The sequence below is a fragment of the Scandinavium sp. NPDC088450 genome, assembly GCF_044900545.1.
In the GTDB taxonomy this organism is placed as follows: Bacteria; Pseudomonadota; Gammaproteobacteria; order Enterobacterales; family Enterobacteriaceae; genus Scandinavium.
The window spans coordinates 55,830-111,051 of record NZ_JBJDNI010000016.1 but is presented as its reverse complement, the minus strand read 5'-3'; the positions used below and the strand labels follow the sequence as shown (position 1 = coordinate 111,051).

At 53.5% G+C, this 55,222-nt stretch carries 60 protein-coding genes, 2 tRNA genes and 1 other RNA gene (1 of these 63 running past the window's edge); 22 read left to right on the top strand and 41 right to left on the bottom strand.

Annotated features, from left to right (window positions below; genetic code table 11):
- The 8 genes in view from ACI2I2_RS15370 to flgB are tightly spaced (at most 57 nt apart) and all read right to left on the bottom strand, a layout consistent with a single transcriptional unit that may run on beyond the window.
- Positions 1-773: the 5' portion of a flagellar basal body P-ring protein FlgI gene (locus ACI2I2_RS15370; protein ID WP_404658670.1), read on the bottom strand. 325 nt of this gene lie to the left of the window's left edge; only the first 773 of its 1,098 coding nucleotides appear in the window; it begins with the start codon at positions 771-773; its stop codon lies beyond the left edge, outside the window.
- Positions 774-784: 11 nt separating this feature from the next.
- Positions 785-1,483, bottom strand: coding sequence for a flagellar basal body L-ring protein FlgH (flgH, locus tag ACI2I2_RS15365; protein WP_330982047.1), 699 nt, complete (start codon positions 1,481-1,483; stop codon positions 785-787).
- Between the two features lie 57 nt (positions 1,484-1,540).
- A complete protein-coding gene (gene flgG / locus ACI2I2_RS15360) occupies positions 1,541-2,323 on the bottom strand; it encodes a flagellar basal-body rod protein FlgG (RefSeq protein WP_404658669.1) in 783 nt (260 codons plus the stop codon).
- 13 nt (positions 2,324-2,336) lie between these two features.
- Positions 2,337-3,095: a flagellar basal body rod protein FlgF gene (locus tag ACI2I2_RS15355; protein ID WP_404658668.1), complete on the bottom strand. Its 759-nt coding sequence runs from the start codon at positions 3,093-3,095 to the stop codon at positions 2,337-2,339.
- Between the two features lie 20 nt (positions 3,096-3,115).
- Positions 3,116-4,369: a flagellar hook protein FlgE gene (flgE, locus tag ACI2I2_RS15350; RefSeq protein ID WP_330982050.1), complete on the bottom strand. Its 1,254-nt coding sequence runs from the start codon at positions 4,367-4,369 to the stop codon at positions 3,116-3,118.
- A gap of 20 nt (positions 4,370-4,389) precedes the next feature.
- Positions 4,390-5,085, bottom strand: coding sequence for a flagellar hook assembly protein FlgD (gene flgD / locus ACI2I2_RS15345; protein ID WP_404658667.1), 696 nt, complete (start codon positions 5,083-5,085; stop codon positions 4,390-4,392).
- An 11-nt stretch (positions 5,086-5,096) separates the two neighbouring features.
- Entirely contained in the window at positions 5,097-5,501 is a 405-nt protein-coding gene (gene flgC, locus ACI2I2_RS15340) for a flagellar basal body rod protein FlgC (protein ID WP_330982052.1), read from the bottom strand.
- Positions 5,502-5,504: 3 nt separating this feature from the next.
- Complete coding sequence (flgB, locus tag ACI2I2_RS15335; RefSeq protein WP_330982053.1) at positions 5,505-5,918, bottom strand: flagellar basal body rod protein FlgB; 414 nt, start codon at positions 5,916-5,918, stop codon at positions 5,505-5,507.
- Between the two features lie 158 nt (positions 5,919-6,076).
- Between flgB and flgA the strand changes: the two genes are divergently transcribed.
- The 3 genes from flgA to flgN all read left to right on the top strand — a co-directional run bounded on the left by flgA (position 6,077) and on the right by flgN (position 7,550).
- Complete coding sequence (gene flgA / locus ACI2I2_RS15330; protein ID WP_404658666.1) at positions 6,077-6,736, top strand: flagellar basal body P-ring formation chaperone FlgA; 660 nt, start codon at positions 6,077-6,079, stop codon at positions 6,734-6,736.
- Between the two features lie 93 nt (positions 6,737-6,829).
- Entirely contained in the window at positions 6,830-7,123 is a 294-nt protein-coding gene (flgM, locus tag ACI2I2_RS15325; RefSeq protein ID WP_330982055.1) for a flagellar biosynthesis anti-sigma factor FlgM, read from the top strand.
- Between the two features lie 4 nt (positions 7,124-7,127).
- Entirely contained in the window at positions 7,128-7,550 is a 423-nt protein-coding gene (flgN, locus tag ACI2I2_RS15320; protein WP_330982056.1) for a flagella biosynthesis chaperone FlgN, read from the top strand.
- Positions 7,551-7,616: 66 nt separating this feature from the next.
- Here flgN and ACI2I2_RS15315 read toward each other — a convergent pair whose 3' ends face one another.
- Entirely contained in the window at positions 7,617-8,495 is an 879-nt protein-coding gene (locus ACI2I2_RS15315) for a LysR substrate-binding domain-containing protein (protein WP_404658665.1), read from the bottom strand.
- A 118-nt stretch (positions 8,496-8,613) separates the two neighbouring features.
- Here ACI2I2_RS15315 and ACI2I2_RS15310 point away from each other — a divergent pair, with 118 nt between their 5' ends.
- Positions 8,614-9,189, top strand: a complete 576-nt coding sequence (locus tag ACI2I2_RS15310; RefSeq protein WP_404658664.1) for a nuclear transport factor 2 family protein — start codon at positions 8,614-8,616, stop codon at positions 9,187-9,189.
- Positions 9,190-9,318: 129 nt separating this feature from the next.
- Here the strand turns inward: ACI2I2_RS15310 and murJ are convergent, their stop codons facing one another.
- From murJ to rimJ, 4 genes are all read right to left on the bottom strand, one after another.
- Positions 9,319-10,857 (bottom strand): murein biosynthesis integral membrane protein MurJ, encoded by a 1,539-nt coding sequence (gene murJ / locus ACI2I2_RS15305; RefSeq protein WP_404658663.1) that lies wholly within the window; start codon positions 10,855-10,857, stop codon positions 9,319-9,321.
- Between the two features lie 113 nt (positions 10,858-10,970).
- Entirely contained in the window at positions 10,971-11,897 is a 927-nt protein-coding gene (locus ACI2I2_RS15300) for a Gfo/Idh/MocA family protein (protein WP_404658662.1), read from the bottom strand.
- A gap of 2 nt (positions 11,898-11,899) precedes the next feature.
- Positions 11,900-12,547 carry a YceH family protein gene (locus tag ACI2I2_RS15295; RefSeq protein ID WP_404658661.1) on the bottom strand — a complete coding sequence of 216 codons (648 nt, stop codon included), beginning with the start codon at positions 12,545-12,547 and terminating at the stop codon, positions 11,900-11,902.
- Positions 12,548-12,556: 9 nt separating this feature from the next.
- Positions 12,557-13,141 (bottom strand): ribosomal protein S5-alanine N-acetyltransferase, encoded by a 585-nt coding sequence (gene rimJ / locus ACI2I2_RS15290; RefSeq protein ID WP_404658660.1) that lies wholly within the window; start codon positions 13,139-13,141, stop codon positions 12,557-12,559.
- A 222-nt stretch (positions 13,142-13,363) separates the two neighbouring features.
- Between rimJ and mdtH the strand changes: the two genes are divergently transcribed.
- The 7 genes from mdtH to ACI2I2_RS15255 all read left to right on the top strand — a co-directional run bounded on the left by mdtH (position 13,364) and on the right by ACI2I2_RS15255 (position 18,687).
- A complete protein-coding gene (gene mdtH, locus ACI2I2_RS15285) occupies positions 13,364-14,572 on the top strand; it encodes a multidrug efflux MFS transporter MdtH (protein ID WP_404658659.1) in 1,209 nt (402 codons plus the stop codon).
- Between the two features lie 106 nt (positions 14,573-14,678).
- On the top strand, positions 14,679-15,239 hold the full coding sequence (locus ACI2I2_RS15280) for a lipoprotein (RefSeq protein ID WP_404658658.1): 561 nt from the start codon (positions 14,679-14,681) through the stop codon (positions 15,237-15,239).
- Positions 15,240-15,381: 142 nt separating this feature from the next.
- Positions 15,382-16,428 (top strand): dihydroorotase, encoded by a 1,047-nt coding sequence (gene pyrC / locus ACI2I2_RS15275; protein ID WP_404658657.1) that lies wholly within the window; start codon positions 15,382-15,384, stop codon positions 16,426-16,428.
- Positions 16,429-16,504: 76 nt separating this feature from the next.
- On the top strand, positions 16,505-16,750 hold the full coding sequence (gene dinI / locus ACI2I2_RS15270; RefSeq protein ID WP_404658656.1) for a DNA damage-inducible protein I: 246 nt from the start codon (positions 16,505-16,507) through the stop codon (positions 16,748-16,750).
- Positions 16,751-17,032: 282 nt separating this feature from the next.
- Positions 17,033-17,287: a biofilm formation regulator BssS gene (bssS, locus tag ACI2I2_RS15265; protein ID WP_330982066.1), complete on the top strand. Its 255-nt coding sequence runs from the start codon at positions 17,033-17,035 to the stop codon at positions 17,285-17,287.
- Between the two features lie 119 nt (positions 17,288-17,406).
- Positions 17,407-18,525: an N-methyl-L-tryptophan oxidase gene (gene solA, locus ACI2I2_RS15260; protein ID WP_404658655.1), complete on the top strand. Its 1,119-nt coding sequence runs from the start codon at positions 17,407-17,409 to the stop codon at positions 18,523-18,525.
- Between the two features lie 48 nt (positions 18,526-18,573).
- Positions 18,574-18,687 (top strand): DUF2770 family protein, encoded by a 114-nt coding sequence (locus tag ACI2I2_RS15255; RefSeq protein WP_330982068.1) that lies wholly within the window; start codon positions 18,574-18,576, stop codon positions 18,685-18,687.
- Here the strand turns inward: ACI2I2_RS15255 and ACI2I2_RS15250 are convergent.
- Positions 18,649-19,740: a rhodanese-related sulfurtransferase gene (locus tag ACI2I2_RS15250; protein WP_404658654.1), complete on the bottom strand. Its 1,092-nt coding sequence runs from the start codon at positions 19,738-19,740 to the stop codon at positions 18,649-18,651. The two genes, ACI2I2_RS15255 and ACI2I2_RS15250, sit on opposite strands and share 39 nt — an antisense overlap.
- 220 nt (positions 19,741-19,960) lie before the next feature.
- Between ACI2I2_RS15250 and ACI2I2_RS15245 the strand changes: the two genes are divergently transcribed.
- The 3 genes from ACI2I2_RS15245 (at position 19,961) to ACI2I2_RS15235 (ending at position 22,830) form a co-directional block, all read left to right on the top strand.
- Positions 19,961-20,884, top strand: a complete 924-nt coding sequence (locus ACI2I2_RS15245) for a Kdo(2)-lipid IV(A) acyltransferase (RefSeq protein WP_404658653.1) — start codon at positions 19,961-19,963, stop codon at positions 20,882-20,884.
- Between the two features lie 220 nt (positions 20,885-21,104).
- Positions 21,105-22,361 (top strand): multidrug efflux MFS transporter MdtG, encoded by a 1,257-nt coding sequence (gene mdtG / locus ACI2I2_RS15240; protein ID WP_404658652.1) that lies wholly within the window; start codon positions 21,105-21,107, stop codon positions 22,359-22,361.
- 94 nt (positions 22,362-22,455) lie between these two features.
- A complete protein-coding gene (locus ACI2I2_RS15235) occupies positions 22,456-22,830 on the top strand; it encodes a MysB family protein (RefSeq protein WP_404658651.1) in 375 nt (124 codons plus the stop codon).
- Here ACI2I2_RS15235 and ACI2I2_RS15230 read toward each other — a convergent pair whose 3' ends face one another.
- From ACI2I2_RS15230 to mdoG, 3 genes are all read right to left on the bottom strand, one after another.
- Complete coding sequence (locus ACI2I2_RS15230) at positions 22,831-23,058, bottom strand: YceK/YidQ family lipoprotein (RefSeq protein WP_330982077.1); 228 nt, start codon at positions 23,056-23,058, stop codon at positions 22,831-22,833.
- A gap of 70 nt (positions 23,059-23,128) precedes the next feature.
- Entirely contained in the window at positions 23,129-25,657 is a 2,529-nt protein-coding gene (gene mdoH / locus ACI2I2_RS15225) for a glucans biosynthesis glucosyltransferase MdoH (RefSeq protein WP_404658650.1), read from the bottom strand.
- Entirely contained in the window at positions 25,650-27,203 is a 1,554-nt protein-coding gene (gene mdoG, locus ACI2I2_RS15220; RefSeq protein ID WP_404658649.1) for a glucans biosynthesis protein MdoG, read from the bottom strand. Before mdoG ends, mdoH begins: the two co-directional genes overlap by 8 nt.
- Positions 27,204-27,455: 252 nt before the next feature.
- On the opposite strand from mdoG, the gene mdoC reads away from it, so the two are divergent.
- Positions 27,456-28,613, top strand: a complete 1,158-nt coding sequence (mdoC, locus tag ACI2I2_RS15215) for a glucans biosynthesis protein MdoC (RefSeq protein WP_404658648.1) — start codon at positions 27,456-27,458, stop codon at positions 28,611-28,613.
- A 31-nt stretch (positions 28,614-28,644) separates the two neighbouring features.
- Here mdoC and ACI2I2_RS15210 read toward each other — a convergent pair whose 3' ends face one another.
- From ACI2I2_RS15210 to csgB, 5 genes are all read right to left on the bottom strand, one after another.
- Positions 28,645-30,099, bottom strand: a complete 1,455-nt coding sequence (locus tag ACI2I2_RS15210; protein ID WP_404658647.1) for a phospholipase D family protein — start codon at positions 30,097-30,099, stop codon at positions 28,645-28,647.
- A 70-nt stretch (positions 30,100-30,169) separates the two neighbouring features.
- Entirely contained in the window at positions 30,170-30,493 is a 324-nt protein-coding gene (locus ACI2I2_RS15205; protein WP_404658646.1) for a type 1 fimbrial protein, read from the bottom strand.
- A gap of 144 nt (positions 30,494-30,637) precedes the next feature.
- Complete coding sequence (gene csgC / locus ACI2I2_RS15200) at positions 30,638-30,967, bottom strand: curli assembly chaperone CsgC (RefSeq protein WP_404658645.1); 330 nt, start codon at positions 30,965-30,967, stop codon at positions 30,638-30,640.
- Between the two features lie 62 nt (positions 30,968-31,029).
- Positions 31,030-31,476, bottom strand: coding sequence for a hypothetical protein (locus tag ACI2I2_RS15195; protein WP_404658644.1), 447 nt, complete (start codon positions 31,474-31,476; stop codon positions 31,030-31,032).
- Between the two features lie 39 nt (positions 31,477-31,515).
- Positions 31,516-31,974, bottom strand: coding sequence for a curli minor subunit CsgB (csgB, locus tag ACI2I2_RS15190; protein ID WP_404658643.1), 459 nt, complete (start codon positions 31,972-31,974; stop codon positions 31,516-31,518).
- Between the two features lie 720 nt (positions 31,975-32,694).
- Here csgB and csgD point away from each other — a divergent pair.
- The 4 genes from csgD to csgG are packed head-to-tail and all read left to right on the top strand — an operon-like array spanning position 32,695 to position 35,043.
- Positions 32,695-33,342 (top strand): biofilm master transcriptional regulator CsgD, encoded by a 648-nt coding sequence (gene csgD, locus ACI2I2_RS15185; RefSeq protein WP_404658642.1) that lies wholly within the window; start codon positions 32,695-32,697, stop codon positions 33,340-33,342.
- Positions 33,343-33,359: 17 nt separating this feature from the next.
- Positions 33,360-33,752 carry a curli production assembly/transport protein CsgE gene (gene csgE, locus ACI2I2_RS15180; protein ID WP_404658641.1) on the top strand — a complete coding sequence of 131 codons (393 nt, stop codon included), beginning with the start codon at positions 33,360-33,362 and terminating at the stop codon, positions 33,750-33,752.
- Between the two features lie 21 nt (positions 33,753-33,773).
- Positions 33,774-34,184 (top strand): curli production assembly/transport protein CsgF, encoded by a 411-nt coding sequence (csgF, locus tag ACI2I2_RS15175; RefSeq protein ID WP_404658640.1) that lies wholly within the window; start codon positions 33,774-33,776, stop codon positions 34,182-34,184.
- Between the two features lie 25 nt (positions 34,185-34,209).
- The gene (gene csgG, locus ACI2I2_RS15170) at positions 34,210-35,043 is read left to right on the top strand and encodes a curli production assembly/transport protein CsgG (RefSeq protein WP_404658639.1); all 834 of its coding nucleotides are present in this window, start codon (positions 34,210-34,212) and stop codon (positions 35,041-35,043) included.
- 55 nt (positions 35,044-35,098) lie between these two features.
- Here the strand turns inward: csgG and ACI2I2_RS15165 are convergent, their stop codons facing one another.
- The 4 genes from ACI2I2_RS15165 to ghrA all read right to left on the bottom strand — a co-directional run bounded on the left by ACI2I2_RS15165 (position 35,099) and on the right by ghrA (position 38,024).
- A complete protein-coding gene (locus tag ACI2I2_RS15165) occupies positions 35,099-35,584 on the bottom strand; it encodes a DUF1097 domain-containing protein (protein WP_404658638.1) in 486 nt (161 codons plus the stop codon).
- Between the two features lie 101 nt (positions 35,585-35,685).
- A complete protein-coding gene (locus tag ACI2I2_RS15160; RefSeq protein WP_404658637.1) occupies positions 35,686-36,240 on the bottom strand; it encodes a molecular chaperone in 555 nt (184 codons plus the stop codon).
- A gap of 21 nt (positions 36,241-36,261) precedes the next feature.
- Positions 36,262-36,999: a phosphatase gene (locus ACI2I2_RS15155; RefSeq protein ID WP_404658636.1), complete on the bottom strand. Its 738-nt coding sequence runs from the start codon at positions 36,997-36,999 to the stop codon at positions 36,262-36,264.
- A gap of 86 nt (positions 37,000-37,085) precedes the next feature.
- Positions 37,086-38,024: a glyoxylate/hydroxypyruvate reductase GhrA gene (gene ghrA, locus ACI2I2_RS15150; RefSeq protein ID WP_404658635.1), complete on the bottom strand. Its 939-nt coding sequence runs from the start codon at positions 38,022-38,024 to the stop codon at positions 37,086-37,088.
- Positions 38,025-38,287: 263 nt separating this feature from the next.
- On the opposite strand from ghrA, the gene ACI2I2_RS15145 reads away from it, so the two are divergent.
- Positions 38,288-38,375: transfer RNA gene (locus ACI2I2_RS15145), tRNA-Ser, on the top strand.
- A gap of 573 nt (positions 38,376-38,948) precedes the next feature.
- On the opposite strand, the gene ACI2I2_RS15140 is transcribed toward ACI2I2_RS15145, so the two are convergent.
- The 11 genes from ACI2I2_RS15140 to ccmA all read right to left on the bottom strand — a co-directional run bounded on the left by ACI2I2_RS15140 (position 38,949) and on the right by ccmA (position 49,204).
- Positions 38,949-39,890 (bottom strand): cytochrome c-type biogenesis protein CcmH, encoded by a 942-nt coding sequence (locus tag ACI2I2_RS15140; RefSeq protein WP_404658634.1) that lies wholly within the window; start codon positions 39,888-39,890, stop codon positions 38,949-38,951.
- Positions 39,887-40,438, bottom strand: a complete 552-nt coding sequence (locus ACI2I2_RS15135; protein WP_404658633.1) for a DsbE family thiol:disulfide interchange protein — start codon at positions 40,436-40,438, stop codon at positions 39,887-39,889. The genes ACI2I2_RS15140 and ACI2I2_RS15135 overlap by 4 nt, the downstream gene beginning before the upstream one ends.
- Entirely contained in the window at positions 40,439-42,394 is a 1,956-nt protein-coding gene (locus tag ACI2I2_RS15130; RefSeq protein WP_404658632.1) for a heme lyase CcmF/NrfE family subunit, read from the bottom strand. It abuts the gene before it with no gap.
- Positions 42,391-42,846, bottom strand: coding sequence for a cytochrome c maturation protein CcmE (gene ccmE / locus ACI2I2_RS15125; protein WP_404658676.1), 456 nt, complete (start codon positions 42,844-42,846; stop codon positions 42,391-42,393). Before ccmE ends, ACI2I2_RS15130 begins: the two co-directional genes overlap by 4 nt.
- Positions 42,830-43,060: a heme exporter protein CcmD gene (gene ccmD / locus ACI2I2_RS15120; protein ID WP_404658631.1), complete on the bottom strand. Its 231-nt coding sequence runs from the start codon at positions 43,058-43,060 to the stop codon at positions 42,830-42,832. The genes ccmE and ccmD overlap by 17 nt, the downstream gene beginning before the upstream one ends.
- Positions 43,060-43,794: a heme ABC transporter permease gene (locus ACI2I2_RS15115; protein WP_404658630.1), complete on the bottom strand. Its 735-nt coding sequence runs from the start codon at positions 43,792-43,794 to the stop codon at positions 43,060-43,062. The genes ccmD and ACI2I2_RS15115 overlap by 1 nt, the downstream gene beginning before the upstream one ends.
- Before the next feature lie 38 nt (positions 43,795-43,832).
- Positions 43,833-44,498, bottom strand: a complete 666-nt coding sequence (ccmB, locus tag ACI2I2_RS15110) for a heme exporter protein CcmB (protein ID WP_404658629.1) — start codon at positions 44,496-44,498, stop codon at positions 43,833-43,835.
- Between the two features lie 66 nt (positions 44,499-44,564).
- Complete coding sequence (locus ACI2I2_RS15105; protein ID WP_404658628.1) at positions 44,565-45,830, bottom strand: c-type cytochrome; 1,266 nt, start codon at positions 45,828-45,830, stop codon at positions 44,565-44,567.
- Positions 45,831-45,844: 14 nt separating this feature from the next.
- Entirely contained in the window at positions 45,845-47,620 is a 1,776-nt protein-coding gene (locus ACI2I2_RS15100) for a GMC family oxidoreductase (RefSeq protein WP_404658627.1), read from the bottom strand.
- 2 nt (positions 47,621-47,622) lie between these two features.
- On the bottom strand, positions 47,623-48,351 hold the full coding sequence (locus ACI2I2_RS15095; RefSeq protein WP_404658626.1) for a gluconate 2-dehydrogenase subunit 3 family protein: 729 nt from the start codon (positions 48,349-48,351) through the stop codon (positions 47,623-47,625).
- A gap of 229 nt (positions 48,352-48,580) precedes the next feature.
- Positions 48,581-49,204, bottom strand: a complete 624-nt coding sequence (ccmA, locus tag ACI2I2_RS15090) for a cytochrome c biogenesis heme-transporting ATPase CcmA (RefSeq protein WP_404658625.1) — start codon at positions 49,202-49,204, stop codon at positions 48,581-48,583.
- 457 nt (positions 49,205-49,661) lie between these two features.
- Between ccmA and ACI2I2_RS15085 the strand changes: the two genes are divergently transcribed.
- Both ACI2I2_RS15085 and ACI2I2_RS15080 read left to right on the top strand, forming a co-directional pair.
- Positions 49,662-49,749 (top strand) — tRNA-Ser (locus ACI2I2_RS15085).
- A gap of 45 nt (positions 49,750-49,794) precedes the next feature.
- A non-coding RNA gene (locus tag ACI2I2_RS15080) (RtT sRNA) lies at positions 49,795-49,931 on the top strand.
- 340 nt (positions 49,932-50,271) lie between these two features.
- Here the strand turns inward: ACI2I2_RS15080 and phoH are convergent.
- From phoH to efeU, 4 genes are all read right to left on the bottom strand, one after another.
- A complete protein-coding gene (gene phoH / locus ACI2I2_RS15075) occupies positions 50,272-51,060 on the bottom strand; it encodes a phosphate starvation-inducible protein PhoH (RefSeq protein WP_330986040.1) in 789 nt (262 codons plus the stop codon).
- Between the two features lie 620 nt (positions 51,061-51,680).
- Positions 51,681-52,964 carry an iron uptake transporter deferrochelatase/peroxidase subunit gene (efeB, locus tag ACI2I2_RS15070; protein ID WP_404658624.1) on the bottom strand — a complete coding sequence of 428 codons (1,284 nt, stop codon included), beginning with the start codon at positions 52,962-52,964 and terminating at the stop codon, positions 51,681-51,683.
- Positions 52,965-52,969: 5 nt separating this feature from the next.
- Positions 52,970-54,097 carry an iron uptake system protein EfeO gene (efeO, locus tag ACI2I2_RS15065; RefSeq protein ID WP_404658623.1) on the bottom strand — a complete coding sequence of 376 codons (1,128 nt, stop codon included), beginning with the start codon at positions 54,095-54,097 and terminating at the stop codon, positions 52,970-52,972.
- 42 nt (positions 54,098-54,139) lie between these two features.
- The gene (gene efeU, locus ACI2I2_RS15060; RefSeq protein ID WP_404658622.1) at positions 54,140-54,973 is read right to left on the bottom strand and encodes an iron uptake transporter permease EfeU; all 834 of its coding nucleotides are present in this window, start codon (positions 54,971-54,973) and stop codon (positions 54,140-54,142) included.
- Between the last annotated feature and the right edge of the window lie 249 nt (positions 54,974-55,222).

Below are 55,222 nucleotides of genomic sequence, written 5' to 3'. Positions count from 1 at the left end.
CGCGAGTTGATGATTACTTTCGCATCCTGAGGCGTGACGTTCACTTCCAGGTTCTGAATGTCCGCCAGCATGCGTACCTGACTGCTGTTGCCGCTTGAACCCTGAATCTGCACGGTACGGGCATCCAGAGCGGTTGCCATGCCAAATCCGCCGCGGCGGTTGATGGTATCGGCAATCTGCTGCGCCATGCCGAAGTCGTCTTCGTTAAGCTGCAGGTTAATGGTGTTACCCGCCCCAAACTGACTAGGCAGTTCACGTTCGATGGTCGCGCCACCGGTGATACGCCCGCCGTTCAGCTGGTTAACCTGCACGCTGCTGCCACCCGCAGAGGCGCCAGCACCGCCAACAAGTATATTGCCCTGAGCGAGGGCATAAATCTGGCTATCAACGCCTTTTAAAGGAGTCATCAACAGCGTACCGCCGCGAAGGCTTTTCGCGTTACCCATTGAGGACACCACCACGTCGATGGTTTGCCCCTGACGGCCAAACGCCGGGAGTTGCGCCGTCACCATGACCGCCGCCACGTTTTTTAACTGCATGTTGGTCCCAGCCGGAACCGTGATCCCAAGCTGCGACAACATGTTGTTCAGACTTTGCGTGGTGAACGGCGTTTGCGTCGTCTGGTCACCGGTACCGTCAAGTCCTACCACCAGCCCGTAGCCGATCAGCGAGTTTTGACGTACGCCCTGTACGCTGGTGAGGTCACGAATGCGATCGGCCTGGGCGAATCCCGCCACCAGAACCAGAGCAATGCCAACCAGAGTTTTAAACATAAGTCACCTCGTTACATCGGTGAGAGATTAAGGAAGAAACGCTGCAGCCAGCCCATGTTCTGCGCTTCATTGATATAGCCGTTACCCACGTATTCGATACGCGCGTCCGCCACTTGTGTAGACGGTACAGTGTTACTGCCGCTGATCGTGCGAGGGTTAACCACGCCCGAGAAGCGAATAAATTCTGTGCCCTGGTTGATGGCGATTTGTTTTTCACCCACCACGTGCAGGTTGCCGTTAGCCAGCACTTGATCCACGGTCACCGTCAGCGTGCCGCTGAAGGTATTGCTGGCGTTAGCGCCGCCTTTCCCGTTAAAGGAGTTGCCACCAGAAGCGTCCACATCGGCGCGGGCATTGCCAAACAGGCCTTGCAGATAACGCGGCACGGTGTCGAAGCCGAAATTCGTTTTGCCGTCGCGGCTGGCATTCGCGGAAGAACTCTTCGACGCGCTGACGTTTTCCTGCAACTGGATGGTCAGAGTGTCACCAATATTGCGCGGACGACGGTCCTCAAACAGCGGTTGATAGCCGTAGTTAATCGGCTGGGCGCTTTGAAAAATAGACCCATTGACCACTGGCACCGGGCCGGGCACAGGTTGTGCCGTGGTCGCCCCTTCCACCAACGGTTTAGAAGGGATCCATGCGCATCCTGCCTGCGTCAGAGCAAGAAGCACGAAGAACGGATAACGAAGCGCTGAGGATTTGTGCATGGCCTTTATCTTCTGAATCAAAAAAATCCGGTGCGGGAAATCCGCACCGGAGACAACTTACAGCTGAGTGAGTTTCTGCAGCATCTGGTCGGTGGTTGAAACCGCCTTGCTGTTGATCTCATACGCACGCTGAACCTGAATCATGTTGACCAGCTCTTCCGCCACGTTGACGTTCGAGGTTTCCACATAACCCTGATACAGCAAACCCGCGCCGTTCAGACCTGGCGTGGTGTCGTTTGGCGCACCGGAAGCCTGCGTTTCGGTGTAGAGGTTCTCACCAATGCTTTCCAACCCGGCATCGTTCATAAAGGTGGTCAGGTTGAGCTGTCCCACCTGCACCGGGTTGGTTTGCCCCTGCTGAGTGACGCTCACCACGCCGTCACGGCCAATGGTAATGCTCAGAGTGTTCGCTGGAATGGTGATAGCAGGCTGAACCTGATAGCCGCCTGCCGTCACCAGTTGACCATTCTGATCGACCTGGAAAGAGCCGTCGCGGGTATAAGCAGAGGTGCCATCAGGCAACAGAACCTGGAAGAAACCTTCGCCTTTAATCGCCACATCTTTGCTGTTGTCGGTCTGCGACAGGTTGCCCTGAGTGTGAATACGCTCAGTGGCGACTGGACGAACGCCGGTACCAATTTGCAGGCCGGAAGGCAGCGTGGTTTGTTCAGAAGACTGGGCACCTGGCTGGCGCACGGTCTGGTAAAGCAGGTCTTCAAACACGGCACGTTGACGCTTAAACCCGTTGGTGCTGACGTTTGCCAGGTTATTGGCGATAACGTCCATGTTGGTTTGCTGCGCGTCGAGACCGGTTTTGGCGATCCATAATGAACTGATCATAGATGTCCTGTTATTAGCTCATTGACAGTAGCTGGTTAGCCTTCTGCGCGTTGTCGTCAACGCTGCTGATGACCTTCATCTGCATTTCAAAACGGCGAGAGCTGGCAATCATCTCGGCCATCGCCGCCACGGGTTTGACGTTACTGCCCTCTAACACGCCGGACTGCAGACGCACGCTCGGGTCAGACTGCAAGGTCTGCCCACGAGTCGCCTGAGCCGCGGCGGTCAGGCGGAACATGCCGTCATCACCACGAATCACTTCGTTATTCGCCGCTTTCACCATTTTGAGTTTGCCGACCGGCGCAATGGTGTTGGCCGGATCACCCGGGTTGAGCGCGGAAATGGTGCCGTCTGCTGCGATGGTGACTTCTGAGCCTTCCGGCACCACCACAGGCCCGCCGCCATCGCCCAGCACCGGGTTGCCCTGAATGGTCAACTGCCCCGTGGAGCTCACCTGAATGCTGCCGTTGCGGGTATATCCTTCCGTGCCGTCTGCGGCCTGAACGGCCAGCCAGCCGTCCTGCTGCAACGCCACGTCCAGAGGACGCGCGGTATAGTCGAGCTGACCGGGTGTCATGTCGGCGCCAGGCGTCGAGCCCGCCACCAGCGTACGAGTCTGGTAAGTCTCCCCGTTGACCGGCACCGCTCGCAGCGCGGTCAATTGCGCGCGAAAGCCCGGCGTAGAGGTATTGGCGAGGTTGCTGGCGGTGACCGCCTGCAGTTCCATCGTCTGACTTGCCGCGCCCATCGCGGTATAAATTGCGTGATCCATGAAGCCGTCCCGTCAGGCGCTTAGCGCAGGTTAACCAGGGTGTTGAGGATCTGATCCTGGGTTTTGATGGTCTGCGCGTTCGACTGATAGTTACGCTGCGCGACAATCATGTTCACCAGTTCTTTACTCAGGTCGACGTTGGACGCTTCCAGCGCACCGTTGGTCAGGGTGCCGAAGTTCCCGGTACCCGCAGTTCCCAGCAGCGCCACGCCAGAAGACTGAGTTGCTGACCAGACGTTGTCACCTTCCGACTGCAGGCCTTCGTTATTGGCAAAGTTCGCCATCACGATTTGACCAAGAAGCTGAGTCTGTTCGTTGGAGTAGTTGCCGACCACGGTGCCATCGTCGTTAATCTGGTAGCTCACCAGGTTGCCCGGCTTGTAACCGTTCTGGTTGGTCGCAACGATGTCGTTGGAGCCGGTGTTCTGCTGCATGGAGTTAGCGAGGCTGAGGGTGAAGGTACCGCCTGCTGAACCGTTCAGGCCCACCAACGGAATACCAAATTCAGGTTTAGCGCCTGTCGCTGGAGGCGTCAGCACACCGCCAGCGTAGGTTCCCACGCCTGTCAGGGTGCCGTTATTGTCAAAATTCATTTGTGCGGCTTGTACTGCTTTCGCACCTGCAACGCTGGAGTCCTGGGTATAAATATCCCAGGTGTTATCCGCCGTTTTAACGTAATACAGGTTTACGTCGTGAGAGTTACCCTGAGAGTCATAGACCGTGACGGTACCTTTCTTGTTGTAGGTGTCGGAGTTAGTCGCATCAAACGGTGAGGTCGCTGGCTTAGCATCGGTGGAGTTGAGGTTAATCTGCATCGATGCAGTGGTGGTTGCTTTCGCCGCCATCAACGTATTGGGAATGCTCAGACCAACCGGGTTTGCACCCTGCTGAATGGTTGGCGGCGTGCCGGTGGCCGGATAACCGGTCAGCTGCAGGCCCTGCATGTTCACCAGATTGCGGTTTTCATCCAGTTTGAACTGGCCGTTACGGCTGTAATAGACGGAACCGTTGCTGTCCGTCAGACGGAAGAAGCCGTTCTGGCTGATGGCGACATCCAGCGCACGCCCGGTGCTGGTGGTGGTGCCGTCGGTAAAGTCCTGGGTTATCCCGGCGACTTTAACGCCCAGCCCAACTTTAGAACCAGCGAACATATCTGCAAACGAGGCCGTCCCGGATTTAAAGCCGTAGGTGGCGGAGTTGGCGATGTTGTTGCCGATCACGTCGAGGTTGGTGGAGGCCGCGTTCAGGCCGCTGACCGCTTGAGAAAAGGCCATGTCTTTACTCCTGCTAAGGGTTAAATAATCTGACGAACTTCGTCGAGCGTGGTGGTGCCATACGTGCCGAGATCCAGCAGATTACCGCTGCTTCCCTTCGTAATCCCTTGCACAAGCGCGAACTGGAGCGGCTGAGCCACCAGTTGGGTGCCGTTTGTGCTCGCGGCAATCGAGACGCTGTAAGCGCCATCCGGAACCGTCGTGCCATCAGCGGCAGTCCCGTCCCAGGTAAAGGTGTGTACGCCTGCGGTCTGAGCGCCTAAGTCCAGCGTGCGGATCACTTTGCCGCTGCTGTCAGTGATGGTCGCCGTGGCTTTGTCCGCCGCCTGGGTTAACTCAACCCCAAACGGCGTGGTGCTGGCGGAACCATCAGAATTCGCCCCTGCCAGAACCACGGAACCTGGGATCATCACGCCGTGACCAATCAGGTTTGAGGCCTGCAAAGACTGGCTGTTATCAATCTGACCGGAGATAGAACCCAGCGTGGTATTGAGTTTCTCAATCCCGCTGACGGTGCTGATTTGCGCCAGCTGCGAGGTCAACTGGCTGTTGTCCATCGGGTTGGTGGGGTCCTGGTTTTGCAGCTGGGCTACCAGCAGCGTCAGGAAGCTGCTTTGCAGGTCGGACGCGTTGCTGCTGGTTAAGTCACCGCTGGTGGCTTTGGTGGTGCTGACGCCGGTGTTAGTCGGGTCGTTGACATTGACGGCAATAGACATCGGTTTCTCCGTTACTGGCCGAGGGTCAGTGTTTTGAGCATCATGCTCTTGACGGTATTGAGGACTTCAACGTTGGCCTGATAGCTGCGGGACGCTGACATGGTGTTGACCATCTCCTCGACCACATCGACGTTAGGCATCTTCACGTAGCCTTTGGCGTCCGCCAGCGGGTTGCCCGGCTGAAAGACCATCTTGAAAGGCGCCTGGCTTTCCTGCACGTCAGCCACTTTTACGCCACCGGTTGCCGCCCCTGTCGGCGCATCCACCTGAAAAACCACTTGTTTGGCGCGATAAGGCTGGCCGTCGGGTCCGGTCACACTGTCGGCGTTGGCGAGGTTACTGGCCGCCACGTTCAGACGTTTGGACTGGGCCGTCAGCGCGGAGCCCGCCACATCAAAAATATTCAGTAAAGCCATGGCTTAGTTCCCCTGTAGCACGGTCATCATGCTTCTGATTTGCCCGCCCAGCACGGTCAGGCCGGTCTGGTATTGCAGGCTGTTGTCGGCGAATTGCGTACGCTCCCGATCCATGTCGACGGTGTTACCGTCCATTGAAGGCTGGTCGGGGACCCGATACATCAGGTCAACAGAGGGGGCAGACATCGCCTGGGCCGGAATGTGGCGCTCGGAGGTCAGCGTCAACGACACGCTGCTGGTTTGCGCGCGCCCGCGTTCCATCACTTTTTTGAGTTCTGAAGCAAAATCGACATCACGCGCCTGATACCCCGGGGTATCGGCGTTAGCGATGTTAGAGGCCAGTATTTCCTGACGCTGAGCACGCAGGTTTAACGCTTCCTGTTGAAAACGTAGCGCGGCATCGAGTTTATCGAGCATGTCTCCTCCGCTAAGGGCAAAGTTCATTCAGCGTTCAGATTAATCCCAATCTCAAGACGCCATCGCCGGAATAAACACAAAATGCATCGCTATTTGTTGCGTTGATGTTCTGTCGGTAAAGGTAAAATTCCGTCATCCCCGACAGACTGGAGTTGGCAATGCGAAACCTGAAACGCACGCTCGTGGTGATGCTGGCGCTCTTAAGCCCGGCAGCGATGGCGCAGGATATGACCCCGCAGCTCACTGACTTTTTTACCCAGCGCCTCGCCGGTTTTAGCGACAGTGTGGTCGTGACGGTGCGCAGTGCGGGCAACCTCATGCCGCAGTGCGAGCAACCGGCGCTGAGCGTAATGGGCAATGCCCGTTTGTGGGGAAACCAGACCGTGCTGGCCCAGTGCGGAACGGAGAAACGGTATATTCAGGTGATGGTTGCCGCGACAGGCAACTATGTTGTGGCGGCTCAGCCGATTGCGCGCGGCACCACCCTGACACCGGGAAGCGTGACGCTCAAACGTGGCCGGTTAGATCAGTTGCCACCGCGCACGATGCTGGATATTAACCAGGCTCAGGATGCGGTCATGTTGCGCGATCTTGCGCCCGGCCAGCCTGTTCAGTTATCGATGCTACGGCAGTCCTGGCGTGTGAAAGCCGGGCAAAAAGTGCAGGTTATTGCCAGCGGTGACGGCTTTAGTGTTAACGGTGAAGGCCAGGCGCTAAACAATGCCGCCGTGGCACAAAATGCCCGCGTGAGGATGCCTTCAGGCCAGGTGGTGAGCGGTCAGGTTGATTCGGATGGGAATATTCTGATTAACCTATAATGTTTTTAAAGATTCCGTGATGCTTGCCGATAAATAATCAACAACCGATGATGGCAGGCAGTCGCGCCACGAAACCTCGATGAGGACAGGACAATGAGCATTGATCGTACATCGCCCCTGAAGCCCGTTAACGCCGTTCAGCCGCGTGAGCCGAATGAAGCCCAGGCGCAGAAAACCCGTCTGGATAAATCGTCCACCGCCAACAGCACCAATGTGACGTTGAGCGAAGCGCAATCCAGCCTGATGCAACCGCGCACCAGCGACATCAATATGGAACGCGTGGAAACACTGAAAAACGCCATCCGTAACGGCGACCTGAAAATGGATACCGGCAAAATCGCCGACGCCCTGATTGCGGATACCCAGAGCTGGCTGCAGAGTAAATAAAAGCATGAGTCGTCTGTCAGAAATACTGGATCACATGACCGTCATCCTGAACTCGCTCAAAGAAGTGATGGATGCCGAGCAACAACAGCTTTCCGCGGGCAGCGTGAACGGCAGCACTTTGCAGCGTATCACCGAAGAAAAAAGCTCGTTGCTGGCGACCCTGGATTATCTGGAAAAACAGCGTCGGCTCGAACAGGAAGCGATGCGCTGCGCCAATGATGACGTGGCCGAGCGCTGGCAAAACATTACCGAAAAAACCCAGCATTTGCGTGACCTGAACCAGCACAACGGCTGGTTGCTGGAAGGCCAGCTTGAACGAAATCAGCAAGCCATTGAGGTGCTGAAACCCCATCAGGAACCCGGGCTGTATGGCAAAAACGGTCAGACCTCCAGTACGCCTCGCGGCGGGAAGAAGTTCTCCGTATAACACCCAACTTTAAAAGCAGCAGGTCGCCGGGCGCTGGCATTCAGCCCTTGGTCCTGCCGTTTTGCTTTACCCCTTCCCCACTTGTTTCAGCCAGGTTTTCACGGCTGGGTTGCTCTCCTCTTTTCGGGCGATCATCAGCAAATTGGCCTTCAGTTCCGGTGCATCAAGGTGACGATAGGCCAGCCCTGGAACGTGCACTTGCTCTAACGGTTCCGGTACCAATGCCACGCCTAATCCCGCCGCGGCGATAGCCAGCACGTTCAGGCTGCTGCCCGTGCGATGGGCAATGTTTAATCGACTTCCCAGGCTTTGGCTTAGCTTCACCGTCAGGCGTTCATCTGCATCATGGGCGTCGTAAAGGACCAACGGTTGGTCTGCCAGCATGTCGAGCGTAATGGTTTTTTCACGCGTCAGAGGATGGTTATCCGCAACGGCGATCAGCATGTTCCACTCGCCAAGACGCTGCACTTCGAGGCTCGTGCAGCTCAGCGCACTGTGATCCGGGGAATAGCCAATATCCAGCTGGCCGTCGAGAATATCCTCCACCTGCTGCTGCAGCCCTCGCTCCTGAAGCACAATCTCAACGTCGGGAAAGTGTTGATGAAACGCCCGAAGATCCTGCATCAACCTGCCGCTGAAAATGGCATTTCCTGCATAGCCGATACGGATGCTGCCCGTTTCACCACGCAGCGCTCGTTCTGCGCTATGGCGTGCAAACTCGGCCTGATCAAGCGTTCTCTGGGCTTCAACCTGAAACACTTTTCCCGCCGGGGTCAGTTCAACCCGGCGACTGCTGCGATGAAAGAGCGCGCCGCCAAGCTCTTCTTCCAGAGCGCGTATTTGCATACTAAGCGCAGGCTGGACGATATTTAATGCGGCTGCCGCGCGACCAAAGTGCTTTTCTTTCGCCACAGCCAGAAAGTAGCGGAGCTGGCGGAGATCCATATTTCATCCATCATTATTAATGATTAATCAGTCAACATTGAATATTGGATGTTATCGATGCTAAGCGCAATACTCAGCTCCATCAAAACGACATGACAACGTTAACCGGAGCGACATTATGAACAACACAGTTGAAGATCGTCTGCAAATCAGTGACCTGATGACAGGTTGGATCCACCGTGATTTGGCTGAATGGGAAGCGATGCGTTCGCTTTTTCACGCTGACGCGACGATTGAAATCACCTGGTTTGAAGGGCTGGCGAGCAACTTCATCGATGCGTCGGCACGGATGGGTGAATCGGATTTAAAAACCAAACACATGATTGGCGCGCCAGTAATCACTTTTAACGGCGACAAGGCGATTGTCGAAACCAACGCCATGATCATTGGCGAAAACATCAAACTGAACCTCGGCTGCTGCGTCCATAACCGCTTTTATGATCGTGTAGAAAAACGCAACGGCAGCTGGAAAATTACCCATCGTCAGAGCGTGTATGACATGGGCAGCTTTAGCTTCCCGCTTGGGCTGGTCGACATTGATATGGCGGTTTGCCAGAAATACCCGCGCGAATATGCGGCGTTGGCCTATGTGCTGGAGAAAAGTGGCTTCCCGGTGAATCGCGTGTTCGCGACTCGCGGCAGCGAGCTGGAAAGGAAAATGAAAGCTGAAGGCGTGGCGTGGTTGAAGGCGTAGTGATTTGAATTGTGCCGGGTGGCGCTGAAATAGGGGACAGAGCTGCCTGATGCCCTCTCCCCCGCCCCTCTCCCACAGGGCGAGGGGTGCAAACACTAAAAAATCCTCTCAAAAGAGGATTTTTGCTGTTTACCCTGCAGTACGGCGCGCGAATTCCTTCACGCGGAAACCTAAAAGCATCAGCGTGGCGAAGTAAGCCACAATCCCCGCGACCACGACCGCCATCAAACGCATCAGGCGGAACGGCATCGAGCCCTGCGACCACTCAGGCATGATGTGCATCATGCCAAGCAGCACCGCCGACATCACCAGCACCGCCGCAATCATGCGTGCAAAGAATTTGCCCCAGCCCGGTTGTGGGGTGAAAATTTTCTGCTTACGCAACTGCCAGTACAGCAGGCTCGCATTAAGGCAAGCCGCCAGACCAATCGACAACGACAGCCCGGCATGTTTCAGCGGGCCGATAAACGCCAGGTTCATCAACTGCGTCATGATCAGGGTAAGAATGGCGATTTTGACCGGCGTTTTGATGTCCTGACGCGAATAGAAGCCAGGAGCCAGCACCTTCACCACAATCAGCCCTACCAGACCGACGGAATACGCCACCAGCGCGCGTTGCGTCATCGCGGCATCAAAGGCGGTAAATTTCCCGTACTGGAACAGCGAAACCGTCAGCGGTTTTGCCAGAATCCCCAATGCCACCGCACTCGGCAGCGCGAGCAGGAAGCACAGACGCAGACCCCAGTCCATCAGGCGGCAATACTCATCGTGATTGCCACTGGCGAAACTTTTCGACAGCGACGGCAGCAGGATCGTCCCGAGCGCCACGCCCAATACGCCGGAAGGAAACTCCATCAGACGGTCGGCGTAGTACATCCACGAGACTGAACCCGACACCAGGAACGAGGCGAAGATGGTGTTGATGATGAGGGAGATCTGACTGACGGAAACGCCGAGGATCGCCGGGCCCATCTGTTTAACTACACGAAGTGAACCTGCATCTTTCAGGTTGATGCGTGGCAGCACCAGCATGCCGATTTTTTTCAGGTGCGGCAGTTGATAAAACAGCTGTAGCACGCCGCCCGCAGTCACCGCCCACGCCAGCGCCAGCACAGGAGGATTGAAGTAAGGCGCGGCAAACAGCGCAAAACCAATCATGCTGACATTGAGGAACGTTGGCGCAAACGCTGGCACTGAGAAGCGGTTCCAGGTGTTGAGAATAGCGCCCACCAGCGAGGCAAGAGAGATCAGCAGAATATACGGAAACGTGATCCGCAGCAGTTGGCTGGTCAGCGCAAATTTTTCGGCAGTATTCGCAAAGCCTGGGGCTGTAAGGGTGATAACCCACGGTGCAGCCAGCATCCCGACAATGGTGACGACAGCCAGCGCCAGCGTTAAGAGGCCTGAGACGTAAGAAACAAAAACACGCGTCGCGTCTTCACCCTGTTTGCTTTTGTATTCTGCAAGAATAGGCACGAACGCCTGAGAGAATGCGCCTTCCGCAAAAATACGGCGCAGCAGGTTTGGCAGTTTGAAGGCAACGAAAAAGGCGTCGGTTGCCATTCCTGCCCCAAAAACCCTCGCCACAATGGCATCGCGCGCAAACCCGAGCACGCGAGAAAACATGGTCATCGAGCTGACGGCCGCCAGCGATTTTAACAGGTTCATTAACGTGTGATTCCACAACCCTGAAACAAAGAGCGTCCGAATAACGGACGCTGGAAAGTGGCGATAGTCTACCTGGATCCCCGGTAATTTCTACTGGCAGATGTTACAGGGGCTTACTCGCTCATGGCCTCCTGCCACAGTTTTTCAACCAGACGCTGGGCGGCAATCGCCTGTTCACCTGCGGTTTCGGGAACTGTCTGATTTTGCACGCATTCAATGAAATGGCGGGCACAACCTGCAAAGCCACGCTGTTCGAGCGTACTTTGCCAACCTGGCACCGGGCGTTCTATCACGCCAGCGCCCCGCTCTTCACGCCAGTCGCGCATGTCGGTGATATCAATCAGCGCGCCATCGGTCACAGCCTGCACCCCTTCACGCTGGCTGCCAGCCCGACGGTGCATGCTGGTGGTAATTTGCATCTGCGGCAGGCTGAAATGGTGCTCGGCATAGAGCATTTCCCCCTGCTCAGTCGTCTGCAATGTTCCACCACTTAACTGAGGTTTACCGCCCGCCAGCCACAGCGCCGTATCAACAACGTGAAGATAGTCATCAAGCAGCGTGAAACGGAGATCGTGTGGCCCGACGCTATCGGTACGGTGTTTATCCATTCTCAATGAAGCACCACCAGAGAGATGCGTTTTCAGCTCGCGATAAAGCGGGGCGAAACGGCGATTAAAGCCAACCATCAAGGTGAGCTTTTTCTTTTCGGCCAGTTCCAGCAGACGAATAGCATCGCTGAGTTTATCCGCCAGAGGCTTATCCACGCAGACGTGCACACCGGCATTCAGCAGTTCACTGACTACGCTGTAATGCGTTGCAGTGGCACTGTGCACGAATACCGCATCGCACTGAGAAGCCAGATGTTGCAGGGAATCAGCCAGCGGCACGCGATAGGTCTCACAGATGCGTAGCGCTTTTTCGCGCCCGGGAGACCACGCGGCTTGCAGCGTCCAGTCATTGGCAGCGCTCAGTACCGGCAGCCACACTTTTTGCGCGATCCCCCCGAGCCCTACAACGCCGATTCGAATTTTTGCGGTCACGTTCAGTCTCCTAAATGAGCCAGCAGAGAATCCAGGCGCTGTTTGAGGTCGGCGACTTCCGCTTCAAGGGCTTCAACGCGCTCAGCCAAATCGTTGGTGGCGGGTGAAGCGCTTTCTGGCACGCTGGCTGAAAGGTCCACTTCACCGCTAAACAGATGCATATAACGCTGTTCACGCTTGCCAGGCTCACGCGGCAGGCGCACCACGAACGGGCCATCTTCACGCGCGGCCAGATGCTCAAGCGCATTTTCGACTTCGGCAGTATCACCAAATTCATGCATACGCTGTGCTCTGCTGCGCAGTTCGCCTGGCGTTTGTGGGCCACGCAGCAGCAGCGTAGTGATCAGCGCGACTTCTCCCGCCGTCAGTTTCAAATCGCCAAATTCGGAATTGCAAAAACGCTGTTCGTATTTGGTGACACGATTGCCAAACCCACTAACCGTCCGCAGATAATGGCGCTTCACCAGTTGATCCAGTTGGTCCTGCACTTCGCTCTCAGAGAGCGACATCACCGGTTCACGGTTGGTTTTCTGGTTGCAGGCCAACGTCACGGCATTGACCGATAAAGGATACTGTTCCGGCGTCGTCACCTGCTTTTCCAGCAGACAGCCAATCACTCGCGCTTCATGCGCCGTTAACTGATATTTCATGGTTTCTCCTTAGCGACCTGCCGTCCACTCGCGGGTGGTCAGCGCCGTCAGAACATGGTCACGCCACTGCCCGTCAATCAGCAGATAATCTTTGGCATACCCTTCTTTTTCAAAGCCAAGCTTCGCCAGCAGTGCGCCACTGCGCTGATTGTGCGGCATGTAGTTGGCCATAATGCGATGAATGTGCTGGGTGCGCTGCATGTAACGAATCGCCGAGGTCAGCGCTTCATACATCAGCCCTTGCCCCTGCCACTTCTGGCCGATGGAGTAGCCTAGATAACACGCATGGAATGAGCCCCGGACAACGTTCGAGAAATTAGCCACGCCAATAATCTCTTTCTCTTCCGGGTCGAGCAGGGCGAAGTAAAACGCAGAGCCCTGTTTGTGAAATTCGCTGATCATCGATAATCGCGCCTGCCAGCCTGAAGGGTAGCAATGGCTGTCGTCACGAACGGGTTCCCAGGGTTTTAAGAACGCTTTATTTTCGGCGTAATAGTCAGCCAGTCGCCAGGCATCACGGTCATGAACCAGACGCACCACCAGCCGGTCGGTTGTTAAGCGCACTTTCGGCACGTTACTGCGGTAGCCAAACATCTTACCCCACTCCTCAACATCGCAATTGTCTTCACTATACCTGCCCGCTGGCACCTTGTGAAAACAGCAACCTACGATTTTCTGCGTCACTTCTGCTTTTCGATAAATTAACTCTATCAAAAATGTCTTTTGATAAAAAAATATTGTCGCACCTCGCTGCAAGAAACCTCCGATTGTCACGCTAGAATGGTAGCCTCACCGTTCTGTTTCCCTGGAGGGGAAATGCCGTCCCGCATCTCGCAGGCGCGAAGCCTGGGTAAATATTTCCTGCTAGTCGACAACATGCTGGTTGTGCTCGGCTTTTTTGTCGTGTTTCCGCTGATCTCCATTCGTTTTGTCGATCAAATGGGCTGGGCCGCACTGATGGTTGGCATCGCGCTAGGATTACGCCAGTTCGTGCAGCAAGGTCTGGGGATTTTTGGCGGCGCGATAGCCGACCGCTTCGGCGCCAAACCGATGATTGTCACCGGCATGCTGATGCGTGCTGCGGGTTTTGCCACCATGGCGATTGCGCATGAGCCGTGGATGCTTTGGCTTTCGTGCATTCTTTCCGGGCTTGGCGGCACACTGTTTGATCCGCCTCGTGCGGCGCTGGTGGTCAAACTGGTGCGCCCGCAACAGCGTGGGCGTTTCTTCTCTTTGCTGATGATGCAGGACAGTGCTGGCGCGGTGATCGGTGCCCTGCTCGGCAGTTGGCTGCTGCAATATGATTTTCGTCTTGTGTGCAGCGTCGGCGCTGTGTTGTTTATTCTTTGCGCGGCCTTTAATGCCTGGTATCTGCCTGCCTGGAAACTCTCTACGGTGAAAACGCCTGTGCGCGAAGGGCTTTCACGAGTACTGAGCGATAAACGCTTTGTGACCTATGTGCTGACGCTTACCGGCTATTACATGTTGGCGGTGCAGGTGATGTTGATGCTGCCGATCATGGTTAACGATATCGCCGGTTCAGCGGCGGCGGTGAAGTGGATGTATGCCATTGAAGCAGTGCTGTCGCTCACTCTGCTCTACCCTATCGCCCGCTGGAGCGAAAAGCGTTTCCGCCTTGAACATCGTTTGATGGCGGGGCTGCTCATCATGACGCTGGCGATGTTGCCCATCGGGTTATCAAGCAATCTACAACAGCTGTTTACCTTGATTTGCGTGTTCTATATCGGCTCGATTATCGCGGAACCGGCCAGAGAAACGCTGAACGCACAGCTTGCTGACCCGCGGGCGCGTGGCAGCTACATGGGCTTTAGTCGGCTTGGTCTGGCTTTCGGTGGCGCGCTCGGTTACGCCGGTGGCGGTTGGTTGTTTGACGCAGGAAAAGCGATGTCACAGCCGGAGCTTCCCTGGGCGATGCTGGGTGCCATTGGCTTCATGACGTTCCTGGCGCTGTGGTGGCAGTTTAGCCAGAAAAGAGCGGCGGCCGGGATGGTGCCACGGGTATAATGTCAACCATGGTAACAATTCAGCGCATTCTGCTGGTGTGCATTGTACTGACAGGGCATGCTGCTTTGTGTCAGGATGAGACAAAGGCAATATATTGAGGACCTCCATGAAGAAGATGTTGTTTGTGGCTGTGATGATGGCCAGTGCCGTGCTGTCTGGCTGTAACAAGCTGACGCAGTACTCCGTGAGCGAGCAGGAAATTAATCAGGCGCTGCAAAAGCACAATAATTTCTCCAAAGATATTGGCCTGCCTGGCGTGGCGGATGCGCACATTGTGCTCAGCAATCTCTCCAGCGCTATCGGACGCGAAGAACCGAATAAAATCACACTGAACGGTGTGGCGAATCTGGACATGACCTCGCTGTTTGGCAACCAGAAAGCAACCATCGACCTGAAACTGAAAGCGCTGCCGGTCTTTAATAAAGAGAAAGGCGCCATCTTCCTGCAGGAAATGGAAGTGGTCGATGCCAAAGTTCAGCCGGAAAAAATGCAATCCGTGGTGCAGACCATGATGCCGTACCTGAATCAGTCTCTGCGCAGCTACTTCAATAAACAGCCAGCGTATGTTCTGCGTGACGATGCCAGCGAAGGTGAAGCGATGGCGAAGAAATTAGCCAAAGGCATTGAAGTGAAGCCAGGCGAAATCGTGATTCCGTTTACCGATTGATTGCGGATTCATTCATCAAGGGCGCATCAGCGCCCTTTTTTTCGCGCTGACCTTTTTTAAACAAAAGAGTGCAAAGGAAAACGTTTCCGCTTATCCTTAGTGCCCGGCAAAAATAGCCCTTATTAACCAGCCGGAGCCCACCATGACAGCCCAATCCAATCGCCTGAAAATCCGCCGCCCCGACGACTGGCATATCCATCTGCGTGATGGCGATATGTTGAAAACCGTCGTGCCTTATACCAGTGAAGTGTATGGCCGTGCGATTGTGATGCCAAACCTGGTGCCACCTGTCACCACCGTCGAAGCTGCCATCAGCTATCGCCAGCGCATTCTGGATGCTGTACCAGCGGGGCATGATTTTACGCCGCTGATGACCTGCTACCTGACCGATACACTCGACCCGAATGAACTTGAGCGCGGGTTCAAAGAAGGCGTCTTCACCGCCGCGAAGCTTTATCCAGCGAATGCCACCACCAACTCCAGCCATGGCGTAATCAGCATTGATGCCATCATGCCGGTGCTTGAACGCATGGAAAAGCTCGGCATGCCCCTGCTGGTTCACGGGGAAGTCACTCACGCTGACATCGATATTTTTGACCGCGAAGCGCGTTTTATTGAATCCGTGATGGAGCCGATGCGTCAGCGCTTACCGGGCCTCAAAGTCGTGTTCGAACACATCACTACCAAAGATGCCGCGGAATATGTGCGTGACGGTAACGAGCTGATTGCTGCCACCATTACGCCTCAACATCTGATGTTCAACCGCAACCACATGCTGGTAGGCGGCGTGCGCCCTCACCTGTATTGCTTGCCGATCCTCAAGCGCAACATCCACCAGCAGGCGCTGCGTGAACTGGTTGCCAGCGGCTTTACGCGTGCTTTCCTGGGCACCGATTCCGCCCCACACGCACGCCATCGTAAGGAAGCCAGCTGCGGCTGCGCGGGTTGCTTCAACGCCCCAACCGCACTTGCCAGCTACGCGACGGTGTTTGAAGAGATGAATGCGCTGCAGCATTTTGAAGCGTTCTGCTCGCTCAATGGCCCACAGTTCTACGGCCTGCCAGTGAATGAAAGCTTTATCGAACTGGAGCGTAAAGAGAGCCAGGTTGTCGAAAGTATCGCCCTCACCGACGACACGCTGATCCCGTTCCTGGCGGGTGAAACCGTTAACTGGAGCGTAGTCCGCTAAAAAAGTGTCTGTCCCCTGTTGTAAGTTGCTAAAACTAACTGTATAAATATCCAGTATACTCAACAGGGGGCAAACTATGCGTATTGAAGTGACCATTGCCAAAACGACCGTCTTACCTGCTGGCGCTATTGATGCGCTGACCAGCGAGCTTTCCCGCCGTATTCTCGACCAGTTTCCCGACCGTGACGGTCAGGTCAGCGTGCGCTATGCCGCCGCCAACAACCTTTCTGTTATCGGTGCGCCGAAAGAAGACAAAGACCGCATCAGCGAAATTCTCCAGGAAACCTGGGAAAGTGCTGATGACTGGTTTATCACTGATTAAAAAATGCTCCATCATTGTGTTAACGTTTGCCGGGTCGCCCCGGCTTTTTTATTTTTTCATTGAGCCTTTTTTAACCATTTTCTTATTGCATCGTTAATCTTTTAAAAAATAACGAACTAACTGCCGTTTTATTGTTCAAAAAAACGAATGATGCAGAAAAAGATCTTGCTGTTCAGCTAAAAATTCGAATATTTTCATAGTTGTTGATATAATTAGTTTGCTTCAGAAAACATGCATTGAACCTCGAACCGTTGTCTTTAAACACGCTAATAAGGGGTTATGATGGAAAAGAATAATGAAGTCATCCAGACCCACCCACTCGTTGGATGGGACATCAGCACCGTAGACAGCTACGATGCGTTGATGCTGCGCCTGCACTACCAGAACCCCACAGAGCCAAGTCACAACGAAGCAGAAATCGGCCAGACGTTATGGTTAACGACCGATGTCGCCCGCCAGTTTATTTCCATTTTAGAAGCGGGTATCGCGAAAATAGAATCGGGCGAATTCCAGGAAAACGAGTATCGCAGGCATTAGTGCATAATGCTGAAAATTCACGCAACAGGCACCCTATGGGTGCCTTAATTATTTGTGCCCTTGTCACGCTGAATCAGATTAATTACTCTGCTAATAAAGAAAAGAGCTGAGAGAAACGTATGAATTACGACTTAATTATTATCGGCAGCGGCTCTGTCGGTGCCGCCGCCGGTTACTATGCTGCTCGCGCAGGGTTGTCCGTCCTGATGACGGATGCTCATCTTCCCCCTCACGCTGACGGCAGCCACCATGGCGATACGCGCCTGATTCGTCACGCTTATGGTGAAGGCGAAAAATACGTGCCGATGGTGCTGCGTGCACAGGAGCTTTGGGATGAGCTCGCGGCCCTCAGCGGTGAACCTATTTTTGAGCAAACTGGCGTGGTCAATCTTGGCCCTGCCCATTCACCGTTCCTCAGCAATGTGGCGCAGAGCGCTCAGCAATTTGGTCTGCATGTTGAAAAACTGGACGCTCAGGCCGTCATGAAACGCTGGCCTGAGATTCGTGTTCCGGACGATTACATCGCGCTGTTCGAGCCCGCTTCCGGTGTGCTGAAAAGTGAACTCGCCGTGAAGGCATGGATTGAGTTAGCCCGTGAAGCCGGTTGTGCACAGCTGTTTAATTGCCCGGTCACCGCTATCGAGCATCACGCCGATGGCGTCACGGTGAAAACGGCCGAAGGCGAATACCAGGGCAAACGCCTGTTGGTTAGCGCGGGGACCTGGGTCACGAAACTTTTACCTGAACTGCCTATCCAGCCTGTGCGTAAAGTGTTTGCCTGGTTCCAGGCCGACGGCCGCTACAGCCGTAAAAATAACTTCCCAGCATTCACCGGCGAGCTGCCAAACGGCGATCAGTATTATGGTTTCCCGGCGGAAGATAACGAACTGAAGATTGGCAAACACAACGGTGGGCAGGTGATTAGCTCGCCTGAAGAACGCAAACCCTTTGGCGCGGTGGCAACGGACGGCTCAGAAGCGTTTAACTTCTTGCGAAATGTTTTGCCGGGTATTGGTGGGTGTCTGCACGGTGCGGCCTGTACCTACGACAACTCCCCGGATGAAGATTTTATTATCGACACGCTGCCAGGACAGGCGAATACCCTGCTTATTAGCGGCCTGAGCGGTCATGGGTTTAAATTCGCTTCGGTACTGGGTGAAATCGCTGCCGATTTTGCGCAGGGGAAACCTTCTGCGTTTGATCTCTCGCCCTTCCGTCTGTCGCGTTTCACCGCCTGACAGATGCAAAAAGCCCGGTACACACCGGGCTTTCATCACGAGACTTTCATGCGACGCATTTATGATTATCTGCTGAACAACATCCGCGAACACTTTGTGGTCTGGCTGGTGCTCTGGCTGCTGTTAGCCGCCATTGACCTCATCTACCTTTACTTCTTCTGAGGCTGGCTTCGGGTCGGGAATCCCTAAACGTGTATTGAGGTGGCCGCGAGATTTATTGAAAATTTTATTGCCGTTTTCACGCCCAGCCCGACGGCGACGCTGCTCTTCTTCCGGCAACTGGCTCTCTTCCTGACACAGCTCGCTGCAGCACCCCTGGAATTTTTCAGCACAAGTCGGACACTGAATAAACAGCAGATGGCACCCGTCATTCAGGCAATTGGTGTGCGTGTCACAAAGCGCACCACACTGATGACAATGGGCAATCACATCTTCTGAAATACGCTCGCCCATACGCTCATCGAAGACAAAATTTTTGCCGATGAAACGCACTGGCAAACCCTGCTCACGAGCACGGCGTGCATATTCGATAATCCCACCTTCGATGTGCCACACCTTGTTAAAGCCTTTGTGCTTCATAAAAGCACTGGCTTTCTCACAGCGAATGCCGCCGGTGCAGTACATCACGATTTTCTTGTCGCGGTACTCTTCCATCATTTCGACCGCTTTCGGCAACTGGTCGCGGAAGGTGTCTGCCGGGATTTCCAGCGCGTTTTCGAAATGCCCCACTTCGTATTCGTAGTGGTTACGCATGTCGATGAACACAGCGTCCGGATCGTCCAGCATGGCGTTCACTTCTGCCGCTTTCAGGTACTCACCCACGTCACTGGCATCAAACGTCGGGTCATCGATACCGTCCGCCACAATGCGATCGCGCACTTTCATGCGCAGCACCCAGAACGATTTACCATCGTCATCTAAGGCAATATTGAGACGCAGATTATTCAGCGCCGGATCAAAGCCGTACAGCAGCTCACGAAAAGCCTCGACTTTGCTTTCCGGTACGCTGATTTGGGCGTTGACGCCTTCGTGGGCAAGATAGACACGACCGAACACGCTGAGCTTAGAAAACGCCTGATACAGGGCGTCACGCGTGGCTTTAGGGTCGGTAATAGTGAAATATTTATAGAATGAGATCGTCGTGCGCGGCTCGGTTTCGGCCATCAGCTGCGCCTTCAGTTGCTCATTCGAGATGCGGTTGTGTAACACTGGCATGGTGTTGGTTCCTGCAATCATCTATGAGAAATTCGCGGGGCGCATCATATAGCATGTGCTGCGAATTTACATCCCCACATTTTGCGCTACATTTCTCTCACTTGAAACCGCTACACTGATCTACATTTGCCGTAATAAGCACCGTTCCGTCGGCCCGAATTTGGGCCAAGGATAAAAAAGTGCGATAATAGAGACAGTTGTCAGATAGAACAGGACCGAGATGACGCATTTACCTAAATTCACCTCCGCACTCCTCCATCCACGTTATTGGTTAACCTGGCTTGGCGTTGGCGTATTGTGGCTGGTGGTTCAACTTCCCTACCCTCTCCTTTACCGTCTCGGCACCTCCGTAGGTCGTCTTTCTCTGCGTTTTATGAAACGGCGGGCCAGTATCGCTTACCGTAATCTGGAACTTTGCTTTCCAGAGATGAGCGCAGATGAGCGCCATCAGTGGGTAGTCAAAAACTTCGAGTCCGTCGGCATGGGTCTGATGGAAACCGGCATGGCGTGGTTCTGGTCTGACAAACGCATGGCCAAATGGAGCGATGCAAGCGGTGTCGATCAAATCCGTCTGGTGCAAGAACAACAACGCGGCATTCTGCTGATTGGCATCCACTTTCTGACGCTGGAAATTGGAGCACGCATGTTCGGCCTGCACGCTTCTCCTGGCATTGGCGTTTATCGTCCCAATGACAATCCGGTGATAGACCTCGTGCAGACGTGGGGCCGCATGCGTTCCAACAAAGATATGCTCGACCGTAAAGATCTGAAAGGCATGATCCGCGCCCTGAAAAACGGCGAAGTGATCTGGTATGCGCCAGATCATGACTACGGCCCACAGGGCAGCGTCTTCGTCCCGCTTTTTGCCGTTAACCAGGCCGCAACCACCTCCGGCACATACACTCTTGCACGTATGTCGAAGGCCTGCATTGTCCCTTTCGTGCCGCGTCGTAAACCGGACGGCAAGGGCTATGAACTGGTGATCCTGGATGCCGAATGCTCTCCCCCGCTTGAGGATGCCGAAAGCACCGCCGCGTGGATGAACAAAGTGGTCGAGAAATGTATTCTGATGGCGCCAGAGCAGTATATGTGGCTGCATCGCCGCTTTAAGACTCGCCCGGAAGGCGTGCCTTCGCGCTATTGATTTGCTTGTAAATTGCCGGATGGCGCTGCGCTTATCCGGCCTACAAAACCTAAATTGTGATTTATACGTAGGCCTGTGCAAGCGCAGCGCCGCCAGGCAAGACTCTCCTCAATTTCACTTCAGTTTGCTTACCGTTGATTGCACTCATGGTTTAGCGAGCGCATAATTAGTCTGCTTATTACTTCTTTTTTGAATTGCTTGCGTCATTACGCGGACCCCTATGCTCTCCTCAGATGCCCCCATAAGCTGGAAACGGAATCTTACTATTGCCTGGATTGGCTGTTTCTTAACTGGCGCTGCCTTTAGCCTGGTCATGCCCTTCCTGCCGCTGTATGTCGAACAACTTGGTGTCACCGGGCACAGCGCGCTCAATATGTGGTCCGGGCTGGTGTTCAGTATCACCTTCCTGTTTTCCGCTATTGCCTCCCCTTTCTGGGGCGGTCTTGCTGACCGTAAAGGGCGTAAAATCATGCTGCTGCGGTCTGCTCTTGGAATGGGCATTGTGATGGTGCTGATGGGCTTCGCGCAGAACATTTGGCAGTTTTTGATTCTGCGTGCGCTGTTGGGGTTGCTCGGCGGTTTTATACCCAATGCCAATGCGCTTATCGCTACCCAAATTCCACGGCATAAAAGTGGCTGGGCGCTGGGCACCTTATCAACCGGTGGCGTGAGCGGTGCACTGCTTGGTCCGCTTGCAGGCGGGTTACTGGCGGATAACTACGGCTTACGTCCGGTCTTCTTCATGACCGCCAGCGTGCTGTTCTTGTGCTTTGTGCTGACGCTTTTATTTATCCGTGAGCAGTTTGTTCCCGTCGCCCGTAAAGAAATGCTTCACGCCCGCGACGTCCTCACTTCGCTGAAAAGCCCTAAGCTCGTGCTGAGCCTGTTTGTCACCACGATGATTATTCAGGTTGCTACCGGGTCTATTGCCCCGATTCTGACGCTGTATGTTCGCGAACTGGCAGGCAACGTCGGCAACATCGCGTTTATCAGCGGGATGATTGCGTCTGTCCCTGGCGTTGCGGCGCTGCTGAGTGCACCCCGATTGGGTAAGCTTGGCGATAAAATCGGCCCTGAAAAAATCCTGATAGCCGCGCTGGTTGTGTCCGTACTGCTGCTTATCCCCATGTCCTTCGTACAAACCCCGTGGCAGCTTGGCATTCTGCGCTTTCTTCTCGGCGCGGCAGATGGTGCGCTTTTACCTGCCGTACAAACGCTGCTGGTGTACAACTCGACCAATCAGATTGCTGGCCGTATCTTCAGCTATAACCAGTCATTTCGTGACATCGGCAATGTCACCGGCCCGTTAATTGGCGCTTCAGTTTCAGCCAGTTACGGCTTCCGTTACGTGTTCCTCGTCACCGCCGCTGTGGTGCTGTTCAATGCCATCTACACCGGGATAAGTATGCGTCGTGCTAATCAGCGCAACCTTGCAGCTGCTGAGAGCAACAAAGAAGACTCAACCGTCGCCAGTTAATCCATCTGGATGATTTTTGGTTCAACTTTCTTGCTAACCGTAAACTTCGTCTATTCTTTTCCTGAAATCCACGTCAAACCGCAGGGAGAATGAGATGACCATGTATGCCACGCTCGACGAAGCTATTGATGCGGCTCGCGAAGAGTTCATCGCCAACAACCCGGATGCCGGGGAGAAAGACGCCAGCATTCAGCAATTCAACCTCCAGAAATACGTGCTACAGGATGGCGATATCATGTGGCAAGCCGAGTTCTTCGCTGACGAAGGGGATGAAGGCGAGTGCCTGCCGATGCTCAGCGGGGAAGCGGCGCAAAGCGTCTTTGACGGTGATTTCGATGAGATTGAACTCACTCAGGAGTGGATTGAAGAAAATACGCTGCATGAATGGGATGAAGGTGAATATCAGCTGGAGCCGCCACTGGACACCGAAGAGGGTCAGACGGCCGCCGATGAATGGGATGAGCGCTGATTACTCGTAAGGGCCGTGGTGAGCATCAATAGGCAGCAGCAGCGTATCGAAGACCAGTGAAAAAGGCAGATCGAGGATGGTGATATAACGCCACGCGCTGTCTCGCACATCCCACTGCACACCGGGATAATACTGGTTACCATGGCCCTGTCCGGGAATAGTTCGGCTGATGATGCTGCCACACCCACTCAGCAAATACGCCATCAGGCACACTGCAATCACTCTCACCACACACCTCATCGTAAAAAAATACCGGCCAACTGACCGGTATTTTCATTTTAAGCACAAACCAACTGAATTACTTCGTTTTCAACGCCAACGGATTGAGCGCTATCTCAGAGTAATGGTTTACCCAGGAAGAGTAACGCTCTGGCGAAGACCACACTCGGTAGTGCAGGCGAGCCATGGTCACCGGGTCGCTCAGCAACACCAGGCGACGGTCACGAGTGAGCTTATCCGGCGTTTCGTTCAGCGCCTGTTCAACGTGGCGATCGCGGGCAATCTCCAGCACCTTACTTTTACGGTGACGCGCTGTCGCCATTGCGGTAGCCAGGGCATTAAACGACGGATTGAATACCGCGTGCATGAAGCCATCATCCAGTGAACGGGCGCGGTTCAGCTCGACAAATCTGTCGGTATCTTTCAGAACCTGTGGTGGAGAATATTCCTCTGGAATGAGGAACAGCTTCCAGCGCTTGGTGCGCAGACCCACGGTTGAACGGCTGGAAATCACCGACACAAACGGAGAAAGGATCAGCGAGAACACGATAGGTGCCAGCCAGAACAGGAAACGCAGATCCAGCCACGCCATACCCACCGCCCACACCAGGCCTAACAGCAACTGAGAGCCGTGACGCATAAACGCTTCGCCCCAGGGAGTGGAGTCATCATCACGCTGTGGTGAATTCCAGACCACCTCCCAGCCGAGGAACGCACTGACCACGAACACGGTGTGGAACAGCATACGAACCGGTGCCAGCAGCACGGAGAACAGCACTTCCAGCAGCAGAGATGCAGTAACCCGCAAGAAGCCGCCAAACTCTTTCGAGCCTTTGCACCAGATCAGAATGATACTGAGCAGCTTAGGCAGGAACAGCAGCACCATGGTCGAGGCAAACAACGCAATCGCCAGCTCCGGACGCCACTGCGGCCAGACCGGGAACAGCTGACGCGGCTGCAGGAAGTATTGCGGTTCCGTCAGCGCGTGCACCACCTGAAGCGCGGTAGAAAGCGCAAGGAACATAAACCACAGCGGCGCAGACAGATAAGACATCACGCCCGTCAGGAACACCGCACGGTGAACCGGGTGCATCCCCTTGACCAGGAACAGACGGAAGTTCATCAGGTTACCGTGGCACCAGCGACGGTCACGCTTCAGTTCATCCAGCAGGTTCGGTGGCAGTTCTTCGTATGAGCCAGGCAGGTCATAGGCAATCCACACGCCCCACCCTGCACGACGCATTAACGCGGCTTCTACGAAGTCGTGAGACAGGATCGATCCAGCGAAAGACCCTTCACCCGGCAGCGGCGCAAGCGCACAATGTTCGATGAATGGCTTCACACGGATTATCGCATTGTGACCCCAGTAGTGGGATTCACCCAACTGCCAGAAGTGCAGGCCTGCGGTAAACAGCGGCCCGTAAACACGTGTCGCAAACTGCTGGCAACGTGCATACAGCGTGTCCATACCAGACGCTTTTGGTGAAGACTGGATGATCCCGGCATTCGGGTTGGCTTCCATCAGACGCACCAGACCGCACAGGCAGTCGCCGGTCATGACGGAGTCCGCATCCAGCACCACCATGTAGCTGTACTGGTTGCCCCAACGACGGCAGAAGTCATCGATGTTACCGCTTTTACGCTTCACACGACGACGACGACGACGGTAGAAAATCTGCCCTTCGCCCTGCACTTCCGCAATCAGCTCCATCCAGGCTTTCTGTTCACGCATGCAGATATCAGGATCGTAACTGTCACTCAGCACATAGACATCGAAATGCTTATGGTTGCCGGTGGCTTTGACCGATTCCCACGTCGCACGCAGGCCCGCAAATACGCGGTCCACGTCTTCGTTACAGATAGGCATGATGAGTGCGGTGCGATGCTCAGGATTTAGCGCTTCGTCACCGACGGTGGAGGCTGAAATACTGTATTTATCGCGGCCGATCAGCAGTTGCAGGAAGCCCATTAAGGCTGTCCAGAAACCGGCAGAAACCCAGCAGAAGAGGATGGCGAACAGGATGAGGATGCCGGTTTGCAGCACATACGGCAGCAGCTGCATAAAGGAAACCCACAGGTCCTGACCACGCATGTCCAGCGGGTTCACTAACGCCCAACCCTGATACGGCAGAATGGTTTTCATGTACCAGGTGGCGACAACCGTCTGCGCCAGCGTCAGCACCAGCAGGATGTAGCGGCGGATCGTGCCGACGGTACGCCATTTGGCTTCATGCTCACGCTCTTCCTGAGTCAGACGCGACAGATAGCGAGGCTGAACTTCGCGCCCCAGCATTCTGTCCCAGAAACGCCCAATCGGGTTAGTACGCCATGGGTCCGGAAACATGGAGGAACGCGTCGCTTTCGGCATCGCTTCAAGCTGCGCACGGCCTTCATCGTCTTTAATCAACTGACCGTCGGCCAGTGAATCGGGCCACGCTTGTTTCAGGCGGCTTTCAACCGAGGCCAGCGGTGAATCATCTTCACGCGCGACAGCCGTATGTTCGGTATCCAGCGCCTGATGCAGAGCACGAAAATCCGTGGTCGGCAATGCCGCTTTCTCAGTTTCTGAGAGCGGCATGGCATCGATGTAGTCGTTTATCTTATTCATTGGCAGGTAGCTGATAACTCCAGGTTTCACTCAGCGTCTGATCGCCATTGACCAGCGCAGCACGCATGTCTGTCGTTTTCTTCGCGTCTTTCACTTTCACGCGCAGCGTCAGACGCCAGCCTTTGCTCACCGGGTTATAGCGAACATTGCTGTCCACGATTTCCCCGTTGTCGCCAATGCTGGTCTGAGCGGTAATTGGCGTATCCTGCGGCAGCTTTTTCATGTCTGCGCCAGTGAAGTCGACCACAAACGCCGTAGTGCCGTCCGGCTGACGGATCAGGTTCGACTGTTTGACATCACCCGTTGAACGACGAGTCTGCATGACATACGCGTTATCCGGCGCATGCAGCTTGTCTTCGTCACGGCTGAAAGTGATGGTGTACTTGAAGTTCATCTCTTTACCGGCTTCCGGCAGTTGATCCGGAGTCCAGTACGCCACGATGTTATCGTTGGTTTCGTCGTTGGTTGGAATTTCAACTAACTCAACCTTACCTTTACCCCAATCGCCTTTCGGGGTGATCCACGCGCTTGGACGCTGATCGTAACGATCGTCGAGGTCTTCATAACGAGAGAACTGACGGCCGCGCTGCAGCAGGCCAAAGCCTTGTGGATTTTCAGTCGCATAGCTGCTGACAGCCAGGTGTTTCGGGTTGTTCAGCGGACGCCAGATCCACTCACCGTTGCCCGCATGAATCGACAGACCGTTGGAGTCGTGCAATTCAGGACGGAAGTTGGTGGTTGGAGACGGTTGGTTCGGCCCAAACAAGAACATGCTGGTCAGTGGCGCAACACCCAGTTTGCCCACTTTATCGCGCAGGTAAACTTTAGACTGCACGTCCACCACGGTATCGCGGCCCGGCATAATCACGAAACGGTATGCTCCGGTCGCACGCGGCGAATCCAGCAGCGCATAAATGGTCAGGCGTTTATCGGTTGGCTTTGGACGCTCAACCCAGAACTCGCGAAAACGCGGGAACTCTTCGCCAGACGGCAGCGCGGTATCAATCGCAAGACCACGGGCAGACAGGCCATAAACCTGACCCTGGCCGAGTACACGGAAATAGCTGGCTCCGAGCATGCTGACGATTTCGTCGTTTTTATCTTTGCTGTTGATCGGATACAGCACTTTGAAGCCGGCAAAGCCCAAATCCTTCACGGTGTCTTTATCGTGCTGGACGCTGCCAAAATTAAAGTAATCCGGGCTGTATTTGATTTTTTTCACGGACGTGGCGGTCACTTCGTTGATGGCGACCGGCGTGTCGAAATACATCCCCTGATGGTAGAATTCGAGCTTGAACGGAGTCTTAACGTTGCTCCAGTAAGCTTTGTCGTGGTTGAACTGAATTTGCTGATAGTCCGCGTATTTCATGTCGCGGAAAACAGAGGGCAGGTTACTTTTTGGTGCTTCGTAGCCCTTACCGGCAAGCGATTGAGCCTGCTTTGCGACATCGTCAACGCTAAAAGCCCATGCAGATGAAGTACACAGGGACAACATTACGGCTGCGCCTAACCAACGCAGTTTCATCATCTGTGGTTTATTTTTCATAATTAGTAAGCACTTCCCCCTTTGTGTGCTTAAATCGATCCGATCCATTTTACTGGAAACTCAAGCAATCCGACAACATAATCCCCATTTTGTTCGGCTCAGTAGCCTGTTGCGTAAACAACTCGTTACCACTGATTGCACTTTGCGTGCTTATCCTGGAGACAGGTTCCCGGACTTCGTGTAGGGTTGCTGCGAATGTAACCTTTGTCGCATTTTGCGATAAGACGATTAGTCTGAGAATGCATTGAATTTATGAATAAAGTACCCGCACAACGTGAATATTTCCTCGACTCCATTCGCGCCTGGCTGATGCTGTTGGGGATCCCTTTTCACATTTCGCTTATCTATTCCAGCCATACCTGGCATGTCAACAGCGCAGAGCCTTCCTGGTGGCTGACGCTGTTTAACGATTTTATTCACTCTTTCCGCATGCAGGTGTTTTTCGTCATTTCTGGCTATTTCTCCTACATGCTGTTTTTGCGTTACCCGATGAAAAAGTGGTGGAAGGTTCGCGTTGAGCGTGTGGGCATTCCCATGCTGACAGCCATTCCTCTGCTAACGGTGCCGCAATTTTTAATGCTGCAGCATGTGAAAGGCAAAACTGAAGCCTGGCATTCGCTCTCTTTCTACGACAAGTACAACACGCTGGCCTGGGAGCTCATTTCCCACCTGTGGTTCCTGCTGGTACTGGTTGTGCTGACGACGGTCGGCCTGGCACTGTTCCGCTGGATTAAGAAGCGCCAGCAGGCCTCTATTGTCGCGTTCTTTGATAACGTGAACATGGGCAAACTGACCGTGCTGTTTTTAGCACTCGGCGTTTCCTATGCCATGATTCGCCGGACCTTGTTCATTGTTTACCCGCCGATTCTGAGCGATGGCCTGTTCAATTTCGTGGTGATGCAAACGCTGTTCTACCTGCCTTTCTTTATTCTGGGCGCGCAGGCCTTTGTAAACCCGCGCCTGAAAGATTTGTTTACGACCCCGTCGCCGTGGTGCATGGTCGGCGCTGTACTGGGCTTTATTGCTTACCGTCTGAATCAGCAATATGGCTCTGGCGATGCCTGGATGTATGAAACGGAATACGTGATAACCATGGTGCTTGGCCTGTGGATGGTCAATGTGGTGTTCGCCTTCGGCCACCGGATGCTGAATTTTAAATCCAGCCGCGTCACTTATTTCGTTAACGCCTCGCTGTTCATTTATCTGGTACACCACCCGCTGACGCTGCTTTACGGCGCGTGGATAACGCCGGTCATCCATTCCAACACCCTGGGCTTTATCACTGGTCTGGTGTTTGTGGTCGGTATTGCCGTTGTGCTGTATGAACTGCATCTTCGCGTGCCGCTCTTACGCTTCCTGTTCTCCGGTAAACCTCAACACCCGGAACCTAAAGCACAGCCTTCAGCATAATCAACACGACCGGGTTGCACAGGCAGCCCGGTTACAGCAACCACTCAACCGGCAACAAATAAGCAAGTTGCACCAGAAGCCGCCGCCAGAGCTTAACGTCAGGTTCTTTCTTCAGCATTTTCTCGCCCCCCTCTTCCCGATCAATCCAACGAATTTTTCCCCAACGGGATAAGCGCAACTGCCATGCGGCGTTTCGCTGGCTGCGCAAAAAACGGTGATGAATACGCTGGGCAAGGTGTTCACTGTCGATAACCAGCCCCATCTCGGTATTCAGCAATGCCGAACGCGGGTCAAAATTGAACGAACCAATAAACACTTTCTGGCCGTCAATACTGAATGTTTTGGCATGCAAGCTGGAACCTGAATTCCCCGTCAACCCACGATCGTGCAAGCCGGGTCGGGCATTATTTGTAGGCTTGAGTTCATACAGCTCAACCCCGTGTCGCAGCAATTTTTTACGCCAACGAGCATAGCCAGAGTGCACCACCGCCACATCGTTAGCCGCCAGAGAATTGGTCAAAATAGCAACCTTCACGCCCTTGCGAACCAGTTGCAGGATAAGTGCTACGCCCGCACGTCCTGGCACAAAATAGGCGGAGATTATATCGATGTTCGATTGCGGCGTGCCCATCACGCTACGCAAGCGCTCCGGCAACAGCATTCGCGGCGTGGCTTTCCCCTCGCCTTTACGCGGATCGTCACTCAGCATTTTTGTTCTGGCTTGGATAAACGGCAAATCGCTTTGCGCCATCCTCTGCACCACCTTTGTGGTGGCCACGCGTTGCAGATACTCTTCAGCGGCCGCCTTTTGCTCAGGCGAATCATCAAGCGAATTGTTATTGCCCGCGTCTTCATCGGACAGCACATGTTTCAAGGGCGACACCGAGTCACACTGCCAGTAGCGCTCAAAGTCTTCCACCACTTCCTCGACCACTGCGCCCACCGCCAGCACATCAAGATCGGTAAACAGGGGCTGCTCGCCAGCGCCAAAATAAGCATCACCGACATTGCGACCGCCGACGATGGTTGCTTCGCCGTCAGCAGTGAAACTTTTATTGTGCATACGCCGGTTTAGCCGCGCAAAATCGGTCAAATACCCCAACATGCGTAGCGTGCGAAATGAGAAAGGATTGAACAGACGGACGTCTATCAGCGGGTGTGAATCGAGCCGTTGCAGAATATCATCCAGCCCGGAGGTGTTGTTGTCGTCTAACAGCAATCGCACCTGCACGCCGCGATCGGCCGCAGCCAGTAACGCCTGAAACAACAGTCGCCCGGAAATATCGTTCTCCCAGATGTAGTACTGAACATCGAGCGTATGCGCCGCCATCCGTGCAAGCTCGTAACGAGCAGCAAATGCCTCAAGGCTGTCTTCGAGCGTATGAATCCCGCACACATCTGCGGAAAGAAGATCGGCGGAACCTAAGGAATCCGCAAGGCGCTTCTCTGGCGCCGGGCTGTCATAATGACCGTGCAATGTCTCCATCCTCCTGCCAAAGCGCCACTGTTACTCAAGCTTAGCTAATGGCAGGAGGAAACGGAGAAAAGTGAAGGGGTTATTTGTAATCTACCGTGACGATCCCCAGCGTTTTCTCTGTGTTGAGATAGTGCATGGAGACGGTGGCCATATCGTTGTTGACGGATTTGCCCGTGGTGGCTTGCTGGTAAGAAATGGTCGAGGTCTGGACCTGCCCGGCGCGATAGCAACTCATCGCGATATGCTGGGTGTTGGTGGCGATGTTACAAGGATCTTCGACGATAGCCCCAACAAAATGAATGACACCGCCTTGTGCCGTTGAAGATGTCGCCAGTGCATTGCCTGAAAGGAAGGCCGTGGTAAGACAAACGAGGGATAAGGCCTGTTTAGCTAAGGTTTTCATCGCGTAACTCCGTGGAATAGATTCATCCCTGAGAGAAAGTAAGGCACACGTTGCCCTGCACCGTGCGGTCTTTCACGACACTGCAAACCCTTCATCTAAAAGTAATCACAAGGATGAAATCTCGCCAGTCACCCTGATGAGTTGCTAGGTCCTTTCCGCAGATGGCCACTGTGCAGACAGATGCAATGCTTGCCCGTCTGTTAACGTCACCACCACTTTCACTGTGTCGCTCGGGGAAATAGTTAACTGCATACGTGAGACTTCTATCGGTTGATTAGCGGGTAACTTTAAAGTTTTACTCTGCTGGATGTTGCTGGTGCCGCCGGAGCCTTCGCGAACCGTCTGAATACTGACCTGGCATTGGCAAGGTTGCGTAACCGTCACCTGCGGCGTAATGGTGTAAATGTCGCCCTGATGCGTGACATTAAAAGCGATGCTGTTGCTCAGCGCGGCGGCAATAAGTAGGGTGTTCATCTCTTTCTCCCATAAAAAAACAGGGCACAGGCCCTGTTTTTTTATAGTTCAAGAACGGGTAATCAGTACTGATTAACGTTCGCCCAGTTAGCGTTACCGTATTGGGTCACGTTAACGGCTGAGTTATCAGCACTTTGGCTCACGTTGGAGTAGTTACCTGCCCCACCGAAGTTAGCCTGAGTCACGTTGATTTTCGAGCTGTCGCCTGACTGTGCGTTGTAAGAAACGTTGTTTGCGCCAGTCTGATTCACGTTAATCTCACTGCCGGCCCCCAAACCAAAGATGGCTGGATTTGCACCTGTTTGGGTGGCACCTGCAAGGTTATTCACCCCGTTCTGAGTGATATTGACAGTACCTTTGAAAGAGTCACCCTGAAGCACGTTAGCGCCGTTGCCGTAGCCTGCTTGATAAATATTGGTTGTTTCGCTGTCCTGGAATTGAAGTCCAGTTGCGAAAGCACTGCCGGAAGCGATCACCATTGCAATAACAGATAATTTAATCAGTTTCATAAAACCCCCATTGGCTTGATAGTGTTCGTTCGCATTTTCTTAGTGCGTAATAACACGCACAGACATTTGCGACGAGTTCTGCACAATAACTGTTTTACTACCTACGGACTGCTGTTGAGAAATACTGGCATGATTACCTGAACCTCGTTGGATAATTATGCCTGCATTACCATAGCCAGATTGGCTAATATCTGCATCATTACTATTTCCGGCCTGATCTACATAAGCCAGATTGTACCCACCGGATTGCGAAACATCAGCCTGATTGCCGTTACCTCGTTGAGAAACAACGGCTATTTGACTGTCGCCCCCCTGCAGAACATTCGTGCCATTCCCGTATCCTCGCTGATTAACAATAGCGTTTTCATTTGAGGTATTCAGGTTTAGCCCGTTGGCAACCAGATTATATTCTGAACCGGCCAGATCATAACCCGATGCAGCTGCAAATCCAGGTATCGCCAGCAGTGATAACGAAAGAAAAATGGCTTTCTTGTTCATGTTCCACCCGCTTGAATCCTGGTGACTTCATTTCATGTTAAATAACGCCGCGGCTCTTGTTAATGCGACGTTACGATGAACAGTATGTTGCTGACCAAAATTAAAAGGTGTCACCCGCAAGGTTGATTTTAAATTTTTCGGATCATTCCTAAGTATGAGTTTTACCGTATGTCTCAGTCTTTAAATAAAAATAAAGCTGTTTCTATTATCAGAACATAAGGCGAAATCTGGATAAGCTTATAAATCAATGTGTTTAACGTGAGCAGAAAAAACCAATCGTAAAGATGGGGATCGCGATCTCATTTACTTAACTTTTTTCAGGGGAAAAACCGTTACAGAGATGCGTATTATATGCAAGATTTACAAACGCACCGTGTTAATAATATATCCCTTAATTATGATGAAGATAGATCATTTGTGTGATTAATTAAATTGATGCACATTTATTAGTATGTACAACTTTATCATCATTTCTAATTGTCCAACCTAGCCAGTTATTACATTTTAAAATTCTGAGTTACATTCTGTTACAGTGTTTGATCTTGCTTAAAGATTGGTAATGACTAGATTGAAATCAGAAGTAGCAAGTATTGTCTTATTGATTTTTTCCCCTTTTGGGGCTTTGACTTTCACGTATACACAGCAATGCAGCCTCTCAGTACTTCTGGAACCCCTTTTTAGGGGAAACTGTTAGCTGCTAGAAAACAGTGGAGTTTCATCATGTTAAATGAAGTCCATAGTTTAGGCAGTACGCTCGTCCTTGTGACTAAACCATCATTACAAGCCAGCGCGCTTTTACAATATTTAAAATCGACACTGGATATATCAGGGAAAGTACAAAATATTCATCGCGTTAGCGAAGAAACGTTACCTGATAGCATTATGATCTTCGATATGATGGAAGCAGATAAAAGGCTGATCGGACACTGGCAAGAAAATCTTGGCCGTAAAAACAATGGGATGAAACTGGTGTTGCTCAATACACCGGAAGAGTACCCCTTCAAGGATATCGAAAACTGGCCACACATTAACGGTGTTTTTTATAACAATGAAACGGAAACTCGCCTGATTGAAGGATTAAACATGATTATGCATGGCGAGTGCTATTTTTCGCACAAGCTCGCCAGCTATTTGATTACTCATTCAGGAAATTACCGTTACAACAATGCGGAAAGCGCAATGCTCACGCAGCGAGAGCGGGAAATCCTGAATAAATTGCGGGTCGGCGCTTCAAATATTGAGATTGCCCGCTCGCTATTTATCAGCGAAAACACCGTCAAAACCCATCTTTATAATCTTTTCAAAAAGCTAGCCGTAAAAAACAGGACCCAGGCTGTCTCATGGGCCAATGATAATCTCAGGCGTTAGTTAACAGGCGTACCAAAATGAAACGTTCCCTGTGTTGGCTTGCATTAGCAAACCTGCTACTGCTTGCGCCTTCTGTGCATGCTGGCCCAGAAGTCGAAATACCGGGTATCGTGGCCGACCACACAGTATCGTCTGTGGGGCATGATTTCTATCGTGCCTTCACCGACAAATGGGCCAGTACTACCCGAGAAAATTTATCGATAAATGAAAGACCCAGCGCTCGCTGGGGAAGCTGGATAACCATTACCGTCAATCAGGATATTATGTTTCAAACATTTTTATTCCCGATTAAACGGGATTTTGACAAGACCGTAGACGCAGCACTCCAGATTACGCAAGAGAATATCAACAAACGCCAAATCGACCAGTCGTTATTAAAAACGGACGATCTGGCACATGATGAATTTTAAACATAGAAGGTGGAGGCAATCATGCGCATCGCCTGTACTGTTGTTTTGCTCACATTGATTACACCAGCAAGTTGGGCCGGTAATATGGTTTTCCAGTTCGTTAACCCTAATTTCGGTGGAAACCCAAATAACGGCGCTTTTTTGCTAAATCAAGCTCAGGCGCAGAATTCCTACAAGGCGCCTTCCGGGAGTGATGGTTTTACACAGACCTCAGCCCTCGATAATTTCACCTCAGCCATCCAGTCTCAGCTATTAAGCGGATTACTGGGTAACGTGGCAACGGGCAAACCGGGGCGTCTGGTGACCAATGACTTTATTGTCGACATTCAGAACACCAATGGTCAGCTCACCTTAAACGTGACCGACAGAAGCACCGGTAAAACGTCAACCATCCAGGTCTCCGGTTTGCAGACCACGGGTGGCGACCAATAGTCACTGACCTAACAGGAAGATAATCATGAAACGTTTATTTGTACTTCTGGTGGTCATCTTACTCAGTGGCTGTCTGACCGCCCCGCCGAAAGAGGCTGCAAAACCGACGTTGATGCCGAGGGCACAAAGCTACCGTGATCTGACTCATTTGCCGACCCCTGCCGGTAAGCTTTATGTCTCCGTCTACAATATTCAGGACGAAACCGGGCAATTTAAACCTTACCCGGCGAGTAACTTCTCAACGGCCGTACCGCAAAGTGCCACCGCCATGCTGGTGACTGCGTTAAAAGATTCGAAATGGTTTATCCCGCTGGAACGCCAGGGATTACAGAATCTGCTTAACGAACGCAAAATTATTCGTGCGGCTCAGGAGAATGGCAATGTAGGTGAAAATAACCGGGCACCATTGCAGGCATTGAGTTCCGCCAACGTCATTATTGAAGGGTCTATTATTGGCTATGAAAGTAATGTGAAATCGGGGGGGATTGGGGCCCGTTATTTCGGCATCGGTGCCGATACCCAATACCAGCTTGATCAAATAGCCGTAAACCTGCGCGTCATTAACGTTGCTACGGGTGAAGTGCTTTCATCGGTTAATACCAGCAAAACCATCTTGTCTTATGAAGTGCAGGCCGGGGTCTTCCGCTTTATCGATTACCAGCGTCTGCTGGAAGGTGAAGTGGGTTATACCTCGAACGAACCTGTTATGCTGTGCCTGATGTCCGCCATTGAAACGGGTGTGATTTACCTGGTCAATGATGGGATTGAACGCGGCCTGTGGGATTTGAAAAACAAAGCCGACGTGAACAGCCCAGTTCTCGCGAAATACCGCGATATGGCTTCCCCTCCGGAATCCTGATTTTTGAGCAAAAAAAAGCGTAGCTCACGAGCTACGCTTTTTTATTTCAGGCCAGTTACTGTTTAACAGCATCGCCAGAAGACGCTCTTCGGGCACTTCTCGCCGCCAGCCACAGCCCGCTGTTTTTCATCGCGTAACCGAACACCAGCCCCAGTACCAACGACGGCACCACCAGCTTCCAGTCACCCTGCCCGGCAAACGTGGCGCAAGCACCGATAAACGTGCCAGGCACGAACGACAGCAGCACTTGCTTTGCCTGCAAACACATCAGAAAAGCCACAATCCCGGTCATCACATAACCGAAGATCTCAAGGTGCGGAGCCAGCGCGCTACCATGAATGATGACCAGCGCCCAAATCACTCCGCTCATCACGGTCGCAGACGCGATAGCCAGCCCTTTCAGGCCACCTTGCGGACAGGCAAAGTAAGCTGTGCAGCCCAAAAAACCGGCCCAGCTGAGCAGGCCGAGAGACACGGCAACCCATCCCCATAATCCGGAGAGAATGCCTGTTGTCAGTGCGAGAGAGAGAAGTAGGTTCATGGTGCGCATCATAGCAGATGCGCGGCCATTGAATGAGATCACGAGCACAGTATTTGCAACGCATACTGCACCGTTACATTTACAACGTGACAAAAGTCACATTATTCGTCTGATTCTTCCTGCAATTCATCCCACATCGCCTGCAAAGCTTCGCGGGTTAAGATAGCCATCGTGCGCCAGAATACAGACGTCGCATGAGCTTCCACTTTACCGAGGAAAGTGCCCACCCAAGGCAGCAGGTAATCGGCAAACAGTGTATCGACAGCTTCTGTTTCATCTTCGGCAGAATTGTCTTCCAGCCAGGAAGCCGCCAGCAACAGAGTGCCGATGTGATCCGCAGGCGTGTCGCTCAAAGGCATCCCTCTTGAGGACAGGAAACTACGGACTTCAGCTTCCGTAGCACCTTCAACCCAGGCGCTACGGTACGGAGACACGCTGCACTCATCACCGACAAACAGCGCGTTGTAATCCGCCGCCAGTTGCTGCCCATCACAGTTCTTTTGCAGACGCTCCAGCAGCTCGTCCTGCTCCAGTGGCCAGCTTGCCGCGAGCTTACCTTCGCGAATCAGGGTAAACAACGGCACCAGCAGCGGGTCCTGCGGCTGACGATAATAAAGCGAACCCAGCACGCGGCAGAGAATTGAAAACTCGTTCATTCATTTATTCCATTAAGACAATTACAGTTCAGCAAATTCAGCGATAGGTGGCACACCGCGGGATTCCAGGAAATTCAGGAAACGGCGTGGCGCCACGTTGAGAATACGGTCTTCCGGGAAATCGACCGCATCCAGAATTTTTCGACACTCGGTAAACTCACCAAGTGTAAAGGCGGTATGCGAATCAGAGCCAAGCGCAACCCAGCCGCCCGCTTCCTTCACCGCCGCAGCAACGGCCCGGCAATTATCTTCACTGCCCGGACGTGAAGAAACAAACGAGGAGTTGTTGATCTCCAGCGCCACCTGATGTTTGGCGGCAGCCTGCGCCACAGCCTGAATATCAATCGGGAATTTCGGGTTACCGGGATGACTAATCATATGCACATTGCCGCTGGCGATAGCCGCGATCATCGCTTCCGTATGCGTAGCTTTATCCTGAGGCGGGAAAACAGGCTCATGGAAACCGGCAATGATAAAATCCAGGGCCGTCAGCATCGGGCCAGTACAATCAATATCACCCTGCGTATTTTTAATATTGGCCTCAATACCGCGCAGAATGCCCACACCATCGACCATTCGCGGCCAGATACGCATATTGACGAAGTGCCAGTAATGCGGCGCATCCGCCATATCCGGGCCATGATCGGTAATGGCAAACAGCTTGATCCCTTTGCGTTTTGCTTCGGCGATATAGTCATGAAGGGTGCTGTAGGCGTGGGTGCTGGCGACGGTATGCATATGCAGGTCAACAGGATACATCACATTCTCCTCTCTGGGTTTAAACCCAAGCATAGCAGGAATACCAGGCCTTTATTAGCGAAAAACCCGGCCAGGCCGGGTTTGAATCAGTAACCGCGGGTCCTGTCGACCTGCCCGGTGACTGCCTCGCCTTGCTCCAGGCGGGTGATCGTTTTGGCGATGTACTCGATAGCTTCCTGAGGCCGGGTGACTGCCGCAACATGCGGTGTCATAGCCACCCGAGGATGACGCCACAGTGGGCTTTCAACGGGTAAAGGCTCGCGACTGAACACATCCAGCATCGCGCCTTTGAGCTTGCCGTTTTCCAGCGCACGCAGTAAATCGTCTTCATTAACATGAATGCCACGCGCCAGATTCAGCACATAGCTCTCATCTTTTAATTGCTCAAGCAGCGAATGATTGATAATGCCCGCAGTTTCCGCCGTATTCGGCAGCAGGTTGATCAACACGCGAGTGTCGGAGAGAAACTCACCCAGTTGTTCCTGCCCGGCAAAACTGGTCACGCCAGGCCACGCTTTAGGACTGCGGCTCCAGACACGCACCGGGAATCCCCACTGCAACAAGCTTTCCGCAACTTTCCCGCCCAGCACGCCCGCGCCCATAATCCCAATAGTGAAGTCTTCACGTTGATAATCCGGCAACGGCTGCCAGCTAGTTTCCAGTTTCTGTGCCTGATAATCGTCAAAACGGCGGAACCAATGCAGCACCTGACTTACCGCATATTCCTGCATCTGCAGCCCCATGCCCGTGTCTTCAAGGCGGAACAGAGGGATCGACAACGGTAGCATTTCCGGGTGAGCGTTAAGCTTGCTGAGAATGGAGTCCACACCGGCTCCCAATGCAAATACCGCTTTCAGGTCGCGCCCCTGCAACATCTCCACAGGGGGATGCCAAACGAGGGCGTAGTCCGCGTGCTTATTATCGCCAGGTTTCCACTCACGAACCTTCGCCCCGGGAAGCTGTTTCTCCAGGGTGTTTATCCACCAGGCGGTGTCGAATGTCGGGTGGTAAAAGATAATCTCCATGACAAACTCCTCTTAATAGCGCCTCTCAGTGCAGGTACCGGGCGCATTTTTCTGATTGTTTTGTAGTGGGTTATCAGCATAGCAAATTTTAAGGAGTCTTCGGGAAACAAGCGACTGATCACAAAAAAAGCGAATGACGATTAATCTGAAAGCAAATTGGTTGAAGTTTGTCTTATCGAATCATTTTTTAAAAAAGATGATTGACGCAAGTTACGCTTTTTCCTACATTAGCGCCCGTTCCAGCGATGCTGGAAAGACAATATGGTGAGGTGTCCGAGTGGCTGAAGGAGCACGCCTGGAAAGTGTGTATACGGCAACGTATCGGGGGTTCGAATCCCCCCCTCACCGCCATATTTGAAGAAGAGCTCGTACGCAAGTACGGGCTTTTTTTTCGCCTGTGGCGCGGCCTGCGGGGGGATGAGAACCGCCGACCGGGGTTCGACAACAAGCTTTAGCTTGTTGGACAGACTGACCGCTTGCGGGCAGGCTGCCCGAAGGGCGAGCATAGCGAGTCAATCCCCCCCTCACCGCCATCTTCTGAAAAGGGTCTGTACTTAGTACAGACCCTTTTCTTTTACCCCTCTCCATCGGGGGATGAGAAGCCCCGCCGGGGTTCGACTGAACGGCAGGATAGCCGTTCAGCATGGCCAACGGCCACCCGCAGGGCGAGGCCCATGGACGGGCCGAGTGATATCCCCCCTCACCGCCATATTTGAAGAAGAGCTCGTACGCAAGTACGGGCTTTTTTTTCGCCTGTGGCACAGCCTGCGGGGGGATGAGAACCACCGACCGGGGTTCGACAACAAGCTTTAGCTTGTTGGACAGACTGACCGCTTGCGGGCAGGCTGCCCGAAGGGCGAGCGCAGGTCGCAGCGCATACCTGGCCTGACCTGGCCTGACCTGGCAAATAATCTGTATTGCCTTTTACTCATCTTTTAATCGATTCTCAGCGTATTGTTGCAGGCCCACTCGTCTCAGGTCATCGACTCCCTTTTTGGGGATCGTTTTCAACAATAATGCGCCTTGTCTTACCCTCGCCATATCATCTGAATGCACCAGCACATCGGCATAGTCCATGCTCACTTCGGCGTTGTCAGGCACCAGCGCCATCGCGTGAGCAAAGGCGTCAATGGCGATTTCGTTTTGACCTCGGACTATGCCAATCCGCCCCAACATACGCCAGCCATCAAGATCGGTCGGCTGTTTGGCCAGCCGGGTGCGTAAACCCAGTTCAAAGATGGCGATATCTTGTGCTGAGAGTGGTTTTGCGTGGGGAGTCAGTACGCGTTTTTCCAACTGTGGGTATTGGCGTTGCGCACGATCCCACAGCCACAACGAGGTTAAATCAGTGGTGCAAAGATAAATCACCACGCTGACGGCCATCGCGGCCATAAGGCCGACCAGCACGACGCCCACCGCCACAGGCGCACGCACTGTTCTGGCTGGCAAAGAAGATTCGCTGATGGACGTGACGTCGCTGTCCCGCTGAGAGCGTCGTATATGACCGACAATGACGATGGCCGCAGCAGCCACAAAGAGGAGGGGTAACAGCCAGAGGATGAGTGTGCCCGGCAATAAAGGCGGATCGTAGTTCACAAAATTGCCATAACGAGCCACCATGTAGTCGATAATTTGCGGCCTTGTTTTCCCCGCTATCACCAGCTCATACACTTTCTGTCGCATATCTGCCGCAATAGGTGCCGTCGAATCGGCAATGCTGTTATTTTGGCATTTCGGACAACGCAGCTGCCGCAGGGTTTGCTGAAACTCTTGTTCTTGTACGGGGGTTGTAAATACCCAGTTATCGACAGCGAATACCGTGCAGCTGAACAACAGACAAATCAATAGCAAGCAACCTCTTCTCATTGACCCCCCTTGAGGGTGTAGTGATCCAACAGGGGTTTCAATCGCTCCAGCCAGACTTCTTGCGTGAGTGCTCCCGCAAAGCGCCAGCGAATAATTCCCTTTCCATCAATCAGGAAGGTTTCCGGCGCACCGTAGACGCCCAGATCCATCCCCAGCGTGCCCTTTTTATCGAGGGCAACAACGGAATAAGGCGAGCCGAGCGTGTTTAACCAGCTACGCGCTTTGGTCTGATCATCTTTGTAATCAATGCCAACAATATCGACCCCTTGCGCAGAAAGCTGGCGCAAAAAAGCGTGCTCGGCGCGGCAGGTCGGACACCAGGTTGCCCAAACGTTGAGAAGGTGTGGCTTCCCGGTCACCAGCATTTTTTGTGTCACGGTCTGCCCCGATAGATCTGACAACTGAAAAGCAGGCATCGGCTGCCCTTTCAAGGCTGACTCCACAAAGTCTGGCGAATCGCCATCAGCGTTACGCATCAGTTGCCAGAGCAGCGCCAGCCCCAGCAGCATAAACACCACCAGTGGAAGAAACAGCAGTTTGCGCGTCATTTATGTCTCCTTGTCTGCTTTGTCAAAATGTGGGCGATAGCGGCGATCGCAGACACAACACAGCGCGCCTAAAGCCATTAGCCCGCCGCCATACCAGATCCAGCGCACGAAGGGTTTGTAGTACAGGCGCATTGACCAACTTCCGCCCGCCATCTCGTCCCCCAGAACGGCATAGAGATCACGAGTCAGTCCGCCCTGAATCGCGGGGATCGTCATCATCGTTTTTGAAGCACTGTAAAAACGTTTTTGCGCATAGAGTGTCGCTTCGAGCCGATCGCCCCGACGTACCGTTATCACGCCCTCGCCGCCCTGCCAGTTACTGCCCACCACATTCTGAATACCCTGAAACGTGAAAACGTAGTGCCCCAGTTCGGCACTCTCACCGATGTTCAAACGGACATCTCGTTCGAGGCTGTCATTCTGGCTAAAGGTTATTCCCGTTACCGTAACCGCCACACCCACGTGCGCGAGCACCCTCCCCCATTGGCTGCGGCTTAAGCTTCGCAGCCCTCGCCAGAACCCGTGGCGGTGCGTTGCGCGCGAATGCACTTCAAGCAGAGTGAGAATGGCGACCCATAGCGCCATCAGCAGGCCGGTCAGCGTCATCGCCGTCACGCGGTCGCCCAACAGTCGCGGAAGCAACCATGCCAATAGCATCGTGACGCAAGCGGCTAACAGCAACTGGCGAGACTGCCTGCGCAAGGTATCGCGCCGCCAGCGCAGCAGGGGTCCTACGCCCAGCAGCAGCGCAAAGGGTGCCATCAACACACGGAACATCGAATTAAAGAACGGCTCGCCCACAGAGATACTGCCCATACCCAGTTCTTTGTGAACCAGCGGAAGCAGCGTGCCGAGCAGCACAACCAGCATTGCCGCCAGCAGCAAGACATTGTTGCCCAGCAGAAAGGTTTCCCGTGACAGGAACTGGAACTTTGCACCGCCGCGAAGTTTGCTGCCATTCAAAGCAAACAACAGTAACGAGCCGCCAATAGTGACCGCCAATAACGCCAGAATAGCCATCCCGCGTCGCGGATCGGAGCTGAATGCGTGTACCGAAATCAGCACCCCGGAGCGAACCAGAAACGTCCCCAGCAGGCTCAGTGAAAAAGCGATGATCGCCAGCAGCAGTGTCCAGGTCCGGAATCCCCCTCGTTTTTCGGTCACGGCAAGGGAGTGCATCAGCGCGGTGCCTGCAAGCCAGGGCATCAGCGATGCATTTTCGACGGGGTCCCAAAACCACCATCCGCCCCAACCGAGCACGTAATATGCCCACGCAGACCCCAGCACAATGCCCAGCGTTAAAAACATCCAGGCAACGGTAACCCATGGGCGTAACCAGCGCGCCAGTCGGGTATCGAGCGTTCCCGTCACCAGGGCGGCAATCGCCAGGGCGAAGGGAACCGAAAGTCCAACGTAGCCCATATACAACATCGGGGGATGAAATATCATGCCGATGTCCTGCAGCATCGGATTGAGTTCCTGCCCGTCAACCGGGTAATTCGGCAGCGTGCGAACAAAGGGGTTGGAGGTCAATAAGATCAGCAGCAAAAAGCCGGCATTGATGGCTCCCATCACCGCCAGCGTATGAGCGCTCACCCGGTGTGGAAGCGAGCGGCTGAAAAAAGCGACGGCCAGCATCCAGCCACTCATTATCAGTAACCACAGCAACAAAGATCCTTCATGTGCTCCCCAGGTTGCCGCAACCCGATACCAAACGGGCAACAAACTATTGGAATTTTGCACCACATAGCGCACGGTAAAATCGTTCACCACGCAGGCATAGGCCAGCAGAAGAAATGCCCCAAGCACACACAGAAACAAGGCTGAAGCCAGTGGACGCGCCAGTGCCATCAGACGACGATCGCCTCGCGATGCTCCCCATGCAGGATAAATGGCCAGCAGTAAAGCCATTCCCAGCGCCAGGCAGAGCGCAAAATGCCCTATTTCCGGCATCATTGCGTTTTCCCTTTTTGGGGCGTCATAGCTTGTTTGATTTCAGGCGGGGTATAGTTTTCGTCATGTTTAGCCAGCACCTGTCGCGCACTGATCAAGTGCCCTTTGTTGAGCACACCCTCGACGACAACCGCCTGCCCTTCGCGGAACAAATCTGGCAACACACCCTGATAACGGACACTGACAACACCGCGAGCATCGTACAGCCGAAAACTGACCGCCAACGAGCTGTTGCTATGCACAACGCTACCCGGTTGAACATAGCCGCCCACCCGCAATGACTCGCCATTCTGGGGCACTTTGTGATTTTCATTTTTGCCATACAGAATTTCGCCAGGGGTATAGAACAGGTCAATATTGGCGCTCAATGCGTACAGTACCAGTGCCGCACTGCACCCAAGTCCGGTCAGAACGGATAAGGCTATCCACAGGCGATGTTTACGGCGCGCTTGCATCATCCTCTCCTTGTGAGCGTTTACGGGCTTGCTGGATGCGCTTTTTCCTTGCCTGCTGCCTGTGAATTTCTCTCAACAACTGCTTACGCTGCCAGCGAGTCTGAAGCACCAAAGCCGCAAGGGTCAGGATGGCTATCAAGACCGACAGCCACACATAAAAGGCGTACCCGCCCATGGCGAAAAAGGCCTGGAAAGAAGGAAAGGCAGGACTCATTATTTCGTCCCCTCGCAGGCCATTTCAATCACCCAGGGGCGAAGCCGTTCAAGTCGCAGGATCAAGTTTCTCAGGCGGTGTAGCGTCAGGGTCACAAAAAGGCCGAAGAAGGCAAGTATGCAGATACGAAGCGGTATACGCATCGCGGGCGCGAGGGTTTGTTGCAAGTTAGTCGACCCCTGGTGCAGCGTATTCCACCACACCACCGAGTAGTGAATCACCGGCAGATTCACTACCCCGACCAGCACAAGTATCCCGGCTGCACGTCCCGCAAGCCGGCGATCATCCCAGGCATGCCAGAGTGCAATGATCCCAGCGTATAAAAACAGCAGAACAAGCTCCGAGGTCAGTCGGGCATCCCATACCCACCAGGTTCCCCACATAGGTTTACCCCAGGCAGCGCCCGTCACCAGCGCGATAAAGGTATAAGCCATCCCCACCGGGGCCATGGCCGCCACAGCCAGATCGGCCATTTTTAGCTGCCAGACAAGCCCCACAAACGCACTGATAGCCATCGAGGCATAAATGCCCATCGACCACATCGCCACGGGCACATGCAAATACATAATTCGATAACTCTCACCTTGCTGATAATCCGCAGGTGCAAACACAAAACCCCAGCATAATCCGACCACCAGCAGCAGCAAACTCACCACTGTCAGCAACGGTAACCCGCTACCGCAAAGGTGATATAGCCTGGCAGGAACGGCAAGTTGATGTAATTTTTTCCACATACTTTTTACTCAATGCAACGGCCCCTGGGGCCCACAATTCAAACGGACTGTACCGACAACCGCAAAGCAGCCGCTGTTGCAAACGGGCACAGCGTGGCGCAGGCAATCAACATCGCGCCAAGGAGGGCAAAATAGCCTCCCACGCTTTGATGACTGGCGAAGGCATCCACGGCCCCAATGGCAAAAATGAGTAGCGGCACCGTCAATGGCAATATCAGTAAGCTCAGCAGCATCCCGCCGCGCCGGACGCCAACGGTCAACCCGGCCCCGACAGCTCCGAGAAAACTGAGTATCGGCGTACCGCAAAGCAACGTAGCCAGGAGGATGAGGGTGTGAGGAAGTGACATGCCCAATAACAACGCCGCCAGGGGGGCTATCAACAACAGCGGTAAACCCGTTACCAGCCAGTGGGCCAGCACCTTCGTAATAACCACCCAGGATAAAGGCACGGGTAACAACATTAACTGTTGTAATGATCCATCCTGCTGGTCGTCGCGAAACAACCTGTCCATCATCAGCAAGGCGGCCAGCACCGCCGCCACCCAAATGATGCCCGGCGCGAGACGTCGGAGTAATGCGGGTTCAGCCCCTATCGCCAACGGAAACAGAGTAATCACCACTAAAAAAAACCACAGCGGATTGAGGATCTCAGCCCCACCTCGCCAGGCCTGCCGCAATTCGCGACCGACTATTGCCCTGAGCATATCCGCCCTGTCATTTTTCTTTCCTCAGCGCGCTGTGGGAAAACGCTCCCCACAGCGCCCGAAACATTACGGCTTAGCTGAACTGTCTGCATCACGCACTTTTTTGACCTGCTCTGCCGTCACAGCTGGAGCCTGATTACCCCAACCGTTACGGATGAATGTCACGACATCCGCCGCCTGCTGATTATCGAGACGCCAGCCAAAAGCAGGCATCGCAAGCCCCGTCACCGCTTGTTGGGTCACAGGTGCATGGCCACCTTGCAGGACAATTTTGATCAGCGCAGAAGGATCCTCGCTCAGCAGCGCGGTGTTCTGCGCCAGTGCAGGAAACGTATTACGGTAACCTTTGCCGTCCAGACGGTGACAGGCCGCACAGTTATCCAGATAGTCCTGCGACCCAGTCTGGGTGGTATCCCCTTTGACTAACGCCGCAACGGTAGCAGGGTCCATGGCCGCAGCCGTTTCAGTCGGATTAGAAGCGCTGAGTCCTTTTAAATAGATGGCTATCGCTTTGAGATCGTCATCAGAAAGGTGCTGCGTACTTTTCTCCACCACTTCCGCCATTGGCCCAAAAGCTGCGGTGTTTTCGGTATGCCCTTGTTTCAGGAAAGCGATAATCTCTTCGAGCTTCCAGCTTCCTAATCCAGTACGCAGATTCCCGTTCAGATTCGGCGCATGCCAGCCGTCAAGGGTCGCCCCTGTCAGATAGCGGCCATCAGATTCGTCCAATGCTTTCTCCTGGAAAGCCATGCCTCGCGGTGTGTGACATGCTCCGCAGTGCCCCAATCCCTGGACCAGATAAGCGCCACGGTTCCAGGCACCACTCATCGCCATTGTCGGCTGATAGTCACTGTCGCTATGAAACATCCAGTTCCATGCCGCCAGCGGCCAGCGCATGCTCAACGGCCATGGAATGTCACTCTCTTTATTCGCCTGATCAACAGCCTGCACTTCACGCATGAAATAGTTGTAGAGCGCGCGCATATCCTGATCGTTGATTTTGGCGAAGGAGGTATAAGGCATGGCCGGGTAAAGATGATGCCCATCTTTCGCGATGCCCTCACGCAATGCGGTGGCGAATTGATCGTAGCTATAGTTACCAATGCCGTATTTTCGGTCAGGGGTAATATTGGTCGAATAAATCGCGCCCAGCGGCGTTGCCATTTTCAACCCACCCGCAAAAGGCTTTCCGTCTTTTGAGGTGTGGCAGGCTGAGCAATCCCCTGCTTGCGCCAGATACTCTCCCTGAGAAATAGTTTGCGCTGCATCACTTGCCCAGGCGTGCCCTAACCACATCAAGGTGAGTAAAGGGGTCAGTCGTTTCCAGTTCATGATGACTCTCCTTGTTAAGCCTGAACCAGCGGGCCAGGGCTCGCCAGGTATTGGGTACGAATGGCATTCGCGGCGAAAAGTGCCGTCGCGCCGACAATGCCTGTGGGGTTATAAGCCAGGTTTTGCGGGAAGCAGCATGCGCCAAGCACAAACACATTGGGCACATCCCAACTTTGCAGGTATTTGTTCACTACGCTGTTTTTCGGGTTGTCACCCATCACCGCGCCACCCGTGGTATGCGTAGACTGGTATGGGCGGACATCGTAATGCGCATCCATTCCTTTAAAGCCCATCTGGTAATGGGCCGGGCCGATTTCTTTGGCGATGATCTCGGCCTTCTGCCCGACGAAATGGGTCATCTTCAGTTCATTCTGCTGCCAGTCGAAAGTCATGCGCAGCAGCGGCTGCCCGTAGATATCCTTATAAGTCGGGTCGAGATCCAGGTAGCATTGCTTGTAGGGCATCACCGAGCCGGACGAGCCTACGGACATGCTATGAAGATAGTGCTCTGAAATGGCCTGTTTCCACGCACTCCCCCAGGCAGGCGTCCCGCTCGGCAGGCTCATTTGCTGGATAGGACGCCCACCGGTGATGGTGGCCGAAAGGGTCGCGCCACCAATGAAGCCCAGGCCTGTGTGGTCAAAGTTCTCGGCATTGAATTCATCGATAAACATCCCCGTTGCCCCGGAGGCGGCAAACGGATTCATATCATGACTTTTATCGAAGAACAGTTTCACGCCGCCCGTCATTTGATAGGCATAGTTACGCCCGACAACCCCCTCACCCGTTTGCGGATCATAAGGTTTGCCAATTCCGGACAGCAGCAGCAAGCGGACGTTATGCAACTGGAAGGCGCTCAAAATCACCAGATTCGCGGGCTGTTCAACTTCCTGGCCATTCTCATCGATATACAGAACACCCGTCGCTTGTTTACCCGTCGAATCGGTATTCACCCGAATCACATGGCATTGCGTACGCAATTCAAAATTAGAATGCTGACGCAACGCGGGAATGACGCAGGTTTGCGGAGAGGCTTTAGAGTAGTTAAAGCAGCCGAAACGTTCGCAATAACCACAATAATTACAGACCCCAAGCTGAACACCGTAAGGGTTGGTGTAGGGCTCAGAACAGTTTGCTGCCGGAACAGGGAAAGGATGGTATCCCAGGTTTTTCGCCGCCTTACTGAACAGCAGGCCGGAGTACTGGGTCTTCAGTGCTGCGGTGGGGTAAGGATTCTGACGAGGAGCTTCAAACGGGTTTCCGCCTTCAAGGATCTCGCCGTTGATATTCCCAGCCTGGCCCGCTGCACCGCAGATTTTCTCGAACTTATCGAAGTACGGTTCCATCTCTTTGTAAGTGAACGGATAATCCTGAACCGTCATATCTTGCGGGATAAAATCTGCACCATAGCGTTCGATAACGGTACTGCGCATCTTGATATCCGCTTCCAGCGGACGCCATAACATCCCGTTCCAGTGGGAACCCGCGCCGCCCACACCATCACCAGGCAGGAAAGAGCCAAAACGACGATACGGTAAAGCCGTATCAGAGGAGGTATGACGAACGGTGAGCGTTTCTTTTGCCGGATTCTGGAACAGCTTCAGACGCACGGCATAACTCAGTTCATCCGCAATGCGTGGGTAGGCAAAATCAGGGTTCGTGTCACGGGCCTCACCACGCTCCAGCGCGAGGATCTTGAGACCCGTGTCGGCCAACTCTTTCGCTATTAACGACCCTGTCCAGCCAAATCCAACAATCAGGATGTCTACCGCTTCTTTTTTGATCGCCATGCTTAGATGCTCCTCTTCCCTGAAATGCTGACCGGGCCTAAAGGATAGGGCCGATTTGGGTTTTCCATCACTTGCTGGTAATCAGCTCTGGCGCCCGGAAAGCCAATTAATTTCCACGACGCCATCGTCTGATTGCCACCATGGATAGGATCACTGAGGTAACCCTCTTTGGTGTTGTCCAGCAACTGAGCAAAAAAGAGCTTCCCCGATACCGCTTCAAACGTCAGTTGCCCTTTTTCAAGCGCGGTCAGGAGGTCAATCTGTTGTTGGCCGTCAAGATCAGCAAAGTCATGGTTAAACTGCTGCTGACAATATTGATTAACGGCTTTAATACCACGACGGTAAGTCTCGCGAGGCACCAGGCTTGACTGATAACCGAGTTCCGGTACACCGTTCGCGAAAGGCGCTTGCATGTACCAGAGATGGCCATAACCGTAAGGCAGTTCCATTTGTTTATCGATGTATTGCGGAACACCTTCGCTCACCGCACCTGCGCCCAACGCATCCTCAGGGATCAGTTGATCGACTGCCGCCAGGATAAAGCGCCATTCAGCCTGATTAAAAAAAGTCGGTACATACTGAGATGAGACGCCTTCAGCGCCCTCTTTTTTCTTTTCAGCCAACGCTTCAGCTGAAATAACCGAACTTCCCACCGTCACCAGAGGAATTAGCGATAACGTTCTTTGCAGGAATTTCCGTCGCGACGGTGAATTTTCATTGCTCATTATCATTGTCCATTTTAAAAAATACAGACTGACTGCCTGTTAATGTTATGACTTTTGTTATAAAGAACGTCTAAGCATTAATTTTGATGATCATAAAGACAATGTCGATCATGTTTCTTAATGTTAACTAAATGACAAAACAGGCTTAGAGAACACGCCAAGCCTGACTCTTTTAAAACGCAACTCTGTTCTTTTAATAAAGTAAAACAATTGAATTTAAAAAGAGGATATTTGATTAATCCAACTCATAGTCTGCCGATGTAAGGCAGACAGTCCGCAGCGGATAATTCATTTCACCTACTGCCTGATGGGTTGTAAAAATCACACATCCACCTTGTCTGGCAAATTGTTGCAGGCGATCGGTCAGAAGTTGAACGCCGCTCTTATCCAAAGCCGTGAACGGCTCATCGAGGATGAAGAAAGACGCCGTTGAAAGCCACAAGCGCGCAAGCGCGACACGGCGCTGCTGACCCGCAGAAAGTTGGCTCAGAGGAATATCTTCATGGCCCGCAAGCCCGACTTCCGCTAACGCCTGCTCTCGGGTAACGATCGATGAATCAGGATGGTAAAAACGCAGGTTTTCATGGGCAGTCAGTGCTTCTTTCATTCCGGTGCGATGCCCAATCCATAATAATTCCTTGTGCCAGTGTTCCCGCACAGATGCGTACAACTGACCGTACCAAAGAATATGTCCCTCATCCGGTGTCGATAACCCCGTCAACACATTCAATAAAGTCGATTTTCCGGCACCATTGGCACCGACAATTTGAATTAATTCACCACTTTCGACACAAAATGTCAGCGGTTTAAATAAAAAACGGTCGTCACGAATACACGTTAATTGGTTTATTTCCAGCATAAGATTCACATCATCGGCAAAGAGAGGCAGTTTTGCCTTCAGGATTTATTATCTGAATGCCATTCGATTTTTTAAAATAATTCGAAGCAGTCTATGAAAAACACCGCTAACGCAGCACCAGGGTCGTTATTCTATTTTTTATTGAAACACACTCTACAGTGCCATACAGCAAGAAATGGCTGAAACCCAGATACGGACGTGACAAACAGGTTAATGCGAGATAAGTCGACTCGCGAACATGTCAGACAGCGCCCGGCAGATACCTTTCAAAAGCGAACACATCAGGCAATGTCCTTTACCAGCAAGGCCGCAGGACGTAACACTCCCCAGAGCGCAGCCATAATGCTCATTGCTTAACCTAACGCACCAAAACACAGAAATTATTCTTGACCGTCTACGCTCAACTCCCTATAGTAGCGCCCCGTTGCCCCCCAAGAGGAAGGCAGCAAGACAATATGGTGAGGTGTCCGAGTGGCTGAAGGAGCACGCCTGGAAAGTGTGTATACGGCAACGTATCGGGGGTTCGAATCCCCCCCTCACCGCCATATTTGAAGAAGAGCTCGTACGCAAGTACGGGCTTTTTTTTCGCCTGTGGCACGGCCTGCGGGGGGATGAAAACCACCGACCGGGGTTCGACAACAAGCTTTAGCTTGTTGGACAGACTGACTGCTTGCGGGCAGGCTGCCCGAAGGGCGAGCGCAGCGAGTCAATCCCCCCCTCACCGCCATCTTCTGAAAAGGGTCTGTACTTTGTACAGACCCTTTTCTTTTACCCCTGTCCACCGGGGGATGAGAAGCCCCGCCGGGGTTCGACTGAACGGCAGGATAGCCGTTCAGCATGGCCAACGGCCACCCGCAGGGCGAGGCACATGGATGTGCCGAGTGATATCCCCCCGGTGGCGCTACGCTTACCGGGGCTACAAATTGCTCCTCTGCGGCCTGCTCCCCCTCTCCCTAGCCCTCTCCCTAAATGGAGAGGGGACTGTACCGTGCTGCTTTTGCCTTTCTGCCCGGCACAAAAACAGCAAAGCCCGGTTTCCCGGGCTTTGTTATCAAGGAAAGCAACACTCAGTTGTAGGCGTGTAACGTACGCTGGCAGAGCGCGGATCGCACGCAGTCATCAGAGGTAAAGCGGACGATACCGATCATCTCGTCCTCTTCAAAACGTGCCAGCGCATCGCTCAGGCCGGACTGAACACCCCGTGGAAGGTCACACTGGGTGATGTCGCCATTAACGATAACGGTCACGTTCTCCCCGAGGCGCGTCAGGAACATCTTCATTTGCGCGGCTGTCACGTTCTGGGCCTCGTCCAGAATCACGACGGCATTTTCAAATGTACGTCCGCGCATATAGGCGAACGGCGCGATCTCCACCTTGCCAATCTCCGGGCGCAGGCAGTATTGCATGAAGGATGCCCCTAATCTTCTCACCAGCACGTCGTACACCGGGCGGAAATAAGGCGCAAACTTCTCGGATATGTCTCCGGGTAAGAAGCCGAGATCTTCATCGGCCTGCAGAACCGGACGGGTCACGATTATCCTGTCCACATCCTTATGAATCAGGGCTTCTGCCGCTTTCGCCGCGCTGATCCAGGTCTTCCCACACCCTGCTTCACCGGTGGCGAAAATCAGTTGTTTACTCTCGATAGCATTCAGGTAGTGCGCCTGAGCTTCATTGCGAGCTTCAATTGGTGAAGTATCACGGCTGTCCCGCGCCATGCCAATTGCTTCTACGCCACTCATCTGCACAAGCGAGGTGACCGATTCTTCTTCACGTTGTTTATGGCTCCGTGAATCCCGTCTCAGCACACGTTTTGCTTCGCGACGAGCTTTGATCACTGCTTTTTGTCTTCCCATGGATAGCACCTTGAGTTGTTGGTCAACATTACACGTGCCCCTGTCGGCACGATTATGCGCACGAACGTCTGAGGTTTGGCTTCCTTGTAAGCCATTGCTTGCCGGTTGATTTGACGTGATGACGCGACTACGCGCACCGCGTATCACATCGGTAAACTCATGAGTTATTGCTGAAGGGGAGAATTTAGTGGTGAAGAAATCGCTGCCGGAGGTGTCGCCTCCGCGCTGGGTCGTGCGGTTATGTTTGCTTTTCTGTCCAGTACAGGACCCTGTCATTAGCGATCTCCTAAGTGAACCATCACTGCCGGGAACTACCGCTTTTCTAATAAGTACATCAACAATTAGCATTAATGCAACATATTTTTTACTTAAAGATAACTGACGATTCCCATTGCAGCCACAATCAGCATCTGACAGAAATATTACACAAGTATTTCAACAGCCTGCAAAGAGGAAAAAATGATAATACTGCGAAGGGAAAATTGTGACCGAATGAAACAATAAGGCAGGAAATTATTGGTATCGGGTTGTATCTTGCCCGGCAGCACTGCGATTGCACGGGCCTACCTGACTTGTAGGCCCGATAAGGCAACGCCGCCATCGGGCAATATCTATGGCATTCAGGCTTCAAGCAGAGACTGCCCGAGATAACCTTTCGGGTCTTTTACACCCGGTAAAACAAAGAAATAGCCGCCGCCGATAGGCTTGATGTACTCCTCAAGCGCTTCGCCATTCAGTCGTTTTTGCACGGTCAGGAAGCCTTTCTCCAGGTCGTGCTGATAGCAGACAAACAGCAGCCCCATTTCCAGCTGCCCGGAATTGGTGACGCCCAGCGAATAGCTGTAGCCACGGCGCATCATCAGGCTGGACTCCGTTTCCGGGGTCCGCGGGTTGGCCAGACGAATATGGCTATCCAGCGCGATAACGTCTCCGTTCGGGTCTTTGGCGTAATCGGGCACATCGTGTTCATGCTTCATGCCGAGCGGCGCGCCTGAGTGCTTATCGCGGCCGAAAATCGTCTGCTGCTCTTTGAGCGGCGTGCGATCCCAGAACTCCACATGGAACTGAATGATACGTACAGCCTGATAGGAACCGCCGACACTCCAGGCGGGTTCACCCTGCCCTTCAGTCACCCAGACAATGTTGTCCATCAGCTTTGCATTGCTGCTGTCGGGGTTGGCGGTGCCATCTTTAAAGCCCAGCAGATTGACCGGTGTTTCTTTGCCTTTACTGCGCGCAGAGTGGTCAGAGATAAACCCTTCCCGCTTCCAGCGCACACTGAGCAAATCTGGCGAGTGCTTGATAATATCGCGTAGCGCGTGAATTACCGTGTCCTGAGTATTGGCGCAAATTTGCAGCAACACGTCGCCGTGACACAGCGCGGCATCCAGCGAATCATTGGGGAAACGCGTCATCCGTTGCAGCTTTTTCGGCGCAAGCGCGGCCAGGCCAAAACGCTCGTCAAACAGAGATTGCCCTACCGAAACGGTGATGGTCAGGTTATCCGGGGCGATATAAGGCCCGAGAATACCGGAGTCCATCGGCGGAAGACGAGGATTGGGCGTGTCCGGAGCCGGGCCTCCGGTCGTCAGGAACGTTATTCTGTCGGTCAGTAGCTTAAACAGACGCTGCAGGTCTTCTTTATCGCTCGCCAGCACATCGAAAGCGACAATCATCATCGAAGCCTGCTGTGGGGTCAGCACGCCTGCCTGATGCAGACCATGAAACGGCTGCGTTTCCATGCGCGCGTCCGGAGACAACGTCCCCGGCGCACTTTGCGGTTTTGCCGCGTGGGCGACCGGGCAACCGCCGGTCAGCGCCAGCGCGCCTCCCAGCGCGCCAATATTTTTCAGTAAGCGACGACGAGACGGCTCGGTCACGTCGTGCTGTTTGCTGTCTGCCATAACGCTTAGTCCAGTCCGAGAATTCCACGAAGCTGCGCCAGATCTTCTGCAAGCGTAGTGATTGGCCCTTTCAGCGCATTGCGATCCGCATTGGTCAGCTTGTCATACGTCTCGTAGCCGTCTTTGGTCTTGTACTTCGCCAGAATGGTGTCGACTTTCTTGAAGTTGGCATCCACTTTTGCCAGCAGTGCGCTGTTTTCTTTCTGCAACTGAGGACGCAGCAGGTCGACAATTTTCTGGGCGCCATCGACGTTGGCCTGGAAGTCCCACAGATCGGTGTGGCTGTAACGGTCTTCTTCACCGCTAATTTTGCTGGCCGCCACTTCTTCGATAAGCCCGGCAGCGCCACCCACCACTTTTGACGGCGGGAAGGCCAGTTCGCTGATGCGTTTTTGCAGTTCCTGCACGTCGGTGTTCAACTGGGTCGCGTAGTTTTCCATCCCTTTCGTGGAGTTATCGCCAAACAGGGCTTTCTCCAGACGGTGGAAACCGGTGAATTTCGGATCTTCGGCTTTCTTCTCGTAGTCGTCCTCACGGGCATCGATGCTGCCGTCGAGGTCAGAGAACAGTTCGGCGATAGGTTCGATACGCTCGTAGTGCTGACGGGTTGGCGCGTACAGGGCTTTCGCTTTTTCGATGTCCCCTGCTTTCACTGCATCGGTAAAGGCCTGAGTCCCTTTTACCAGCTCAGCGGTTTCTGCAGTCACGTAGGCTTTGTAGGCGGTAATCGCTTCACCCAGGCTGAGCACGGCATCGGCTTTCGCGGCATCAGCGGTGGCTTCACCTTTCACCGTCAGCTTGCCTTTTGGATTGGTCAGCAGGCCACAGGTCATTTCGTACTCGCCCGGCTGCAGATTGGCGGTCAGTTTTTGGGTAAAGCCTGGCGCGATGTTTTCACGCTCTTCCACCACCATCACGCCCTTGAGAATTTCCCACTCCAGCGCTTTCTGGCTGTGGTTCTGGATGATGAACTGAGTTTTACCCGCGTTCACGGTGATGCTCATCGGCTCACACTGTTTGTCGTTTACCGTGACTTTCACCTGCGGAACGTCCGCAGCCTGAGCATAAAAAGCAGAAGAGAACAGCGCAGCGATACCCAGTTGCAGCGCACTACGGCGGAAATTAATCGTCATGACCCATCCCTTTCAAAAAGTATGTTGTAACTAAGTAAGCTATTATGGTGCGCTACGCGATGGTGCCGAAGCCACACGTGGCGGGAGCGCGAACAGCACCAATGCCGGAATCAGATAGATAAAGTAGACCGCCACTTCGCTGACGCTTGGCGCTTCCTGGTAGCCGAAGATACCTTCGAGCAGCGTCCCGAACAGCGTATGTGTCGACAGGGTGTTGCTGAGATCGAACGCCACATCCTGGAAGTGGTTCCAGAGACCCGCTTCATGGAAGGCGCGAATGGCCCCTGCCGCAAGCCCGGCAGCCACCAGCAAAATAAACAGGCTGGTCCATTTGAAGAACGCGCCCAGGTTCAGGCGAATGCCGCCCCAGTAGAGCATAAAGCCCAGCACTACCGCGGTGGCGAGACCCAGCATTGCGCCGAGCGGAGGCCAGATCCCGAGATCTTGCTGGAATGCCGCCAGCAGGAAAAACACGGACTCCAGCCCTTCACGCGCGACGGCGAAAAAGACCATCAGGATCAGCGCCCAGCCGTGGTTGTTGCCCTTCTGCAACGCGTTGTCCACCGCTTCTTCCAGTTGTTTCTTCACGTTGCGCGACACTTTGCGCATCCAGAACACCATCCAGGTCAGGATAAAGACCGCGATAACTGCCACGATCCCCTCGAACATCTCCTGTTGTTTCTGCGGAAATTCGCCGGTGGTTTCGTTGATGAAAATGCCCAGACCCAGGCACAGCGCGGCGGCGAGAACTACGCCAATCCACATCACCCCGATCCAGCGGCCCCGCTGCGTGCGTTTCAGATAGCTGGCAATCAGGCTGACAATCAGCGCCGCCTCCAGCCCTTCGCGTAACATAATGAGAAATGGAACAAACATGCCTGAAACCCTTCAGTGTGAACCGCAGTCAATCGATGCAAAGTTTCGTAAATATGAGTGATAGTGATTATCATTACGACAAAAAGAAACACAAGTGAAATGTGCGCAGAATGATGTCAGGTTGTAAAAAGTTGCGCCCGATATGGTTATCAGGCGAAGCATTTATTCCCGCTCTGTTAACAGGTAATCGTTTACGTTGCCGCTGCGCTGTGGCTAAATATGCGCCCCGTTTACCTGCAAAATAAATGA

Bases quoted from the DNA above. Each gene is read 5' to 3' on its own strand.
- ACI2I2_RS15105 (WP_404658628.1), bottom strand. From the start codon at position 45,830: ATGAACTGGAAACGACTGACCCCTTTACTCACCTTGATGTGGTTAGGG.
- mdoC (WP_404658648.1), top strand. From the start codon at position 27,456: ATGAATAAAGTACCCGCACAACGTGAATATTTCCTCGACTCCATTCGC.
- ACI2I2_RS15165 (WP_404658638.1), bottom strand. From the start codon at position 35,584: ATGAACCTACTTCTCTCTCTCGCACTGACAACAGGCATTCTCTCCGGA.
- bssS (WP_330982066.1), top strand. From the start codon at position 17,033: ATGGAAAAGAATAATGAAGTCATCCAGACCCACCCACTCGTTGGATGG.
- ACI2I2_RS15140 (WP_404658634.1), bottom strand. From the start codon at position 39,890: ATGAGAAGAGGTTGCTTGCTATTGATTTGTCTGTTGTTCAGCTGCACG.
- ACI2I2_RS15130 (WP_404658632.1), bottom strand. From the start codon at position 42,394: ATGATGCCGGAAATAGGGCATTTTGCGCTCTGCCTGGCGCTGGGAATG.
- ccmA (WP_404658625.1), bottom strand. From the start codon at position 49,204: ATGCTGGAAATAAACCAATTAACGTGTATTCGTGACGACCGTTTTTTA.
- flgH (WP_330982047.1), bottom strand. From the start codon at position 1,483: ATGCACAAATCCTCAGCGCTTCGTTATCCGTTCTTCGTGCTTCTTGCT.
- ACI2I2_RS15160 (WP_404658637.1), bottom strand. From the start codon at position 36,240: ATGAACGAGTTTTCAATTCTCTGCCGCGTGCTGGGTTCGCTTTATTAT.
- mdoG (WP_404658649.1), bottom strand. From the start codon at position 27,203: ATGAAAAATAAACCACAGATGATGAAACTGCGTTGGTTAGGCGCAGCC.
- flgA (WP_404658666.1), top strand. From the start codon at position 6,077: ATGCGAAACCTGAAACGCACGCTCGTGGTGATGCTGGCGCTCTTAAGC.
- ACI2I2_RS15095 (WP_404658626.1), bottom strand. From the start codon at position 48,351: ATGATAATGAGCAATGAAAATTCACCGTCGCGACGGAAATTCCTGCAA.
- efeB (WP_404658624.1), bottom strand. From the start codon at position 52,964: ATGGCAGACAGCAAACAGCACGACGTGACCGAGCCGTCTCGTCGTCGC.
- rimJ (WP_404658660.1), bottom strand. From the start codon at position 13,141: ATGTTTGGCTACCGCAGTAACGTGCCGAAAGTGCGCTTAACAACCGAC.
- flgG (WP_404658669.1), bottom strand. From the start codon at position 2,323: ATGATCAGTTCATTATGGATCGCCAAAACCGGTCTCGACGCGCAGCAA.
- csgC (WP_404658645.1), bottom strand. From the start codon at position 30,967: ATGAACACCCTACTTATTGCCGCCGCGCTGAGCAACAGCATCGCTTTT.
- ACI2I2_RS15245 (WP_404658653.1), top strand. From the start codon at position 19,961: ATGACGCATTTACCTAAATTCACCTCCGCACTCCTCCATCCACGTTAT.
- csgD (WP_404658642.1), top strand. From the start codon at position 32,695: ATGTTAAATGAAGTCCATAGTTTAGGCAGTACGCTCGTCCTTGTGACT.
- ACI2I2_RS15250 (WP_404658654.1), bottom strand. From the start codon at position 19,740: ATGCCAGTGTTACACAACCGCATCTCGAATGAGCAACTGAAGGCGCAG.
- ACI2I2_RS15100 (WP_404658627.1), bottom strand. From the start codon at position 47,620: ATGGCGATCAAAAAAGAAGCGGTAGACATCCTGATTGTTGGATTTGGC.
- ACI2I2_RS15315 (WP_404658665.1), bottom strand. From the start codon at position 8,495: ATGGATCTCCGCCAGCTCCGCTACTTTCTGGCTGTGGCGAAAGAAAAG.
- ACI2I2_RS15205 (WP_404658646.1), bottom strand. From the start codon at position 30,493: ATGAAAACCTTAGCTAAACAGGCCTTATCCCTCGTTTGTCTTACCACG.
- mdtG (WP_404658652.1), top strand. From the start codon at position 21,105: ATGCTCTCCTCAGATGCCCCCATAAGCTGGAAACGGAATCTTACTATT.
- ACI2I2_RS15310 (WP_404658664.1), top strand. From the start codon at position 8,614: ATGAACAACACAGTTGAAGATCGTCTGCAAATCAGTGACCTGATGACA.
- ccmB (WP_404658629.1), bottom strand. From the start codon at position 44,498: ATGCTCAGGGCAATAGTCGGTCGCGAATTGCGGCAGGCCTGGCGAGGT.
- flgB (WP_330982053.1), bottom strand. From the start codon at position 5,918: ATGCTCGATAAACTCGATGCCGCGCTACGTTTTCAACAGGAAGCGTTA.
- flgM (WP_330982055.1), top strand. From the start codon at position 6,830: ATGAGCATTGATCGTACATCGCCCCTGAAGCCCGTTAACGCCGTTCAG.
- efeU (WP_404658622.1), bottom strand. From the start codon at position 54,973: ATGTTTGTTCCATTTCTCATTATGTTACGCGAAGGGCTGGAGGCGGCG.
- csgB (WP_404658643.1), bottom strand. From the start codon at position 31,974: ATGAACAAGAAAGCCATTTTTCTTTCGTTATCACTGCTGGCGATACCT.
- flgE (WP_330982050.1), bottom strand. From the start codon at position 4,369: ATGGCCTTTTCTCAAGCGGTCAGCGGCCTGAACGCGGCCTCCACCAAC.
- ACI2I2_RS15155 (WP_404658636.1), bottom strand. From the start codon at position 36,999: ATGTATCCTGTTGACCTGCATATGCATACCGTCGCCAGCACCCACGCC.
- ACI2I2_RS15235 (WP_404658651.1), top strand. From the start codon at position 22,456: ATGACCATGTATGCCACGCTCGACGAAGCTATTGATGCGGCTCGCGAA.
- efeO (WP_404658623.1), bottom strand. From the start codon at position 54,097: ATGACGATTAATTTCCGCCGTAGTGCGCTGCAACTGGGTATCGCTGCG.
- ACI2I2_RS15115 (WP_404658630.1), bottom strand. From the start codon at position 43,794: ATGTGGAAAAAATTACATCAACTTGCCGTTCCTGCCAGGCTATATCAC.
- ACI2I2_RS15210 (WP_404658647.1), bottom strand. From the start codon at position 30,099: ATGGAGACATTGCACGGTCATTATGACAGCCCGGCGCCAGAGAAGCGC.
- csgE (WP_404658641.1), top strand. From the start codon at position 33,360: ATGAAACGTTCCCTGTGTTGGCTTGCATTAGCAAACCTGCTACTGCTT.
- flgD (WP_404658667.1), bottom strand. From the start codon at position 5,085: ATGTCTATTGCCGTCAATGTCAACGACCCGACTAACACCGGCGTCAGC.
- csgF (WP_404658640.1), top strand. From the start codon at position 33,774: ATGCGCATCGCCTGTACTGTTGTTTTGCTCACATTGATTACACCAGCA.
- dinI (WP_404658656.1), top strand. From the start codon at position 16,505: ATGCGTATTGAAGTGACCATTGCCAAAACGACCGTCTTACCTGCTGGC.
- ACI2I2_RS15355 (WP_404658668.1), bottom strand. From the start codon at position 3,095: ATGGATCACGCAATTTATACCGCGATGGGCGCGGCAAGTCAGACGATG.
- ghrA (WP_404658635.1), bottom strand. From the start codon at position 38,024: ATGGAGATTATCTTTTACCACCCGACATTCGACACCGCCTGGTGGATA.
- ACI2I2_RS15135 (WP_404658633.1), bottom strand. From the start codon at position 40,438: ATGACGCGCAAACTGCTGTTTCTTCCACTGGTGGTGTTTATGCTGCTG.
- flgC (WP_330982052.1), bottom strand. From the start codon at position 5,501: ATGGCTTTACTGAATATTTTTGATGTGGCGGGCTCCGCGCTGACGGCC.
- ACI2I2_RS15255 (WP_330982068.1), top strand. From the start codon at position 18,574: ATGCGACGCATTTATGATTATCTGCTGAACAACATCCGCGAACACTTT.
- phoH (WP_330986040.1), bottom strand. From the start codon at position 51,060: ATGGGAAGACAAAAAGCAGTGATCAAAGCTCGTCGCGAAGCAAAACGT.
- mdoH (WP_404658650.1), bottom strand. From the start codon at position 25,657: ATGAATAAGATAAACGACTACATCGATGCCATGCCGCTCTCAGAAACT.
- ccmD (WP_404658631.1), bottom strand. From the start codon at position 43,060: ATGAGTCCTGCCTTTCCTTCTTTCCAGGCCTTTTTCGCCATGGGCGGG.
- ACI2I2_RS15295 (WP_404658661.1), bottom strand. From the start codon at position 12,547: ATGAAATATCAGTTAACGGCGCATGAAGCGCGAGTGATTGGCTGTCTG.
- ccmE (WP_404658676.1), bottom strand. From the start codon at position 42,846: ATGCAAGCGCGCCGTAAACATCGCCTGTGGATAGCCTTATCCGTTCTG.
- pyrC (WP_404658657.1), top strand. From the start codon at position 15,382: ATGACAGCCCAATCCAATCGCCTGAAAATCCGCCGCCCCGACGACTGG.
- csgG (WP_404658639.1), top strand. From the start codon at position 34,210: ATGAAACGTTTATTTGTACTTCTGGTGGTCATCTTACTCAGTGGCTGT.
- mdtH (WP_404658659.1), top strand. From the start codon at position 13,364: ATGCCGTCCCGCATCTCGCAGGCGCGAAGCCTGGGTAAATATTTCCTG.
- ACI2I2_RS15195 (WP_404658644.1), bottom strand. From the start codon at position 31,476: ATGAAACTGATTAAATTATCTGTTATTGCAATGGTGATCGCTTCCGGC.
- murJ (WP_404658663.1), bottom strand. From the start codon at position 10,857: ATGAACCTGTTAAAATCGCTGGCGGCCGTCAGCTCGATGACCATGTTT.
- solA (WP_404658655.1), top strand. From the start codon at position 17,407: ATGAATTACGACTTAATTATTATCGGCAGCGGCTCTGTCGGTGCCGCC.
- flgN (WP_330982056.1), top strand. From the start codon at position 7,128: ATGAGTCGTCTGTCAGAAATACTGGATCACATGACCGTCATCCTGAAC.
- ACI2I2_RS15280 (WP_404658658.1), top strand. From the start codon at position 14,679: ATGAAGAAGATGTTGTTTGTGGCTGTGATGATGGCCAGTGCCGTGCTG.